The organism is Nocardia sp. CDC160, from assembly GCF_035818795.1.
Classification (GTDB): Bacteria; Actinomycetota; Actinomycetes; order Mycobacteriales; family Mycobacteriaceae; genus Nocardia.
On sequence record NZ_JAYKYT010000006.1, the window covers coordinates 303,998 to 359,823 of the forward strand.

The 55,826-nt window shown below is 67.7% G+C and carries 55 protein-coding genes and 4 tRNA genes (1 of these 59 cut by a window edge); 26 read left to right on the forward strand and 33 right to left on the reverse strand.

Annotated features, from left to right (window positions below; genetic code table 11):
* Together VMT40_RS32510 and VMT40_RS32515 are read right to left on the reverse strand one after the other, a co-directional pair.
* Window positions 1-502: the start of a hypothetical protein gene (locus tag VMT40_RS32510; protein ID WP_326363114.1), read on the reverse strand. 1,298 nt of this gene lie to the left of the window's left edge; 502 of the gene's 1,800 nt are visible here — the first part of the coding sequence; the start codon lies at window positions 500-502; the stop codon falls past the left edge of the window.
* Between the two features lie 15 nt (window positions 503-517).
* A complete protein-coding gene (locus VMT40_RS32515) occupies window positions 518-2,176 on the reverse strand; it encodes a hypothetical protein (RefSeq protein ID WP_326363115.1) in 1,659 nt (552 codons plus the stop codon).
* A gap of 226 nt (window positions 2,177-2,402) precedes the next feature.
* On the opposite strand from VMT40_RS32515, the gene VMT40_RS32520 reads away from it, so the two are divergent.
* Both VMT40_RS32520 and VMT40_RS32525 read left to right on the forward strand, forming a co-directional pair.
* Window positions 2,403-3,716, forward strand: coding sequence for an alpha/beta hydrolase (locus tag VMT40_RS32520; protein ID WP_326363117.1), 1,314 nt, complete (start codon window positions 2,403-2,405; stop codon window positions 3,714-3,716).
* A 13-nt stretch (window positions 3,717-3,729) separates the two neighbouring features.
* Complete coding sequence (locus VMT40_RS32525; protein ID WP_326363118.1) at window positions 3,730-4,803, forward strand: Vgb family protein; 1,074 nt, start codon at window positions 3,730-3,732, stop codon at window positions 4,801-4,803.
* Window positions 4,804-4,989: 186 nt separating this feature from the next.
* On the opposite strand, the gene VMT40_RS32530 is transcribed toward VMT40_RS32525, so the two are convergent.
* The 6 genes from VMT40_RS32530 to VMT40_RS32555 all read right to left on the reverse strand — a co-directional run bounded on the left by VMT40_RS32530 (window position 4,990) and on the right by VMT40_RS32555 (window position 11,497).
* Window positions 4,990-6,456: a DUF6301 family protein gene (locus tag VMT40_RS32530; protein WP_326363120.1), complete on the reverse strand. Its 1,467-nt coding sequence runs from the start codon at window positions 6,454-6,456 to the stop codon at window positions 4,990-4,992.
* Between the two features lie 90 nt (window positions 6,457-6,546).
* Window positions 6,547-7,590, reverse strand: a complete 1,044-nt coding sequence (locus VMT40_RS32535; protein WP_326363121.1) for an AraC family transcriptional regulator — start codon at window positions 7,588-7,590, stop codon at window positions 6,547-6,549.
* Window positions 7,587-8,033 (reverse strand): SRPBCC family protein, encoded by a 447-nt coding sequence (locus VMT40_RS32540; RefSeq protein WP_326363122.1) that lies wholly within the window; start codon window positions 8,031-8,033, stop codon window positions 7,587-7,589. The genes VMT40_RS32535 and VMT40_RS32540 overlap by 4 nt, the downstream gene beginning before the upstream one ends.
* Before the next feature lie 29 nt (window positions 8,034-8,062).
* Window positions 8,063-9,127 carry a carboxymuconolactone decarboxylase family protein gene (locus VMT40_RS32545; RefSeq protein WP_326363124.1) on the reverse strand — a complete coding sequence of 355 codons (1,065 nt, stop codon included), beginning with the start codon at window positions 9,125-9,127 and terminating at the stop codon, window positions 8,063-8,065.
* Window positions 9,099-10,658 (reverse strand): flavin-containing monooxygenase, encoded by a 1,560-nt coding sequence (locus VMT40_RS32550; RefSeq protein ID WP_326363125.1) that lies wholly within the window; start codon window positions 10,656-10,658, stop codon window positions 9,099-9,101. The genes VMT40_RS32545 and VMT40_RS32550 overlap by 29 nt, the downstream gene beginning before the upstream one ends.
* Complete coding sequence (locus VMT40_RS32555) at window positions 10,655-11,497, reverse strand: alpha/beta fold hydrolase (RefSeq protein ID WP_326363127.1); 843 nt, start codon at window positions 11,495-11,497, stop codon at window positions 10,655-10,657. Before VMT40_RS32555 ends, VMT40_RS32550 begins: the two co-directional genes overlap by 4 nt.
* A gap of 291 nt (window positions 11,498-11,788) precedes the next feature.
* Here VMT40_RS32555 and VMT40_RS32560 point away from each other — a divergent pair, with 291 nt between their 5' ends.
* The 10 genes from VMT40_RS32560 to VMT40_RS32605 all read left to right on the forward strand — a co-directional run bounded on the left by VMT40_RS32560 (window position 11,789) and on the right by VMT40_RS32605 (window position 22,959).
* Complete coding sequence (locus VMT40_RS32560; RefSeq protein WP_326363129.1) at window positions 11,789-12,805, forward strand: nitroreductase family deazaflavin-dependent oxidoreductase; 1,017 nt, start codon at window positions 11,789-11,791, stop codon at window positions 12,803-12,805.
* The gene (locus VMT40_RS32565) at window positions 12,805-13,908 is read left to right on the forward strand and encodes a hypothetical protein (protein WP_326363131.1); all 1,104 of its coding nucleotides are present in this window, start codon (window positions 12,805-12,807) and stop codon (window positions 13,906-13,908) included. Before VMT40_RS32560 ends, VMT40_RS32565 begins: the two co-directional genes overlap by 1 nt.
* An 83-nt stretch (window positions 13,909-13,991) precedes the next feature.
* Complete coding sequence (locus VMT40_RS32570) at window positions 13,992-14,846, forward strand: alpha/beta fold hydrolase (protein ID WP_326363133.1); 855 nt, start codon at window positions 13,992-13,994, stop codon at window positions 14,844-14,846.
* Window positions 14,847-14,884: 38 nt separating this feature from the next.
* Window positions 14,885-16,471 carry a flavin-containing monooxygenase gene (locus VMT40_RS32575; protein WP_326363134.1) on the forward strand — a complete coding sequence of 529 codons (1,587 nt, stop codon included), beginning with the start codon at window positions 14,885-14,887 and terminating at the stop codon, window positions 16,469-16,471.
* A complete protein-coding gene (locus tag VMT40_RS32580; RefSeq protein ID WP_326363136.1) occupies window positions 16,468-18,009 on the forward strand; it encodes a flavin-containing monooxygenase in 1,542 nt (513 codons plus the stop codon). Before VMT40_RS32575 ends, VMT40_RS32580 begins: the two co-directional genes overlap by 4 nt.
* Window positions 18,006-19,223: an acyl-CoA dehydrogenase family protein gene (locus VMT40_RS32585; RefSeq protein WP_326363138.1), complete on the forward strand. Its 1,218-nt coding sequence runs from the start codon at window positions 18,006-18,008 to the stop codon at window positions 19,221-19,223. Before VMT40_RS32580 ends, VMT40_RS32585 begins: the two co-directional genes overlap by 4 nt.
* A complete protein-coding gene (locus VMT40_RS32590; RefSeq protein WP_326363140.1) occupies window positions 19,213-20,202 on the forward strand; it encodes a phosphotransferase family protein in 990 nt (329 codons plus the stop codon). Before VMT40_RS32585 ends, VMT40_RS32590 begins: the two co-directional genes overlap by 11 nt.
* On the forward strand, window positions 20,199-20,531 hold the full coding sequence (locus tag VMT40_RS32595) for a hypothetical protein (RefSeq protein ID WP_326363141.1): 333 nt from the start codon (window positions 20,199-20,201) through the stop codon (window positions 20,529-20,531). Before VMT40_RS32590 ends, VMT40_RS32595 begins: the two co-directional genes overlap by 4 nt.
* Window positions 20,528-21,385, forward strand: coding sequence for an alpha/beta fold hydrolase (locus tag VMT40_RS32600; protein WP_326363142.1), 858 nt, complete (start codon window positions 20,528-20,530; stop codon window positions 21,383-21,385). The genes VMT40_RS32595 and VMT40_RS32600 overlap by 4 nt, the downstream gene beginning before the upstream one ends.
* A complete protein-coding gene (locus VMT40_RS32605) occupies window positions 21,382-22,959 on the forward strand; it encodes a hypothetical protein (protein WP_326363143.1) in 1,578 nt (525 codons plus the stop codon). The genes VMT40_RS32600 and VMT40_RS32605 overlap by 4 nt, the downstream gene beginning before the upstream one ends.
* Window positions 22,960-22,972: 13 nt before the next feature.
* Here the strand turns inward: VMT40_RS32605 and VMT40_RS32610 are convergent, their stop codons facing one another.
* Genes VMT40_RS32610 through VMT40_RS32625 form a run of 4 tightly spaced genes read right to left on the reverse strand, consistent with a single transcriptional unit; the run spans window position 22,973 to window position 26,104 of the window.
* Window positions 22,973-23,608, reverse strand: a complete 636-nt coding sequence (locus tag VMT40_RS32610; RefSeq protein ID WP_326363144.1) for a TetR/AcrR family transcriptional regulator — start codon at window positions 23,606-23,608, stop codon at window positions 22,973-22,975.
* Window positions 23,609-23,611: 3 nt separating this feature from the next.
* Complete coding sequence (locus tag VMT40_RS32615; RefSeq protein WP_326363145.1) at window positions 23,612-24,205, reverse strand: TetR/AcrR family transcriptional regulator; 594 nt, start codon at window positions 24,203-24,205, stop codon at window positions 23,612-23,614.
* Window positions 24,206-24,257: 52 nt separating this feature from the next.
* Window positions 24,258-24,731 (reverse strand): SRPBCC family protein, encoded by a 474-nt coding sequence (locus tag VMT40_RS32620; RefSeq protein ID WP_326363147.1) that lies wholly within the window; start codon window positions 24,729-24,731, stop codon window positions 24,258-24,260.
* A 29-nt stretch (window positions 24,732-24,760) separates the two neighbouring features.
* A complete protein-coding gene (locus tag VMT40_RS32625) occupies window positions 24,761-26,104 on the reverse strand; it encodes a carboxymuconolactone decarboxylase family protein (RefSeq protein ID WP_326363149.1) in 1,344 nt (447 codons plus the stop codon).
* Between the two features lie 137 nt (window positions 26,105-26,241).
* On the opposite strand from VMT40_RS32625, the gene VMT40_RS32630 reads away from it, so the two are divergent.
* Window positions 26,242-27,093 (forward strand): hypothetical protein, encoded by an 852-nt coding sequence (locus VMT40_RS32630; RefSeq protein ID WP_326363150.1) that lies wholly within the window; start codon window positions 26,242-26,244, stop codon window positions 27,091-27,093.
* Window positions 27,094-27,111: 18 nt separating this feature from the next.
* Here VMT40_RS32630 and VMT40_RS32635 read toward each other — a convergent pair whose 3' ends face one another.
* The 11 genes from VMT40_RS32635 to VMT40_RS32685 are packed head-to-tail and all read right to left on the reverse strand — an operon-like array spanning window position 27,112 to window position 38,297.
* A complete protein-coding gene (locus tag VMT40_RS32635) occupies window positions 27,112-28,776 on the reverse strand; it encodes a hypothetical protein (RefSeq protein WP_326363152.1) in 1,665 nt (554 codons plus the stop codon).
* A gap of 58 nt (window positions 28,777-28,834) precedes the next feature.
* Window positions 28,835-29,797 (reverse strand): SRPBCC family protein, encoded by a 963-nt coding sequence (locus VMT40_RS32640; RefSeq protein WP_326363153.1) that lies wholly within the window; start codon window positions 29,795-29,797, stop codon window positions 28,835-28,837.
* A gap of 42 nt (window positions 29,798-29,839) precedes the next feature.
* Window positions 29,840-30,457, reverse strand: a complete 618-nt coding sequence (locus VMT40_RS32645) for a hypothetical protein (protein WP_326363154.1) — start codon at window positions 30,455-30,457, stop codon at window positions 29,840-29,842.
* Between the two features lie 15 nt (window positions 30,458-30,472).
* Entirely contained in the window at window positions 30,473-31,444 is a 972-nt protein-coding gene (locus VMT40_RS32650) for an MlaD family protein (protein ID WP_326363156.1), read from the reverse strand.
* Window positions 31,441-32,475: an MlaD family protein gene (locus tag VMT40_RS32655; RefSeq protein ID WP_326363158.1), complete on the reverse strand. Its 1,035-nt coding sequence runs from the start codon at window positions 32,473-32,475 to the stop codon at window positions 31,441-31,443. Before VMT40_RS32655 ends, VMT40_RS32650 begins: the two co-directional genes overlap by 4 nt.
* A 32-nt stretch (window positions 32,476-32,507) precedes the next feature.
* Window positions 32,508-33,602: an MlaD family protein gene (locus VMT40_RS32660; RefSeq protein WP_326363160.1), complete on the reverse strand. Its 1,095-nt coding sequence runs from the start codon at window positions 33,600-33,602 to the stop codon at window positions 32,508-32,510.
* Window positions 33,602-34,654, reverse strand: coding sequence for an MlaD family protein (locus tag VMT40_RS32665; RefSeq protein ID WP_326363162.1), 1,053 nt, complete (start codon window positions 34,652-34,654; stop codon window positions 33,602-33,604). Before VMT40_RS32665 ends, VMT40_RS32660 begins: the two co-directional genes overlap by 1 nt.
* Complete coding sequence (locus tag VMT40_RS32670; protein ID WP_326363163.1) at window positions 34,642-35,658, reverse strand: MlaD family protein; 1,017 nt, start codon at window positions 35,656-35,658, stop codon at window positions 34,642-34,644. Before VMT40_RS32670 ends, VMT40_RS32665 begins: the two co-directional genes overlap by 13 nt.
* Window positions 35,655-36,698 carry an MlaD family protein gene (locus VMT40_RS32675; protein WP_326363164.1) on the reverse strand — a complete coding sequence of 348 codons (1,044 nt, stop codon included), beginning with the start codon at window positions 36,696-36,698 and terminating at the stop codon, window positions 35,655-35,657. Before VMT40_RS32675 ends, VMT40_RS32670 begins: the two co-directional genes overlap by 4 nt.
* 4 nt (window positions 36,699-36,702) lie before the next feature.
* Entirely contained in the window at window positions 36,703-37,560 is an 858-nt protein-coding gene (locus VMT40_RS32680) for an ABC transporter permease (RefSeq protein ID WP_442790091.1), read from the reverse strand.
* Window positions 37,557-38,297: an ABC transporter permease gene (locus VMT40_RS32685; protein ID WP_442790093.1), complete on the reverse strand. Its 741-nt coding sequence runs from the start codon at window positions 38,295-38,297 to the stop codon at window positions 37,557-37,559. Before VMT40_RS32685 ends, VMT40_RS32680 begins: the two co-directional genes overlap by 4 nt.
* A 266-nt stretch (window positions 38,298-38,563) precedes the next feature.
* On the opposite strand from VMT40_RS32685, the gene VMT40_RS32690 reads away from it, so the two are divergent.
* Window positions 38,564-39,223 (forward strand): TetR/AcrR family transcriptional regulator, encoded by a 660-nt coding sequence (locus VMT40_RS32690; protein WP_326363169.1) that lies wholly within the window; start codon window positions 38,564-38,566, stop codon window positions 39,221-39,223.
* 53 nt (window positions 39,224-39,276) lie between these two features.
* Here VMT40_RS32690 and VMT40_RS32695 read toward each other — a convergent pair whose 3' ends face one another.
* Window positions 39,277-40,866, reverse strand: coding sequence for a hypothetical protein (locus tag VMT40_RS32695; protein WP_326363171.1), 1,590 nt, complete (start codon window positions 40,864-40,866; stop codon window positions 39,277-39,279).
* Between the two features lie 73 nt (window positions 40,867-40,939).
* Window positions 40,940-41,617, reverse strand: coding sequence for a TetR/AcrR family transcriptional regulator (locus VMT40_RS32700; RefSeq protein ID WP_326363172.1), 678 nt, complete (start codon window positions 41,615-41,617; stop codon window positions 40,940-40,942).
* Window positions 41,618-41,788: 171 nt separating this feature from the next.
* Here VMT40_RS32700 and VMT40_RS32705 point away from each other — a divergent pair, with 171 nt between their 5' ends.
* The 3 genes from VMT40_RS32705 (at window position 41,789) to VMT40_RS32715 (ending at window position 43,984) form a co-directional block, all read left to right on the forward strand.
* Window positions 41,789-43,186 carry an ABC1 kinase family protein gene (locus VMT40_RS32705; protein WP_326363173.1) on the forward strand — a complete coding sequence of 466 codons (1,398 nt, stop codon included), beginning with the start codon at window positions 41,789-41,791 and terminating at the stop codon, window positions 43,184-43,186.
* 38 nt (window positions 43,187-43,224) lie between these two features.
* On the forward strand, window positions 43,225-43,518 hold the full coding sequence (locus VMT40_RS32710) for a hypothetical protein (protein WP_326363175.1): 294 nt from the start codon (window positions 43,225-43,227) through the stop codon (window positions 43,516-43,518).
* Window positions 43,519-43,759: 241 nt separating this feature from the next.
* Window positions 43,760-43,984 (forward strand): hypothetical protein, encoded by a 225-nt coding sequence (locus tag VMT40_RS32715; protein ID WP_326363177.1) that lies wholly within the window; start codon window positions 43,760-43,762, stop codon window positions 43,982-43,984.
* A 62-nt stretch (window positions 43,985-44,046) separates the two neighbouring features.
* Here the strand turns inward: VMT40_RS32715 and VMT40_RS32720 are convergent, their stop codons facing one another.
* Window positions 44,047-44,679, reverse strand: coding sequence for a TetR/AcrR family transcriptional regulator C-terminal domain-containing protein (locus VMT40_RS32720; protein WP_326363178.1), 633 nt, complete (start codon window positions 44,677-44,679; stop codon window positions 44,047-44,049).
* Between the two features lie 76 nt (window positions 44,680-44,755).
* Here VMT40_RS32720 and VMT40_RS32725 point away from each other — a divergent pair, with 76 nt between their 5' ends.
* Both VMT40_RS32725 and VMT40_RS32730 read left to right on the forward strand, forming a co-directional pair.
* Window positions 44,756-45,355 carry an ATPase gene (locus tag VMT40_RS32725; protein ID WP_326363179.1) on the forward strand — a complete coding sequence of 200 codons (600 nt, stop codon included), beginning with the start codon at window positions 44,756-44,758 and terminating at the stop codon, window positions 45,353-45,355.
* A 112-nt stretch (window positions 45,356-45,467) separates the two neighbouring features.
* Window positions 45,468-46,151 carry a TetR/AcrR family transcriptional regulator gene (locus VMT40_RS32730; RefSeq protein WP_326363180.1) on the forward strand — a complete coding sequence of 228 codons (684 nt, stop codon included), beginning with the start codon at window positions 45,468-45,470 and terminating at the stop codon, window positions 46,149-46,151.
* A gap of 75 nt (window positions 46,152-46,226) precedes the next feature.
* On the opposite strand, the gene VMT40_RS32735 is transcribed toward VMT40_RS32730, so the two are convergent.
* Both VMT40_RS32735 and VMT40_RS32740 read right to left on the reverse strand, forming a co-directional pair.
* Entirely contained in the window at window positions 46,227-47,084 is an 858-nt protein-coding gene (locus tag VMT40_RS32735; protein ID WP_326363182.1) for an NAD(P)-dependent oxidoreductase, read from the reverse strand.
* A 19-nt stretch (window positions 47,085-47,103) separates the two neighbouring features.
* Complete coding sequence (locus VMT40_RS32740) at window positions 47,104-48,054, reverse strand: MBL fold metallo-hydrolase (protein ID WP_326363184.1); 951 nt, start codon at window positions 48,052-48,054, stop codon at window positions 47,104-47,106.
* Window positions 48,055-48,162: 108 nt separating this feature from the next.
* Here VMT40_RS32740 and VMT40_RS32745 point away from each other — a divergent pair, with 108 nt between their 5' ends.
* The 3 genes from VMT40_RS32745 (at window position 48,163) to VMT40_RS32755 (ending at window position 50,701) form a co-directional block, all read left to right on the forward strand.
* Window positions 48,163-48,630 carry a MarR family winged helix-turn-helix transcriptional regulator gene (locus VMT40_RS32745; RefSeq protein ID WP_326363186.1) on the forward strand — a complete coding sequence of 156 codons (468 nt, stop codon included), beginning with the start codon at window positions 48,163-48,165 and terminating at the stop codon, window positions 48,628-48,630.
* 148 nt (window positions 48,631-48,778) lie between these two features.
* Window positions 48,779-49,741, forward strand: coding sequence for an alpha/beta fold hydrolase (locus VMT40_RS32750; protein ID WP_326363188.1), 963 nt, complete (start codon window positions 48,779-48,781; stop codon window positions 49,739-49,741).
* 96 nt (window positions 49,742-49,837) lie between these two features.
* Complete coding sequence (locus VMT40_RS32755) at window positions 49,838-50,701, forward strand: helix-turn-helix domain-containing protein (protein WP_326363189.1); 864 nt, start codon at window positions 49,838-49,840, stop codon at window positions 50,699-50,701.
* Here the strand turns inward: VMT40_RS32755 and VMT40_RS32760 are convergent.
* Window positions 50,688-50,909, reverse strand: a complete 222-nt coding sequence (locus VMT40_RS32760) for a hypothetical protein (protein WP_326363191.1) — start codon at window positions 50,907-50,909, stop codon at window positions 50,688-50,690. The two genes, VMT40_RS32755 and VMT40_RS32760, sit on opposite strands and share 14 nt — an antisense overlap.
* Before the next feature lie 342 nt (window positions 50,910-51,251).
* Window positions 51,252-52,250 (reverse strand): Rpn family recombination-promoting nuclease/putative transposase, encoded by a 999-nt coding sequence (locus VMT40_RS32765; RefSeq protein WP_326363193.1) that lies wholly within the window; start codon window positions 52,248-52,250, stop codon window positions 51,252-51,254.
* 118 nt (window positions 52,251-52,368) lie between these two features.
* Between VMT40_RS32765 and VMT40_RS32770 the strand changes: the two genes are divergently transcribed.
* Complete coding sequence (locus VMT40_RS32770) at window positions 52,369-53,031, forward strand: hypothetical protein (protein WP_326363195.1); 663 nt, start codon at window positions 52,369-52,371, stop codon at window positions 53,029-53,031.
* A 119-nt stretch (window positions 53,032-53,150) separates the two neighbouring features.
* Here the strand turns inward: VMT40_RS32770 and VMT40_RS32775 are convergent.
* Window positions 53,151-53,222 (reverse strand) — tRNA-Val (locus tag VMT40_RS32775).
* Window positions 53,223-53,605: 383 nt separating this feature from the next.
* Here VMT40_RS32775 and VMT40_RS32780 point away from each other — a divergent pair.
* The 3 genes from VMT40_RS32780 to VMT40_RS32790 all read left to right on the forward strand — a co-directional run bounded on the left by VMT40_RS32780 (window position 53,606) and on the right by VMT40_RS32790 (window position 53,874).
* Window positions 53,606-53,678 (forward strand) — tRNA-Gly (locus VMT40_RS32780).
* A 23-nt stretch (window positions 53,679-53,701) separates the two neighbouring features.
* Window positions 53,702-53,772, forward strand: a tRNA-Cys gene (locus VMT40_RS32785).
* A 27-nt stretch (window positions 53,773-53,799) separates the two neighbouring features.
* Window positions 53,800-53,874: transfer RNA gene (locus VMT40_RS32790), tRNA-Val, on the forward strand.
* Window positions 53,875-53,949: 75 nt separating this feature from the next.
* On the opposite strand, the gene VMT40_RS32795 is transcribed toward VMT40_RS32790, so the two are convergent.
* Both VMT40_RS32795 and VMT40_RS32800 read right to left on the reverse strand, forming a co-directional pair.
* On the reverse strand, window positions 53,950-54,648 hold the full coding sequence (locus VMT40_RS32795) for a hypothetical protein (protein WP_326363197.1): 699 nt from the start codon (window positions 54,646-54,648) through the stop codon (window positions 53,950-53,952).
* A 270-nt stretch (window positions 54,649-54,918) separates the two neighbouring features.
* A complete protein-coding gene (locus VMT40_RS32800; protein WP_326363198.1) occupies window positions 54,919-55,767 on the reverse strand; it encodes an alpha/beta fold hydrolase in 849 nt (282 codons plus the stop codon).
* Window positions 55,768-55,826: the final 59 nt, after the last annotated feature.

The following is a 55,826-nucleotide window of genomic DNA, read 5'->3' on the forward strand; positions in this document are numbered from 1 at the left end:
CGAAGGTGCGCCCGTTCACCGGCCGGTTCCCGAAGTAGTAGTCGTAGGCGACGCGATAGTCCTGAGCGGCGACCGCGGCCTCGAATCCGGTGCTGTCCTTGGCGGTATTGTCGCGCCGGTCCATCACCCAGAACTCGGCGTGTATGCCGCGGGCGGCGAGTTCGCGAACGGTATTGCGGGCCAACGGATCCAGCGACGCGGGGCCTTCGGCGGCCCCGGCCTGGGTCGAGAGCACCGCATCGGCGGCGGCCGGATCGGCGGGGCCGTCGGCCCAGCGGAAACGCAGGAAGCTCAGGTAGTCGCATTCGGGGGGATGCGGGAGCGCGTCGGCGGGCATGGGCGCGTACCAGGTGACCTCGGAGACGAGGACGCCGTCGTCGTTCTCCAACATGGCCTCGGTGCGGTCGTCGCCGGATTGTGCCGCGGCGGTGCGCATTCCGGCCACGCTCGCCCCGGCCGCGAGGGCGGCGGTGACCAGCAGGGTGCGGCGGGTGATCGACACGAGCTATCCTCCGGATCAGTTCTGCGGTACGCAGTCGTATTTCGCCGTGCCCCAGTTGTTCTGCGTGAAGTCGGCGGGGCGGTACACGGCCTGGATGAGGGTGGCCCGGTCGGGGATGGTCACGCACAGGCTGGGCCCGGCCGGTCCCTGCGGCGAGTACTCGGTGGCGAAGGCGCGCGAGAGGCCCGGCCGGGGCTGACGCAGTGCGGCACAGGCGGATTCATCCACGTCGGCGCGGCCGTAGCAGCCGAACCAGTCGACCGCGTAGGAGGTGGACAGCCAGGGCGAGATCACATTGCGTGGCACGCCGGGCCAGTTGATGGAGTCGCCGTGGCTGCCGCCCTCGTAGGTGAGGAACATGAGCGGGCTGTCGCCCTTGTGCTCGCCGCGCAGGTAGTCGTAGAGATCCTTGGTGCCGACCGGCCCGTCCGTGTCGTCTACCAGGCCGTTCGGCGTATTGGTGAGCGCGAAGGCGGCGGGTACCGGGATGTCGAAGTCGGCGGTCTGGTACTGGATCGGTATGTCGGTGGTGGTGTAGCTGAATCCGGACAGTGCGACGATGGAGCTCACCTTCGGCAGCGGTTGTCCGTCGATGCCGATCCCCTTGCCCTGCCAGTAGCCGTAGTTGCTGATCGCCACCGAGCCGTAGGACTGCCCCCACAGGTTGATGTGGTCGGTGTCCATCAGGTCGTACCAGGGGTTTTCGACATTGTCCGCGCCGTAGGCGGGGTCGAAGCGGTGGAACTTGGGGACCTCCCCCGCGGCGAGATTGCCGAGCTCGTTGCCGTGCACGTCCACGATCGGCACGATCGGCGTGCGGGTGAGCCAGCGCGTCACGTCCTGCACATCGCGGCAGCCGCCCGGCGTGCGGCACAGCTCGAATTTGCCCTGCGGGAACCACATATCCGGCAGGCTGCCCTCGCCGACACCATTGCCGGACTCCTCGAAGGTGACGCCGATGAAACCGCGCCGCACGGCGGTGAGCGTGTACATCCCCACGTCGGACTGCTTCTCGGTGGCACCCGGAGCCATGACCGTCACCGGGTAGCGCTGCCCGGAGCCCTCGGCCCCTTCGGGCAGAAAGACCTTGGCGTGCACCGGGATTCCGCGATTGTTGATGATCTTCAGCTTGTGCACGGTGCCGAGCTTGAAGACCGCGCCGGGCGTGTCGTGGGCGACGCAGACGCCGTCCTCGGTCTCGTAGAGCACATCCCCGTCCGGCTGAATGCACGGGTATCGGAAGGAGGCGTCCTGCGCGGAAGGGGTGTCGTAATCGTCGTCGAGTGCCGCGTCCCCGGCATTGCGCCAGAAGTTGCCGTCGTGGCTCCAGTTCGGCAGATAGTCCGGATGCGCGGGCAGCCCCAGACCCATGGGTGGCGTCCGCACCAGCGCGTCGAAGATCTGCTGGGCGGCGGTGAGCTGGCGTTGCTGGGCGTCGGTACCGGTCCAGGTGGCCGGATCGAACAGCCCGCGCCACGGCATTCCGGCATTGGCGAGGTTCTCGAGTATTCCCGCCCGCACGAAGTAGTCGATCATCCCGGGTGCTTGCAGATCGTGGTTCGTGCCGCTGAGTATTTGGGCCAGCTCGGTGAACGGATAGGTGGGGTCCGGCGGTTGCGGTTGCGCCGCGGCCGGGGTCGCGGTGGCGAGACTCACCAGCGTGGCCGTGGCCATGATCAACAAGCTCCGCGCACGAGGTCTGACTGCGGGCACCGATCCCCCTCTAGAGAACATGTGTGGCGAATCCACAGCGTAGGATTCGTGGCCCTGCTCCGGACATGATCGGATCGGACAGCGGATTGACCATCATCGACAGTCCACGGGTTACCCCTCACCGGTGCGCGACGGCTTGACTACCGTTCCCCTCGCAGGCGAATTCCCCAGCGAGAAGGTAGTTTCCGTGATCCGAACCGCGACCGTCGCACTGGGTGCGCTACTGGCGGCGGCGTGCCTCCCCGGCCCCGCCTCCCACGCCGCCGACAATTCCCGGATGCGCGTCGAATCGGTGGCGGGACTGCCGTACACCGTGCTGCTGCCGACCGACTATCAAACGTCGGGCAAACGGTATCCGGTGTTGTATCTGCTGCATGCGGGCAATGGCATCACCGCCCGGAGCAGTGCCGGGTACGAGTGGCTCGACCGCACCGATCTGGCCGAGTTCACCGCCGATCAGGACGTGATCGTGGTGATGCCGACGCAACCGGAACTGTCGTTCTTCATGGATGCCCGCGATGGCTCTTGCCGTGGCGAGTCCCGATTCATGCGGGAGTTGGTGCCCGCGGTGGATGCCGAGTACCGCACGGTCGCCGATGGACGGCATCGTGCCATCGCCGGTGTCGCGCCGGGCGGACTGTCGGCGTTCTATCTTGCGGCTCGATACCCGGACATGTTCGCCGCCGCGGGCAGTTTCAGCGGAGAGCCCGACGTCATGCTGGACGCCGGGCGCGCGGGCGGCACCGCCTACACCGGTATCGCCGCGGCGGCCGTGCTGTCCTGCGGCGGAAATCCCTTGGGCCCCGGGCTGTTCGGATACCTGTCCGACGACGAGGTGTGGTGGCGCAATGCCAATCCGCCGGACCTGGCGGCAAACCTGCGCGGCGTCTCGAACTATGTGCGCACCGGCAACGGTGTGCCGTGCGATGGCCAGGACATCGCGAACTTCGCTGTGCCACAGGAAGGCCCGGGCACCTATCCGTTCCAGTTCACCGAGCAGGTGGTGGCCCAGGGATCGCGCGGCCTGATTCACGGCATGCAACGCGAGGGCGTCGCCTTCACCGGCGGCACCGAGGGCTGCGGCACGCACAGCTGGCGCTACTGGCAGCAGGACCTGCACGAATTCTGGCCGCAAATGACCGCCGCATTCGGCACCGCCGCGCCCGCGACGTTCGACTATCGCCGTGTCGATCCCGAATTCTCGGTCTGGGGTTGGGATTTCGCCGCCGATCCGCAACGGGCGGCGGAGTTCCTCGATATCCGATCCGCGTCCCGGTCCGGTCTGACGCTCACCGGCTCCGGCACCGAAACCGTCACCACCGCCGGGTATTACCCGCCCGGCGCATCCGTGCGAATCGACGACGGGACCCAGGTCCGCGAGATCGTCTCCGACGCATCCGGACGGCTCACCTTCACCGTCGATCTCGGTCCCGCACACACCGTCCAGCAGTACCGGGGCAACGACACCGACTTCGTCACCCGCACCGTCCACATCGACTGACGGGCCAACCGCCATGCGCCTGCGAAGCTCCGCCATCCTGCTCGCCACCACCGCGATGCTGATCGCCGCCGGACCGTCGACGGCCACTCCCCCGCCCGCGGATCTCGATGCCGCGGTCACCCAAATCCCGGTCGGCGCACTACGTTTCGCCGAACGCTTCACTCCTGGCCCCGACGGCGCACTGTGGTTCACCCTGCCGCCGTCGGAGGTGGCCCGGCTGGACACCACCACCCTGGAGATGCGCACCTTCCCCACCGGCGGCCTCCTGCCCGGCCCGACCGGCATCACCACCGGCCCCGACGGCGCGGTCTGGTTCTTCACCCTGCTCGGCGGCTACCTCGGCCGCATCGACCCGGAAACCTACGAAATCACCCGCGTCCCCCTCCCACACCCACTGGCGGGCGGCCACGAACTGGTCGTGGGTTCCGATGGCGCACTGTGGTATCCGGAGTTCGTCACCAACCGAGCGGGCCGCTACGACCCCCGCACCGGCGACCAACGCGAATTCGACCTACCCTTCACCTTCCCCACCGAGAACCCCATCATGGCCGCAGGCCCCGACGGCGCACTCTGGATCACCGCCCCCGCCCCACCCTCCCGCATCATCAAGCTCACCCCGCAGGGCGAGGTGAGCGAAATGACCGTCCCCCTCCAAAGCATCCCCTTCGGCCTGACCAACGGCCCCGACGGCACCATCTGGGCCACCCTCGGAGCCGGGGATTACGGTCGCGGCCAAATCATTTCAATCGACCCAACCACCCTCCACATCGTCCGCAAATTCGAAATCGGCTTCGCCGACGGCCCTTCCGGCCTGACCACCGGCCCCGACTGCGCCCTCTGGTTCCCCGAAATCGTCACCGGCAAGGTAGGCCGCCTCGACCCCTCAACCGGCGATTTCACCGAATACCCCATCCGCGCCCTAGGCGGCCAGGCCCCCTTCACCGTCGGCTCCTTCCCCGCCTACATCAACACCGGCCCCGACGGCGCCCTCTGGATAACCTCCCACCTCTTCGGCTGGATCTTCCGAATCACCCCACCCACCGGCGCCACCCCAGGCCGCACCTGCCCAACCGTCCACCACCCCTGACCCCGAGGACCCGCCCCATGACCAACCTCCCCGCCTGGTTCGCCTACCAACTGAACCAACTAGCCGCTCTCCCCCAACTAATCCTCGACACCGCCTCGGCCGCCCCCAGCTGGCGCAGAACCTGACCAAACCGGTGACACCGCGCACGGTCCAAATGACGGTCCGGTCGCGCCTCGGCGGGAGCGGTCAGTTGTCTTCGCGGGTATCGCGGGCCAATCCCAGTCGGAAATCCCACAGCTGTTGCGAACTGTGCGGCGTGAACGCCTGGTACCGCAACCGCTCCGGTGAATCGACCTCCGCCCGCGTCGCAGCCTTCACGATCGCCGCGACCTGCTTCGCGCCCCTACGCCCAGGCGGGAAGTCGCGGAACACTATCTCCTCGCCCTCGTGGACCTCCACCCGGCACTCGTCACCCGAAAACCAGCCCTGCGCAACGAATCCCGGTCGGGTGTCGGTGGTGATCACCCAAACGACCGTCGTGGCGAATCGGAAGATGTACGGCAGATCGGCACCGAGCGAACCGAATACCCGGTCGAGTTGCGCATCGAACGACTCCCAATCGCGCATCGGCGGTACGCCCGGCGTGTACATGCCCACGAGGTCGGAGCGGTCGGCATCACGGTCGGGTCGCACCCGCCAAAAGTACGAGGGCTCCCACAACTCGTCCCAGTTGGCGTAGACGTAGTCCTTGTTCTCGACGGCCTCGGTCGGTCGCAACGCCAACTCGATAGTGCCCGAGCCCATCCAAGACTCGCTCCTGGACAAGGTCAGCGTGTTCGGTCCGCGCCGCCAGGTGGCGAACGCGTGTGGACCACCCACGAGCGACGGCGCACCGAGTTCCCGCACGCACAGGTCGAGCACTGTTAGATACGCGATCCGGGCAGTTCCTTCCGGAATGCGCAGGGAAAGCTCCGCACCGTCGTACTCGCCGAACCCGTAGCGGTGATCGTCGGAATCGGATCGGCCCGCATACAGCGACCATGCCCCCGACTCAGATCGCAACGCACCGTCCTCGGTCTCCGTGTCGGTGTTCACCTTCCATCCGATCGTGTCCACGATGCGGTCCATCGCCGACCGCGACCAGTCGCCCGGGTTCGCCTGCGCCAGTACCGATATCGCCGCGGAACCGACCAGCCACTCCGGGGAGGAGGTGAAGTCGCTGATCGCCCTTTGCTCCAATGCGAGCACCCGCTGCCGTTCGGCCGGAGCGATCAGCCACAGCTCGACCGAGCAATCACCCATCGCGACACCAACCACGATATTCGGGAAAACCCAACTGGCACCGAACTCGCCCAGGACCTTCCGCTCGGTCGGCCATTCCCCGTGAGTCCACACCCCCATCAACACGTCATGGAATGCCGCCGCCACCATGGGACCCAGTTCGTCCACCTCGTCCGCCGCGTCAGCAACCGTGACGACAACTGCATTCACCCGTCCGTCGGCACCGAAGACACGCGCCCGCGGCCGGTTGACGAGCACGCCTGTCACCGATTCGAGCCACACCGCTGCCTCGGCCGAGTCCTCCAGTCCTCCCCACCCGACGTCCGCGACGAACCGCTCCACATTCGCACGCGTCCACGTCCAGTCGAACCCCTTTGCGGTCGCGGCAATCTCGCTTGCCCCCGTACGGTCCACCAGCATTCCTGCTCCCATGAGCGTGAGAGTAACGCCCACCTACGACGCCTTCACCCGCCCGGCGCACCTTTCTGGTCGCGAGAGTCAGCTCGTGACCCGACCTTCGGATCAGGCGTCCCGGTGGAGGCGGCGGCGGGTGCGGAATTCTGTGGGGGCGCAGCCTTTCCAGCGGCGGAAGGCTCGGACGAAGGGGGCCGCTTCGGCGTAGCCGAGGCGGGCGGCGACGGTTTCGCAGGTGAGGTCGGTGTCGGTGAGGAGTTCTTCGGCCAGGGAGCGGCGGACTTCTACCAGGAGGGCTCGGAAGGAGGTGTTTTCGGCGTTGAGGCGGCGGGCCAGGGTGCGGGGGCTCATGCAGAGGGCGGCGGCTACCTCGGCTTGGGCGGGCATGCGTTCGGGGTCGCGGGTCAGGTGGCGGCGGACCTGGGCGGTGAAGCCGCCGCCGACGCGGCGGCGGTGCAGGTCCGCTCGGCAGGCCTGTTCGGCGGCGCGGCAGGCCCACTCGTCGGCCTGTGGCAGCGGCGTCGCCAAAGCGGCTGCGTCGAGGGCGAGTTCGTTGGCGGTCGCGGCGAAGGTGGGCTCTACTCCGAACATGTCACGGTGATGATCGGTGTGGCTCGGCCGAGCGTGCCGGAAGGACACGCGGCGTGCGGGTCGCGCGGTGGGGAGGAGTTCGCGTTCGATCAGCCGCAGGGTCGCCAGGGTGCGTTCGGTGAGGAAGGCCGCGGCGTCCGCGGGGAGACCGGTGTCGTCGAATCGCAGCACCGCCTCGTCACCGCGCACCTCGACATCGATATCCCCGAACGGGAATGCGAACTCCACGTAGCGCAGGGCCAGGCGCATCGCGTCGCCCAGGGTGCGACTGGACAGCAGGGCCAGCCCCCACTGTCCATACATCGAGATGTGGTGTCGGCCGCCCGCCACAATGCCGAGCCCCGGTTCATCACCGAAGCGCTCCAGCAGATTCCGCACCACCCGCAATTCCCGCCGGGCCGTCGTCACGGCACCCGGAACAAGCAGCGCCTCGGCCGTGAGCCCGGTGCCCGCGAGGCATTCTGCGGCGCTCATGCCGCGCTCCCCCGCGAGCCGCACCAGCACATCGGTGCCCGCGGCCGCCCACGGCCCATCCCAGTCGTCCCCGACGAACCCTTTCACGCGCCACGACCTCGCGCGGCGTCGAGGGTCCGCATCCGCCGGGCGAGCCCCTTGTCGAAGGTCCCGATCACCGCGCACCACAGCGGCGCGATCGCCTTGGGTATCACCGCGATCAGCGGCCCGGTGAGGTGTTCGCGGTTGACGAGCCGCACCCGGCCGTCGGCCAGCGGCACCAGCGTCATGCCGTGGGTGACGTCGAACAGTCGGCCCACGCGCCCGCCCCAGGCCAGTTCGCGGCCCGGATCGACGGCACGGAAGCGGCCGAACGGAATCGGGAACAGCGGCCCGAACCACAGCCGCGCGCCGGGCGTCGGCTCGGTGCGGGCGCGAAAGGGGTAGATGTTCCAGCGATGCCACCGATTCATATCGGCCATCACCTCCCAAACCTCGGCGGCGGAGGCATCGATAATGGCCTCGGTGGTGAAGGTGCGCGTGGGTGTCACGAAAGTCTCCCGGGTCGGGTAGGTCGATGTCAGGCGGTGCGGGCGGCGGCGCGACGGGCGCCTCGGTAGGCCAGGGCCGACCAGAGCGGCGCGGCCAGCCCACCCTGCCAGGCATTGGGTTCGAAGCGGATGCCGAAACTGTTGAGCGCCATGCAGAGCATTTCGTAATTGCCGGTGACCAAGCAGATTTCGGCGATCTGGCGGGTGGTGAAGGAGGCGGTGAGCGATTTCCACGTGAGGTCGGAGATGAAGCGCCGCTCGTGGAGCTCGTCGACGGCGGTCAGCACCAGCGCCTCGGTCTCGGACCAACCCGGGGCGGTCGGACCGTCGGGGATGCGCGCGATATCGGCCTCGCTCAATCCCATGAAACGGGCAGCACGGCCGTGATGGCCCCAGTGGTACTCCGAGCCGACATTCCAGGTGGCGCGCAAGGTGATCAGCTCACCGAGCTCGCGCCCCAGGCTCAGCGGACCGATGCTGGCCAGGAACGGAACCACACTCCAGAACAGCCGTGGGCTGCGCGAGAACATCTCCACGCCGTAGACCGCGCCCCCACCGTTCAGCAAGCCCGTGCCCTTGGAGAAAAGCCAGGTGCGCAGGCCGATTTCGGAGCGGGCGGGTGCGGGCAGCCGCGGCGTTTCGGGCAGCAGCCAGGCCGGGGACTCCACAGTTCGTCCGGTACGCAACGGCGTCACCACCGCGGCCTCGCCGAGCACCCGATCGAAGCTGTTGCGCACCATGGCGATCAGGTCGACGTGCCCGACCAGGAAGCAGAGCTCCACGCGTTGCGCCGGATCGAGATCCAGTGCCGCCCAGGTCGCATCGCTCAGGTAGCGCTCACGATGCAGTTCCTCGACGGCCTCGATCAGCACTCGGTGTCGTTCGCTCGGCTCCCACAGCGTCGACGGCTGGTCTTGCCAATTACCCTGCAGGGCTTCGCATCCCGCTAGCCGCGCGGTGTGTCGCGCGACGATCCGGCACTCCTCGGGCGTGAGCGCGCCGTACCGGAAGCGACGCAGCAGCCGACCCGCGCCCCACCCGAACGGACCGCTGTCACCGATCACCTCACCGATGCGCCAGTAGCTCTCGCTCACCCGTCCCCCTCCTCCGATCCTTCGGCACCGTGCCGTAGGCGTAGTCGTTCAAGTCGTATCTGCGTGCGTCCCACCAGGCTTCGACCGCCAGCCCGGGCCGCAGGAACGGCGCGTCACCGTGGCGATCGAAGAAGTAGCTGTTGGCATTGCCGCAGTCGTGGTTGAAGAACACGGTGCCGCGCTGGCGGCGCTGCACCTGCTCGAAGTACCGCCGATGCGCCTCCGGCCGCACCTCGACGCGAGTTTCACCGCGGCGCTGTGCCTCTCGAATGGCGCGCACGGCATGACGGGCCTGGTTCTCCACCATTTGGAACCAGGAACCACCGGTCAGCGCGTACGGACCGAGCATGAGGAAGGCATTCGGGAAACCGGGCACGGACGCACCGAGATACGCCTGGTACCGCTGCTCGTCCCAGAACTGCCCGAGTTCGACGCCCTCACGCCCGTACACGGGAAACGGTGGCGTATTGCCGATTTCGAACACCTTGAACCCGGTGGCGAGGATCAGCACGTCGATCTTGTGCAGTCGACCGTCGGCGGTGCGAATGCCGGTCTTGGTGACCCGCTCGATCCGGTCGGTCACCAATTCGACATTGTCCCGGGTGAACGCCCGCCAGTAATCATTCGAATACGTGGGCCGCTTACACCAGAAGCCGTAGCGCGGCGTGAGCTTGTCCCGCAGTTCCGGATCGGGCACCTGCCGCTTCAAATGCTCGAGGCACAGTCGCTCGACAGCGTGGTTGGCCCATGGAATCTGCTTGTAGTACAGCCGAATTCCCACCATGACCGTCTCGGTGATCGAGGCCTGCAGATACCGCATGGCCCGCTGTGCGGGCGGCAGGTAGCGGTAGACCGCCTGCTCGGTGCCGGAAATGGCGCGGTCGGGCTTGGGCGCGCACCAGATAGGTGTGCGCTGGAAGACGCTGAGCTGCTTCACCTCCGGCGCGATCGCCGGAACCACCTGCACGGCCGTGGCCCCCGTCCCGATCACCGCCACCCGCTGACCCGTCAGATCCACCGAGTGATCCCAGCGCGCGGTATGCATGGTGATGCCGCCGAAGCCGGAAAGCCCGGCGATATCGGGTGCTTTGGGTTGGGTGAGGCCACCGGTCGCGCCGATCAGGAAGCGCGCGGTCGATTCGACGCGCTCGCCGGTGTCGAGCCGTTCGAGGCTGAGCCGCCACAGATCGCACGACTCGTCGAAGCGCGCTTCGTGCACTCGGATCCGGAACCGGATATGCGGCAGCACACCGTATTTCGCGGCGCAATGCTCGGCGTAGGCCTTCAGTTCCGCGCCCGGCGCGTAGGTGCGCGACCAGTTCGGGTTCATCTCGAAGGAGAACGAGTACACCGCCGACGCGATATCCACCGCCACCCCGGGATAGGTATTGTCCCGCCAGGTCCCGCCCAGCTCCCCCGCCTGCTCGACGATGACGAAATCGTGGATGCCGTTGCGCTTCAACTCGATTCCCGCGCCGATCCCACTGAACCCGGCGCCCACCACGACGACATCGTGCTCCGGGGCCGTCATGCGGTCACCACGTTCGCGGTCGCCCCGGCCGCATGGCAGGCGCGCACGAAACCGGCTATCTCCGGAGCCAGTCGGGCGGGCTCGGACCGCAATTCCAACCAGGTTCGGGCGCGAAGGAGCCGGGCGTCGGGAGCCTCCTCGACCAGACCGCGAGCATCGGCGGGCCGATGGATGGGATCGAAATACCGGTAGCCGATCACCAGCACGGGCGGCCGCAATTGCTCCCGAACATCCTTGGGCGGTTTGAATCCCGTATAGATCATGCCCTGCATGGCCGCGGCGGACGGCCGCGCGTCCTGCGCCAGCCAATCCAGCGTCAGGTCGGTGATCAGTCCGAATCCGCGCGGCAGTGCAGCCGCGCCGCGCGCGGTCAACCACGCCAGCGGCCGTCCATAGGTGAGCCCGGCCAACACCACTCCGGCACAGGCGGTCGCGAACAGAATGGACCGATCCAGCACCGGCCCTTCGACCACGATGCCGTGCAATCGATCCGGCGCGTGCGCGGCGACCGCCAAGGTCATGGCCGACCCCGCCGAGGTCCCGTAGACGACCGCGCGATCCACCCCCAGCTCGTCCAGCAACGCCACCACCTGCTCGGCGAATCCGCGCATGGAATAGCTGGAACTGTCTGCGGGCCGGTCGGATTCACCGGTGCCCAGCGGGTCGAGCGTGACCACCCGCAGTCCGGTGGCCGCCAGTTCGTCGGCCAGTGGTCCCTGCATGCGGCGGCTCATCAGCAGCCCCGGGATCAGGACCACGGTGTCGGGACCATCGCCTCGCACGTCATAGGCCAGGCGGTGGTCTCCGACGTCGAACCGGCGCGTGCGCGGTGGCGTCATGGTGGCTCCTCATCGAGCGAGTCCGGCGTGTCCAGATTCCGGACCATCAAATTTGACACTGTTGTATCTTGAGTTTGGCGGTCCGACCCAGACACTGTCAACGCCGACCGCCGCCTGGCGCGCAAGGTCAATCATGTGGCGTCGACTGCCCTGTCGGGCGGCTCGCCCGGCTCCCTAGCGTCACCGATAACGGCCGATGGACCACCCCCGCTCCGGCGGGGAGAACACCGGGCGCACAACTGTATTCGCCGGACTCGCGCCCGTCGCGTCCGGCGCTCCCGGGAGGACATCATGCAGCTCAAACCCGATGTGGCCGCACGCACGGACGCCTCCGCGCATTGGCGGGCGGCCCGCACCGAACGCATTCCCGACCTGGGCGCGCTGCGCCGCACCGAACCGGCCACGTGGCTGTTCGCCCGACTCGGCGGATTGCTCGGCGGCGGTCGGCGAATCAAGGTGCTCGAGGCCATGGGCCGATCCGGCGGACTGTTCTGGGGTTACATCCCACTGGGATTGGCGGTTGTCCCAGGAACTCGGTTGACACGGGTGGACTGCGAACTGGCCACGTTGCGCACCGCGTGGAATGTCGGGGCCCGCTACGAATGGCACCACCACGTCTACGCCGCGCGGTGGAGCGGCATCTCGGTCGAGACCGTGGAGCGGGTGGCCAAGGGCCCAGAGGCGGCGGGCTGGACCGACGGGCAGCGGGCCCTGCTGCGGGCCGTGGACGAATTGCATTCCGACCGCATGATTCTCGACGACACCTGGGACGAGCTCTCCCGCCACCTCAGCGCCGCCCAGGGCGTGGACCTGTGCATGCTGGTCGGCCACTACGAAATGCTGGCCATGCTCCTCAAGACCCACGGCATCGAACCCGAACCGGAGATGTGGCGGCGCGGCCCCTTCCGCTGGCTGCGCGACCCGGCCAGCGGCGACGGCCTCGCCCCCGCCTGGCTGCCGAAATTCAATCGCGCGGTCACCAACCGGATCGCCCGCATCGGCGCGGGAAAGCTGCCGCCCTACACCGTCGTTCACCACCTCGGCCGCAAGTCGGGCCGCGCCTTCGAAACCCCGGTGGCAGGCGTGTACCGCGACGGACTGTTCATCGTCCCCCTGCTCTACGGCGACCGCACCGACTGGGTGCGCAATGTCCTCGCCGCCGAGGGCGCAGAGGTCACCTACCGCCACCGCACCCGCAAACTCACCGCCCCGCGCGTGGTGGACGCGGCGGCCGCGGTCGAACTCCCCGAACCCGCCCGGCTGTTCACCCGCCTGGTCAAGGTGCTCGTCGCCGAGGTCGACTCCTGATGTCCGGCGAGGAGGGAATCGGCTGGGCTCGTCCCGCCCGCCGCGTCGGCCCGAACCTGCCGTGGCGCTGGCTTCCGGCGAATACCGAGACCCTCGTGCCCGCGGCGCATCACCTCACGCTGATCCTGCCGTGGGCCACCCTCGTCATGAGTGCGCACGCGACCGGGCTCACGCGGCTGCCGCTATGCGACTGGGAATTGGTTGCACTGCGAGCCAGTTTCAACAGCGGCGGCTGGTCGGAATGGCAGAACCACGTGTTCTTCGCCAGGCTGTTGCGCCGCGGTGATGCCTACCTGACCGGGATCGTCGAGGGTCCGGGCGCGCCGTGCTGGGACGAACGCGCCGCCGCGGTTCTGTCGGCCGTGGACGAATTGCACGACGGCTCAGCGATTTCCGACACCACCCGGGCGCGACTGGGCCGACACCTCACCGACCGGCAATGCGACGAACTGCGCATGGTCACCGGCATCTACGAACTCATCGCCATGGTTTTCAGCACCTTCGCCCCACCGGGCGAACTGATCAACTTCGAGCCCCGAACAGTTCGGGCACTCACCGCCCGTCACGGTGCCCGCCGCCCCCGCCCGGACAAACCCCTCGCCCCCGCCGCCGAGCCATCCCCGCCGCGGCCCAAGACCCTTTCTGTGCAACCCGATACGCCCCCGGCAAATGCCGCCGAGCGAGCGTGGCTCCCACGGGACCCGACCGTTCTCACCGCGCTGGCACGCAATCATCGGCGGCTGGCACGACTTCTCGTGTCCGCCGCCAAGCGCGGCGTGCGGCTTCGCCTGTCCGAGGCCGATATCGAGCTTGTCGTGCAGCGCACGGTGTGGCGGTGTGGGCCGGTTGGGGAATGGCGGGCGCGCGCCGCGGTCGATCCCGAGGTTGCCCGCGTGGTCGGGCAGGGGCCGGACGCGTCGGGGCTCGAGCCGAGGCGGGCTGCGTTGATGCGGGCGGTCGACGAACTCGATACCGAGTTCTTCATTGGCGATGTCACCTGGGCCGCGCTCACCGCCGAGTTCGGCTACGACGTTCCCCGCCTGCTCGAATTGTGCCTACTGGTGGGTCATTACCGCGCGTTCGCCATGCTGCTCGCGCCCTGACCCGCGTCGATGACTCGAAATCATCGACTTCCCATTTAGATACAACAGTGTAAAATTTGACCATCGCTCAATGAGGAGTACCGATGGAACCTCCCACTCGGAGCCTGCGGGTCGGCGCGGCCAACATCACGTACGACGAACGCGGACAAGGTGATCGCAGCGTCGTGCTGCTGCCCGGCCTGTTCATGCCGCGACGCATGCACGAACGGCTCGCGGATGCCCTGGCGGCCAAGGGATTACGTGTGGTGTCGATGGAACCGCTCGGCTTCGGCGAGGCCGACCGGCCCGAGGGGTATTGGCACTACACGATGGCGGCCTACGCGCGGCAGGTGATCGCCCTGCTCGACGCGCTCGGTCTGGAACAGACGGTGTTGCTGGGCACCTCGGCGGGGGCCAATATCGCGCTCGCGACCGCGGTGCGCGCCCCGGAGCGAATTCGCGGGCTGGTCATCGAATCCCCGGTGCTCGAGCACGCCATGCCCACCTGTGCCGCGTGCGCTGTCCCGGGCCTGCTGCTGGGCACTTACGGTGCGCCACTCGCCCGCGGTGTCGCGGCCCTGGCCAAGCGGGTGCCCCGCACCCGCGGAAGCATTCCCGATCTGCTGCTGACCTGGGTCTCCTACGATCCCCGCCGCTCGGCGGAAGCCTTGCAGGGCATCATCTCCGGCGGCGTACTGGTGCCGCGCGACGAGCGTCGCGCCATCGCCGCCCGCACCCTGGTCATCGGCCACCGCTTCGATCCCGTGCACCCGCGCGCCGACGACCGCGGCCTCGCCGCCGATGTGCGTCGCGGGCGCTACCTGCCCGCGCGCTCGATTGTCGAATTGCGCCGTGCGCCCGAGCGTCTCGCCCCGGCCATTGCCGGATTCATCGCCGACTGCTGGGGCGACCCGGCCGCCTACCCGCCCGCCGCGATCGCGGCATCCCATTCCCGGTGACGGACACCCGTCATCACCGTCGAAGGTCGAGTGCACCAATGACTGCTGCCACCACCCGCCGCCCCGCCGGTCCGCCGCTTACCGTTCCCGATTACGAGGTGATCGTGATCGGTGCGGGATTCGGGGGCATCGGCACCGGAATCAAGCTGAAGCAAGCCGGAATCCACGACTTCGTCATCCTCGAGCAGGCCGACGATATCGGCGGCACCTGGCGTGACAATACCTATCCCGGGGTCGCGGTCGACGTCACCTCGTTCACGTATTCGTTCTCCTTCGAGATGAATCCGAATTGGTCGCGGGCCTACGCGCCGGGCACCGAGCTCAAGGCGTACGCCGATCACTGCGTGGACAAATACGTTCTGCGCGAACACATTCGGCTCAATACCAAGATGGTGTCGGGTGAATTCGACGCCGTGAATCACCTGTGGCGCGGCACCACCGCCGACGGCGAGGTGATCACCGCCCGCTACGTGGTCGGCGCGCCCGGTGTGCTGACCCAGCCCAAGCTGCCCGACATTCCGGGTGTCGCCGATTTCGCGGGCGAGACGCTCCACACCGCGCGCTGGGATCACAGCGTCGACCTCGAGGGCAAGCGAGTCGCCGTGATCGGCACCGGCGCGACCTCGGTGCAGCTGGTCCCCTCCATCGCCGATCGCGTGAAAACCCTTGCGGTCTACCAGCGCACGCCGATCTGGGTCGCACCCAAGCCGGACCTCGGCATCCCCACGCCACTACGCCGGGTGTTCCGAAACATCCCGGGCACGCAGAAGTCCGTGCGCGCCGCGACCAGCACGCTCACCGAAACAGTCATGACGCTCGGCATCGTGCACAATCGGCAATTGCCCTTGCTGGTCAAGGGCATCGAGGCCCTGTGCACCGCGCATCTGTGGCGGCAGGTGCGCGATCCGGAATTGCGCGCCAAACTCACTCCACACTATGGATTCGGCTGCAAACGCCCCACCTTCTCCAACGAGTACTTCCGCACCTTCACCCGCCCACACGTGGAGCTGGTGACCGACGGCATCGAGCGCATTACCGAGACCGGCATCGTCACCCGGGACGGACGGCATCGAGAGATCGATGTCCTCGTGCTGGCAACGGGATTCAAGGTCTTCGAGAAGGGCAATACCCCGGCCTATCCGATTCACGGGCTCGACGGCCGGGAACTCGGCGACTGGTGGGACGAGAACCGCTACCAGGCCTACCAGGGCACCACCGTGCCGGGTTTCCCCAACCTGTTCTTCATTTCCGGCCCGTACGGATTCACCGGCGGCTCGTATTTCCAGCTCATCGAGAATCAGGCGCGGCATTTCCTGCGCTGCCTGAAGGAGGCCCGGCGCACCGGGGCGACCTGGGTCGAAGTGAAACCCGAAGCTCACCAACGCTATTTCGACTACGTCCAGCGCCGCCAGCCGAGCACCGTTTTCTACAACAACAATTGCGCGGCCTCCAACAGCTACTACTTCGACCGCCACGGTGATTCCCCGATCCTGCGGCCCTCCTCGGCGGTCGAGGCCTGGTGGGACAGCAAGACCTTCGCACTGAGCGACTACCAGTTCAAACGACCCGACGCGGCCGTGCGCCGGGTGCGGTCCGTGCGAGCGACGGAAGGGGTCGGCGCATGAAGCGCGATCTGCATTCGCACATCGGGATTGTCGGGGCCGGATTCTCCGGGCTCGGCATAGCGGTCAAGCTGAAGGAGGCCGGATACCACGATTTCCTGATCGTGGAGAAGTCCGGCGATGTCGGCGGCACCTGGCGTGACAACACCTATCCCGGTGTGGCGGTGGACATCACGTCGTTCAATTACTCGTTCTCCTGGGAGCAGAATCCGCACTGGTCGCGGGTGTACGCGCCGGGCAACGAGTTGAAGGCCTACGCCGATCATCTGGTCGAGAAGTACGGTCTGCGTGAGCACCTCGTCTTCGACACCGAGATCAGCGAAGCGCATTTCGACGAGGACACCCATCTGTGGCGGTTCACCACCACCGACGGGCGCGAGGGCACGGCCCGATTCGTCATCTCCGCGGTCGGCGGGCTCACCCAGCCCAAACCGCCGACGATTCCAGGTCTGGACGATTTCGCGGGCAAGACCATGCACACCGCCCGCTGGGACCACGACTACGACATCACCGGCAAGCGGGTCGCCGTCATCGGCACCGGGGCCACCTCGGTGCAGCTGGTCCCCGCCATCGCCGACCGGGTCGAGCACCTCGAGGTGTTCCAGCGCACGCCGATCTGGGTGGTGCCCAAGCTCGACGCACCCATTCCGGGGCCGCTGCGCGGCGTGTTCGCCAAGATCCCCGGCACCCAGGCGTCGGTACGACTGGCCACCGGGGCGCTGACCGAGGCCGTGATGGTGCTCGGCTCCACCTATGAGCGTCAATTCCCCTTGCTGCGCAAGGGAATCGAACAGATCTGCAAGGCGCACTTGCGCCGACAGGTACCCGATCCGGAACTGCGCGACAAGCTCACACCCCGCTACGACTTCCTGTGCAAGCGCCCGACCTTCTCCAATACCTATCTGCGCTCGTTCACCCGCCCCGACGTGGACCTGGTGACCACACCCATCGACCGCATTGTCGAGACCGGCATCCGCACCGTCGACGGGCGGGTGCACGAGATCGACACGCTGATCCTGGCCACCGGCTTCAAGGTCTTCGAGCTCGGCAACACCCCGCCGTTCCCGGTGCACGGCACCGACGGGGTGGAACTCGGGAAATTCTGGCACGACAACCGCTATCAGGCCTACGAGGGCGTCACCGTGCCGCGCTTCCCCAATATGTTCGCCATCCTCGCGCCCTACTCGCTGACCGGCCCCTCGTACTTCTCCATGATCGAGGCCTCCACCACACACATCCTGCGCCTGCTCGCCGAGGCGGACCGCCGCGGCGCGACCTGCGTGGAGATCCGCGAGGAACCGCACAACGCGTACTTCGCGGATATCCTGCGCCGCCAACGCAATACGGTCTTCCAGGCCGCCAACTGCGTCGGCTCCAACAGCTACTACTTCGACCATCACGGCGACACCCCGATGATGCGCCCGGCCACCGGGCCCGAAATGTTCCTGCGGGCCCGCTATTTCCCGATCGACCACTATCGCTTCGCCAGCGTCGACCAGCCCGGTGCCGAGGTGTCGCGCCCGAAGAGGAGAACCGCGTGAGTCTGGACCTGTCACTGTCGCCACGGGGCATCGAGATTCGCGAGCGCTTGGCGGCGTTCCTCGACGAGGTGTTCTACCCCGTCGAGGCCGAACTCGACGCCGAGATGGACGCCCTCGACGGCCCGGAACCGTTCGGGCCGTTGATGATCGCGGTGCGCAAGCAGGCCCGCGAGGCCGGGCTGTGGAATCTCTTCCTGGCCGACGAATCGCTGGGCCACGGCCTGAGCAATGTCGACTACGGGCACGTGTGTGAGCTGCTGGGCCGCAGCATGTGGGCCCCGATGGTGGCCAACTGCCATTTCCCCGACACCGGGAACATGGAGATCCTGCACCAGTACGCCACGCCGGAACAGCGTGAGCGCTGGCTGCGGCCGCTGTTCGACGGGGAGATCCGCTCCTGCTTCGCGCTCACCGAGCCCGACGTGGCCAGCTCCGATCCCACCGGCATCACGACCAGCGCGGTGCGTGACGGTGACGACTGGATCATCAACGGCCACAAGTGGTTCATCAGCAATGCGGTCGGCGCGCAGCTGTGCATTCTCATGGCGCGCACCGACCCGGACGCCGAACCGCACCTGCGCGGGACCATGTTCCTGGTGCCGATGGACTCCCCCGGCCTCGAAATCGTCCGCCGGGTACCGGTTTTCGGGCACGCGGGCGGTCCCGGGCATGCCGAGCTGCGCTTCCACGACGTGCGCGTCGGCGCCGACGCGGTGCTCGCGCAGCCCGGCGCGGGTTTCCTGCTGGCCCAGGATCGCCTGGGCCCCGGTCGGATTCACCACTGCATGCGTTCCATCGGCTGGGCCGAACGCGCCCAGGAGTACGCCATCGACCGCGCCGCCACCCGCCCGCACCGCGACGGCGTGCTCGCCCAGTCGCAGCTGGTGCGGGAAATGCTGGCGCGCAACCGCATCGACATCGACGCGGCCCGGCTGCTGGTGCTGCGGGCCGCGCACGCCATCGACACCCTCGGCAAGCACAAGGCTTACCGCGAGATCTCCATCGCCAAGGCGCACGCCGCCCAGGTCACCCAGGATGTCGTGGACCGCGCCATCCAGATCCACGGCGCACTGGGTCTGTCCGACGATGTGCCGCTGACCCGCTTCTGGGCCATGAGCCGCGCCCTGCGCATCGGCGACGGCGCGGACGAGGTGCACCTGATGACCATCGCCAAACACGAACTGCGGAAGCGGGGATACGACCGTGCCCGCTGACCCCTCCCCCGATCCGGACCTGGTGGCCGCCGCGCTCGCCGACGCGGGCGAACGCTTCGCCGACCGTCCGACCCTGATTCCACTGCCCGGCGGCGCGTCCCGCGATTCGTGGCTGATCGCCACCGACCGGCGACACTACGTACTCAAACGCGATCCACTACACGAACGCACACCCCTGACCTCCCGGCAAAACGAGTACCGGGCAGCGCTGGCCGCCGAGGCGGCGGGCGTCCCGGTCCCGCGCCCGGTGTGTTTCGAACCGGCGGGCGGCCGCTTCGCCAGCGCGGGCATGATCACCGAATTCGTCCCCGGCACCGCCAGCCCCAACCAGATCCAGACCCTGACCCCGGCCACCGACCTGGTCCGCGAGATCGGCCGCGCCGCAGGCCAACTGGCCCACGCCACAGTCCCCACCGATCGCGATTCCGGCGACTCGACCTCCGCTGTGAGTGATCCCGTCGGCTCGGTGCTGGCTGAACTGGCGGGCGGGCTCGACTTTCTCGCGCCGGATCGGCCCGTGCTCGCGGCGGCGTATCGGTGGCTGGAGCTGAATCGGCCGACGGTGTCGCGAACCGTGCTGGTGCACGGTGATTTCCGGCTGGGCAATTTCATGGTCGGCGAGGGCGGGCTGACCGGGGTGATCGATTGGGAGTTCGCGGCTCTCGGCTGCCCGGGGCAGGATCTCGGGTTCTTCTGTCTGCGGCCCTGGCGATTCGAGCGGGACGGCCTGCGGGCGGGTGGGCTGGGCGGGCTGCCGGAACTCCTGGACGGCTACGCCGAGACCGCGCCGGAGCCGCTCGACGCGGCCACGGTCGGCTACTGGGAGATCGTCGGCCAACTGCGGTGGGGGCTGTACTGCCTGATGCAGGAGTGGACCTTCCGCCAGGGCGGGCACCGGCACCTGGAGCGCTTCGTCATCGGCCGCCGCATTGCCGAGGTCGAGTGGGACCTCATGGATCTGCTCGAGGAAACCGCATGAGCGACACGACGAATCACGCCCTGTCCTGGGATACCGCAGCCGGGCGGGAACTGGTGTCGGCCGCCGCGAACGAGGTTCGCACCCTGGCCGAGCGCACCGACGGCGTGGTCCGCAAGCGGCTGCTGGTGGTCGCCCACGTGCTGGAGCTGGCCGAACGGGAATTGTCCACCGCGCCCGGCAATGCCGTGGACGCGGCGGCACTGGCCCGCGAGATCCGTTCCGGCGCACACGATCAGGATCTGATCGCGCAGGCCGTCCGCCTGCGTGAGCGGGTGCGCCGGGATCTCGCGGTGGCCCATCCCGGCTATGACGAACCGGTGCGGCCGTGAGCGGGCGCACCGGATCCGTGCACGCGCTGGGCCACCGCTTCGAGTACACCGAATACGGTCGGGGCGACCGCGTGGTGGTGCTGCTGCACGGCCTGCTGTTCCACCGGCGCATGGACGAGCGCCTGGCGGCCGCGCTGGCAGAACACGGTTACCGTGTGCTGTGCCTGGACCAGCTGGGGCACGGCGGATCCGATCGCCCGGTCGATCCCGCCGACTATTCGATGCCGCGCTTCGCGGAGTACGTGCTCGCCGTCCTCGATGAGCTCGGCCTCGACCAGGTGGTGCTCGCGGGCCGTTCCCTGGGCGCGAACACGACCCTCGAAGTCGCGCTGATCGCGCCCCAACGACTGCGCGGCCTGATCGCCGAGGGTCCGGTGCTGGAGGGGGCGCGGACGGCCGCCATGGTCGCCTTCGGTCCCTTCCTGATCACCAGCGTGGCGTTGGCTCCCGCCATGCGTGCCATTGCCGCTCTCACCGCCCGAATTCCCCGGGGCGACAACCTGATCCGCGACATGTACCTCGACGCCCTCGGCGGCCCACCCCGGGCCAAGAGCGCCATGCTGCGCGGGCTGCTGTTCACCCGCGGCGCGCCCCCGCCCGCCGCCCGGGCGACCATCCGCGTCCCGGCCCTGGTGGCGGGCTACCCGAAGGACCCGCTGCACCGCGACTCCGAGGTACGCACCCTGCTGTCCGAACTGCCCGGCAGCCGCCACCTGCGCCTGGAGTCCATGTACGAACTGCACACCCACCCCGAGCGCCCGCTCGCGGTGATCCTCGACTTCCTCGAAACGTGCTGGGGCACACCGCCGCAGCCCGCGCCGCAGGACCCATCCATGACCGGGAGCACATCGTGACCAGCCGCGCCGAAACCGTCCTAGCCGTCGAGGACGGCATCGACCTGCGCCACATTCGACTGTCGGCCCCGCTGCCCGCCGGATTCCCCGAGCATCCCGCCGGGCTGAACGACCTGCACTATCTGCGCTACCGATCCGAGACGGGCCCGACCGAATCCGCCGACGCGGACGCGATCGTCGTCATGCATCCCGGCACCTGGGCCGGGGCGCAGTCCCTGGATCGGCTGGCGCGCAATGTGGTTCGCGCGGCTGCCGCGCAGGGCCGCAGCATCGAGTGGTGGTCGATCGCTCGCCGCAGCGAGGGCTCCACCGATCTCACCGGCATTCACGCCGTCTATGCCGCCGACGACCCGGGGCTTGCGATCGACTACTACTTCCATGGAAAGCCCGTGGGCGGCAAGCATTTCGAGGGCTTTCGCGGGCGTGACCGCCAGGGCTTCCTCGCCGAACTGGGTCTACGAGGCGTGGTCGAGGATCAGCACGAGCTGCTCGTCCGCGAGCTGCCGGACCCCGAGATCCGCCGCGCCAAGGTATTTCTCGGCGGCCACTCGCTCGGCGGACTGATGGCCGGAGCCTACGCCGCCTGGGATTTCGACGGCGTGCCCGGCCACGAGCAGTGCGCGGGCCTCATCGCCATCGACACCCTGGTCGGCACCGATCCGCTGAACCTGCACCGGTTTCCACGGCTGCGGCGGGCGGCGGGATCCGCGCACACGGCGGTCCTGGCCGGTCTGCGACGCGGCCTGATCCCCGCCTCCACCCCGCCGGGCGGCACGGCGCTGGCCAAGATGTGGACCCTGATCTACATCCTCGCCGTGGCGGCCGCCTGCGAGGCCGAGGTGGAAAGCGACGTGCTGCGCCGCCTTCCGGACACGGTGGGCTGGGAGACGCTGCTGCGGGTGCTCGGTGCGCGCCGCTACCGCGACCTGCTGCGGCGCCATACCAGCGTGCGCGAACTGCGCCTCACCGGGGCCGCGGCCTTCGGGCTGGCCGTAGGCACCCCGCACCTGCCGATCGACGCGCTCACCTCCACCATGGGCAACGTCTCGGGCCCCACGGCACCGCGCACCACCTTCCCGGTACCTCGAGCCGCGCACCGAATCCCGGTCCTCCGCAAGGCCGTCCGCGCGACCTTCGGCGAACCCACGGTCGTCCCCGCGGACCCCACGACGCTCTACCGTTGGCGGCCGGGCGGTTCCGCCGACCTCGGTCAACTCGCCCACACCCTGGCCGCCGGGCCGCTGGCCACCTTCGAGGCCTACTTCCCCATGCGGGTGCACTACGACCTGTGGACGGCGCTGGCCGGGGCCAACACCGACGACCTCGCCGGGCATCGGCACGCCGCCGGTGCCGCGCGACTGCCCACCCTGCACGTGCTCGGCGACCGAGACAGCCTGGTGCCCTTCCTGTTACGCGCCTCCCGGCTCATGCCGCCCGAACGCTCGCACGCGACCGGATACCGTCACATCGACATGGTTACCGGCATCGGCCCGGACGGCGAGCCGGTCAGCACCGCCATCACCGATTTCCTGGTGGCGCACACGATTCCGACCGTGACCCGCGAATCCGCCTGAGCCACAGATCGACTCAGGAATTCTCCGCCAGCAAGTGATCGAGCAGGGACACTACCCGGGGAATATCGAACCGCTCCGGATCATCCAGCACCAGCCGCGCGCCGGTCTGGATGAGTCCCTGCACGATTCGGATCAGGACATCCAGATCGACCCCGTCGGCCTCGGCGGGATGCCTGGCCAGCCACTCGCCGAAGGCCCGACGCAGTGGTGCCCGCAGCTCATCGCGCGCCGTCGCGACCCGGTCTCGCAGCGCGGGCGGCACACCGTCGATCGGGAAGTAGACCAGCCGCCAGGTGTCCGGCATGGCACGCACTTCGAGCAGGAAGCTCTCCAGCCCCGCGCGCAGGGCGGCGGCGGGATCGGCGTCCGGATCATCGAGTCCGGCGGTGGCGCGGCCCACGGCCTCGGCCATGCGCGCGGTCTCGCGGCGAATGAGCTCGTCGAGCAGTTCCTCACGGCTGCCGAAGGAGTCGTAGACCACCGGTCGTGACACCCCGCCGCGCTCGGCGACCGAGGCGATGCTGACCTCGGTGAACCCACTGTCCGCGACGATCCGCAGCGCGGTGTCGAGCAACTGCTCCCGGCGATCGGCGGGGGAAAGGCGCTTGGGGTAGCGCCGCTTGGTGGTTCCGGTCTTGGTCGCGGGCATGGCCTACCCCTGCTTTCCGGCGATCGGGGCGACGGCGCGCCGGGCCAGCCACCGCAGCGTCGCGGACACCGCCTCCCGGCTGTCCTCGCGGTCGGGTTCGAGCACCAGCATGGCGGCGGTCTCGCTGACCGAGAACGCGGCGTGGCTGAGCAGTTCGGCGTCCACCTCCCGCTCCTGCAGCGCCGCGGCCATGGTGATCAACGCCTTGCTGCGCTCGCGCACCTCGGCCTTGCCCCGTTCCACGCGTTCGGAGGTGCCGGGTGGCGCGCCCTCGGCGGGCATCAGCACGAACCGGCAGCTCTGCGGCATGGCCAGCACCATATCCAGGTACGCGTCGGCCAACTCGACCGCGAATTCGGCCGGGTCGGCGTCGGGCGGCAGCTCGGGCATCGAGGCCATGGCCATATCCATGACCAGCCGCTCTTCCCGGTCGATGAGGGCGGCGAAAAGCTCGTCCCGATCGCCGAATTCGGCATACAGCGCGGGCCTGGTCAGACCCGCCGCCCGCGCGATGGCGTGCATGCTCGCCGCCGCGAACCCGTCGCGCACGATGAGATCGCGTGCGGCGTCGAGGATCTGCTCGCGACGCGCCGACACCTGTTTCTCCATTTCCGCCCAAATCGGACCGGGTCGGTCCGGTGGCGCCAGTTTACGCATCCGTCTCCGTTCCACCCGGCCGCCGCCCCGCGACGCGGCGCTGCGATTCGCGAGCGACGCCGCGCACCAGGAATCCGATCACCAATCGGCTGCCCGCGCGCACCAGCGGTCCCGGCAGTGGGATGGGCGGGACGATGGTGTGCCGATACTCCATCCGCGTGCCGCCCTGGACGGCCGAAAGCTCGACCTCACCGTGGATATCACCGGGTAGGCCGGAAGCGATGCGGTACGCGAACCTGGTCGGCGCGCGATACTCGGTCACCTGCTCCCGCACAGCTGGGAAGCGACGGCCCAGCACGTAGATGACCCGGACCGCGCCCACGCCATTGGGTTCGGGCCGTCCCTCGCATTCCATGTCCACGGCCCGCAGCGGCGTGATGTCGGCGTAGCCGCGATGGTCGGTCAGTACGTCGAACACCACCTCCGGTGGGGCGGCAATGATTTCGGTGAGGCGGGCCGTGGCCATCGAGTCGTCCTTTCCGACAATGGTGAGTACTAGGCGGGTCGCTTGCGCAGCCACCCCAGCGGACCGCTCTGCAAGGCACCGGGTTCGGGCTGGACGTCGAAGGTACGAAACAGCATGGCGAGCATGTCGTAATGCCCGACCAGCACGCACAGCGCCGCGAGTTTCCGCTCGCTGTAGTGGCCGCGCAGCCGCGCCCAGGTCTCCTCGGAAAGGAAACGCGCCGAATACAATTCGTCGACCGCGGTCAACAGCACCTGTTCCCGCGCACTCCACCCCGGCGCGGACGGACCGGCCGCCGCCCGCTCCACCTCGGCGAGGGTGACGCCGCTGAGCCTGGAAAGGTGTGCGTGGTAATACCATTCGTATTTCACGCCGGAGTTCCAGGTGATCCGCAGCGTCGCCAGCTCGGTGTCCCGGCGCGAAAGATGTGAGCCGAGCACGAGTTTGGCGGCGAACGGCAGATAGTGCCGCATGATCCGCGGATCGACACCGAGCGCGTCCGACGCCGCGACGGACCCGCCCCGGGTGAAGAACCCGCCGACCCGCGACAGCGTCCACGCCAGCAATCCGGTGTCTTGGAATCCGCCGAGCGGAACGCGTTCGGAATCGGCCGGGGACCAATGGGTTGCCGCGCCCAACCGGTCGATGACTGTGCCCGGATCAGCGAGTTCGTCCAGCGTGTGCACGGGTGGCGGCGGGACCGGCAGCCCGTCATCGCGCCCGGTCACCAGCGAGGTGCGGTCCAGTACCCCGTCGATGCCCTCGCCCCGGCGCAGCCACCGCACCGCCCGCGACTGCCAGCCGCCGACCTCGGTGGGCACGCCGATGCTGTTGAGCACCATGGCCAGCATGGCGTAGTTGCCGGTCAGCAGGCACAGGTCGGCCAGTCGACGATCGTCGTAGAACTCGCGCAGCGCCGCCCAGGTGGCATCGGAGATCCGGCGGTGGGCGACGAGTTCGTCGACGGCCCGCAGCAGGGCCCGCTGCCGCTCGTCCCAGCCCGCGGCGTCCGGCCCCGCCGCCACCCGCGCCACATCCCGCAGGGTCAGCCCGGCGATTCGGGAGACGTAAACGTGTTGGAACCATTCGTAATACGAGCCGACGGTCCACGCCGTGCGCAGGATGATCAGCTCACTGTCGAAGCGCGCCAGGCCGGTCAGCGAATTCACGTAGCCGAAGAACACCCCGTAGTACTTGACGAGTCCGGGCACCAGCCCGAGCGCCTCGATGGCGTGCACGCGCCCACCCCCGGTGAACGCGCCGCCGACCCGGGACGCCGTCCACGCCACCGGCCCGATGGTCCCGGGCCCACCCAGTTCGGCTCGCGGCCAATCGGTTCGCCGCCACCGCCGGGGCGTGTCTATCTCGGTCATGCCATGCCTCCTCGCACGGTTCACGGTCACCCGCGCAGGGAATATTACAGTGATGTTTTAAGTATCCACCCGTGTGAACACGCGACCGACCGGAACTGTCAAACCGTGTCGTCTCGTGTCGACATAGGCTGGAGCCCATGACCGCGGACTTGATCTTGGACTGGGACGACCGACCCGATGCGGATACCCGACTCACACCCGAGGTCTACGCGAGCTTCGACGCACCGGCGGTGGACGAAGACCCCGACACATACGAGGAGGACGCCGACGCATCCGACGAGGACCGTCCGGACACCCTCGGCGTGTCGACGGCCCGGCGCGACGGCCGCCTCCTCGGCTGGGTCTGGGTGTACCGCGACCCGGAGAACTCCGACATCGCGCGGGCGCAAGCCGCTTACGTCCCGCGCGAGGCCGCCCGCTATCACGGCGAGGCCGATCCGGCCTACGCCCCCGAGGAATTCGACGTGATCGCGCGCCTCTACGAGCGCGCGGCCGACGAGGTCCGCGCCATCGGCTTACGCGCACTGCGCTTCTCCGGCGGCGACACCCGCCCCGAGGGCCACGCGGCGACCCTCCTGCACGCCACCGCCGAGCCGGGCGACTCCCGCATCTGGTCGGTGCGCCCGGCGACCTGGGAGCACCCCGACGACCTGCCCGTCCTCGCCGAACTCGTCTCCTCGACCAGCGAGGCACCGCCCTACACCACCATCTCGACGAGCACGCCCACCGCGTCGATCGCCGCCATCCTCGTGGACGACCACGCCTACATCAATGTCGGCGAGGGCATCCAGCACGACAAGGCCGAACCCGCCGAGCTGGCAGCCCTTTTCGCGGCCCTGATCACCCGCCTGCGCGACGCCCTCCCCGACATCACCGAACTCGAGGTCTTCGAATTCGAAGACGACGCCGTCCGCGCGGCCCTCCCGCTCGCGGGTCTACACCTGGACGCGCAGCACACCAACTACGAGGTGGACCTCACCCCGCACTGACCGTCCGCGGCGAACTCGTCACAGACCTTCTGCCAGTGGCGCTTCGGAGCCGACTGCCCGGAGTCGTGGGCGCACCGCGGGCGCGGTGTGCGCTACGAGGAAGTCGGTCAGTTTGTCGCTGATCGGCTCCGGGGTGCCGTCGGGACGGGCGGCGGCGCTGACTATATCGACGTGGGAGTAGCCCGGGAACACATGGGCGACACCAAGATTCATGAACGTCAGGTAGTGGACCAGCGGGACATGGCCTTCGAACAGGGACACCAGGGGTTTGGCGCGCATGCCGCGTTCATGGGTGATGGCCGCGAGATCGCCGGTGCGGATGCCCGCGAGGGCGAAGAACTGGTCGATTTGGAAGCGCGTCGCGTGGTACGGCTCCAGCATCGAGGTCTGCTCGCCCATCATGGCGCGGGCGATCGCGGCGGCGTCGGCGGACTGGCTCTCCCCCACCGTGTTTCGCCAACCGTAGAGGTGGTCGGGATCGGCGGGTGAGGTCAATGGCTTGTGCCCCAACGCGAACCACAGCGGACCCCGCAGCAGGGGTATCCGCCAGGCCCAGGCCGGGACCGGGAACCTGCGGGCGCGGGCCGGGCCGTCGAGACTGCCCATGGCCACGCGCAGCGGATGCACGGTCACGCCGGTGCCCACGAGCGAACCGAACTCCGCCGCGCAGGTCAGGCGGTACCGCAGGGGCTCCCGGCGGATGGCATCCCACAGGGTCGGGGCGAAGTTGGCGCGCAGCACCAGATTCCACAGCCGCCCGGTCTCGGTGGTCGCGACCAGTTCACGGATCTCGCGCAGCAGTGTCGCCTCTCGCTCCGGCGTGAAATGCGCGGCGACGGCGAGAATCCGCATGGTGTAGAACAGTTCGGCGACAATGCGGCCGGAGTGCGTGGACAGCAGGCCTTTTCGGACGGCGGCCACGACGAGCGGGTACAGCGCACCACCCACGAGCCGCACCGGCAGGCTCACGGCCCGCAGCACGGGATTGCTGCGGGTGCCGAAATCGCAGTCGAAGGGGGTGTCCAGGGCGATGAAGCCCTTGCAGTATTCATGGCCGGGAACGCCGTCGAAATCCCAGGACCCGAAGGCCGCCATGACCGACGCGCCACCGGAATGCCCACCGATGAACAGCTTTTCGCGCCGCACGGCAGGATCGGGCAACTCCCGCGTCACCACCTCGAACGTATCGCGCACCACTTGGGCGAACCCCAGCTCCGCCAGGTACGGCATGGCATCGCCGCCACGGAAACCCTCGAAGACCCGCCCGCCGATCTCCTTGCCACGGAAGTAGTAATCGACCGCGATACCCGGATCACCGGCGGCCCGGGCCGCTTCGATCCCGGTTGAATCCTGAGTCCCCTCGCTGCGCCGCGCCAGCGCCCAGAACTCGACCGTGCGTCCCTTCGCGGCAGCGGCCACGAGCGTGGCGCGGGCGAGCGGGTCCAACGAGTACGGGCCCCCGTAGTTGCCGGGCTGGATGAGCAGGATCGCGTCGGCTGCGGCGGCCTCACGCGGACCATCGACCAGCCGGTAGCGCAGGTAGGTCAGGTGGTCGAGTCCTTCGGGGTGCGAGGGGAATTCGACCGGAAGCGGTGAGCGCAGCGTGACGTGGCTGATCTCGACGGTGCCGTCATTGTCGACGACCCGCTCGGACCGGTCGGCGGCATTGTTGGACAGTGGCATGGCCGGGGTGCTCCTGGAGCTGGGGTTCGAAAGATGCTCGGACTGGCAGCGATAGCGCTCAGGCGCGGCCCTGTGCGATGGCGCGGCGGACACCGCGACCGATGGCGATCTTCATCATGGTCGAGAACACCGGCCGGTACGCGGCGGTGACGAACGGCAGCGGGCGGGTGCGACGGGACAGCGGGCGGGCGGTGATCGCGAGCCGCCAGGTGAGTGCGCTGCGCTCGGGCCCGAGGTCCTCGAAGCTCATGATCGCGCCGACCCTTTGCAGCGGAATCACCATAACGCCCAGGTAGAAACGCATTTCGCGGTACGGCTCGAACTTGGTGAAGTGTCCGGTGTTGAGGTGGCGGTCGCGCATCCAGTTGATGCGCAGGGAGCCGGGACCGTAGGGCGGTTCGGTGATCCACTGGGTGCGGATCGGCGGGATGTCGACGTTGTCCATCACCTCCCACAGGCCCTTCACCGACACCGGGAATTCGGCCCGGCCCTCGAGGATGATCGGCGCGTTCTCGTAGAAGTCGGAGTCGGCCTCGACCGGTTCGAGGTCGAATCGCGGTCGGTGCAGGGACCATTCGGCCTCCGGTCCCTGCGCGCGGGCGACGGCACGCGGCAGGCCCGCATTGATATTCCGCAGCCCCCAACGCCAGATCGGCAGCACCGCATCGGGAATCAGCCGGGCCGCCCAGCCGTCGAGGCTTTCACGGTGGCGCACCTTGGTGCGGGTGCCGTCGTCGAGCGGTTCGAGCCACAGCCCGTGCTGCACCCGAAGGCCGAGAGCGCCTCCGCCCCAGCTCAGTTCACGGCCCGGCGCGGCAACCTCCCAGAACGCGAGCGGTATCGGCACCAGCCCGTTGCGCACGCCGAGGTACATGCGGTCACCCGGGCGCACCGGCCCGCGCGACCGGAAGGGAAAGACGTTCCAGCGGTACCAGTTGTTGACGTCCGCGAGGATCCGCCAGACGGTGTCCGGGTCGGCGTCGACCACGAACTCGGTGTCGGCGGATTTGGTGTCTACCATGCGATTTCTCCTGAACGGGCCGCGTCGCCGGGCCCGCTGTCGTCACTTGATCGGGAGGGCTCCGGCCGCGCCACCGACGTCGGTGATCTTCCAGCCCGCATTCCGGTCCACGCTCACGTCGTAGGTCACCGTGGTCTGCGCGCCATCCGGATTCTGCGCATTGGTGGAGGTGACATTGACGAACACGTCCACCTTGTAAACGCCGCCGGATTCCGACATCACCTTGGCGGCAATGGGAGTGGCGGTGGAGGTCCACTTGAGTGGGGTGAGGATCTCCTGCAGCTTGGGCGCGGTGGAGTCGAACTTGGTGGCCAGCGCCGGTGCGGTGTTGTTCTTCAGGCGACCCACCCAGGAGTTGAAGTCCGCGAAGTTCACCGTGGCCGCGCCGACCGCGTAGTCGGAGGCCACCTGTTCGGCGTGCGACTTGTCGGTGGCGGTGGCGTCACGGTCGGAGAGCTGCCCGCGCGCCGAGATCAGGAAGCCTCCGAGCACGAGGGCGGCCACCACCGCGATCGCCGTCACCGCTCCCCAGGTCAGCGTGGACACGCTGACCGACAGTGACCGGGAAACCTTTGCCGCGCTGGTGGATTCGCCGCGCTCGGTCTTGGCCGCCGCGTCCGGCTCGGCGGTCGCCGCGTCCTTGTCGACATCGATGGTCATCGCTGTCCTGCCTTCCTATTTGACATTGATTTCCAGCCGTACTTCGCCGTCCGGGCTGACCGCGGCCAATGCCTGGGCGATGAGCGCGGAGAGGTCGAGATTCGGCACCGCGTCGGTCGCGCGGGTGAGCAACGGTGACACCACGCCGGGATAGAGCGTCTTCGCGTCGGGCCCGATCCGCTGGATCAGTCCGATGACCTGATCCAGGAACGGCAGCAGTCCCTCACCCGTGGTGTACGCGTCGGGGACGGGCCGCGCGTTCAGCACCGTCTGCAGGGAGTCGACCACCGCATGCACCCGCACGCCGAAGTTGTCGATCTCCGGTCCGGCGGCTGCCATCTCGGTGCCTGCCTGCGCCACATCCGGACCGGGCACCTGGGCGTTGGTGAGCAGGTCGCGCAGTTGCGGGGCGCGGCTGATCAGGGTCGCGGCCAGCAGGTCGGCGGCGTGCGTGAGCTGCGGCATGACCTTTTCGGTGCCGGTCAACGACTGCTCGAAGGTGCTGACCAGCGACGCGATCGCCTGCGGGTCCACCTGTCCGAGCAGCGTGGTGACGGTGTGCGCAACCTCCGGCATCGACCGCGGGGTGCGAATGCTCTGGGCGTGGATCAGCTGCCCGTCGGCGATATAGGGCCCGCCGCCGGTGGTGGGCCGGAAGTCGATGTAGGGCTCGCCCAGTGCCGAGAGGGTTTCGATGAGCACGGTACTCGCGGCCGGAATGCGTTGTCCGGCATCGATGGCCAGGTGTACCTCGACGCCGTCGGCAATGGTGGCCACCGAGCTGACCTGTCCGACCCGCATGCCCGACAGCAGCACCGGCGAGCGCGGCACCAGACTCGCCGCGTCGGGGAGGACCATGACCGCGGTGGTCGGGTGCTCGAACCACTGCACCCGCGCCACCCCGAACACCAGGTAGACACTGCTGACCACGGCCACCACCGCGATGGACAGCAGCGACAGCACCGAGCCGAGCTTGGGACGTCTCATCGCACCATTCCGATCATGCGCAGGGCGGCCACGATCTGGTTCACCTGATCGTCGCCGGAAACCGGTGCGGCCGAGGCGGGTTCGACACGGACGCCGTGAATGTCGACCGTCGGACGCTGCGCCCAGGGGATCAACTTGTCCCGCAGGAACTCGACGAGTTTGTTGAGGTTCGACGGGGCCGAAAGATTCAGCGGCCGTTGAGAATCGAGCACCAATGGCACGAATGCCTCGGCCGCGGCATCGCCCTGGGCCACCAGCGGCTGGATCCAGGTGAGGGCGTGCGCGAGCCCGCCGATCGCGCCGATGATGCCGATCGTGTGGATCAATGTATTGGCGATCTCGGTGATGTCCACGACGCCCTGCGGGGTGAGCAGCTCGTCGAGTTGGGCCCGATTGTCCAGCAGCAGGCGGGCATTCACGTCGATCGAATCCAGAAACGCGCCCAGATCCTCCTGATGCGCGGCGACATCGATGAGATCGCCCTTGAGCACCTCGGCGATCCGCCCGGTCTCGGCCGGATCGGCGGGCAGGGCGGCATTGACGCGGTTCACCACATTTTGCGCCGATTGCAGCGCGCCGCCGGAGACGAAGGTGGACAGGCCGGTGAGAATGTCCTCGATCTGCAGCGCCGGTTGCGACTGCTGGATCGGAATCAGCCCACCGGCTCCGATAACACTGGAATCCTTTGTCGCCGACGGGATTTGCAGTGCGATGTAGATGTCGCCGAGGATGGTGTCCTGCCGCAGCTGCGCGGTGGTGGCCCCGGGCAGTCGCACCGACTGCTCGATGTCCACATCGGCGACGACCGAACCCGGTCCGGCGGCGGTGGGATCGGCGACGGTGACCTGCCGCAGCTGCCCCACCTGCACGCCATTGGCCATGACCCGGGCGTGGGAGGGCAGATTGAGGGCATTGGCGAACTGGATGTGGATCTCATAGGTGGGTCCCTGCACACCCGCGCCGGGGAGCGACAGCTGCGCGGGATCGACCCCGCATCCGGCCGAGACCAGCACGGCCGTACCGAATGCCACCGTGGCGAGCATCCTTTTAACAGCACGCGTGTTCATCGCACACCCGCCAATCCGAGCACCAGGGTGCCGAGGTCCATGGACGCCAGCCCGTCACCCGCGTCCCCGCAGCGGCCGGGAGCCAAGGCATTGACCGCCGCGCAGACCTGGTCGGCGTCGGCCTGCGGAAGCGCCACGCGCGGCCCGGCGTAGGTCACCGCCATCCGCCCGGTCTGCGGGTCGGCGACATCGCGGAACCCCTTGGCGACCGCGGGAACCAGGTCGATCAGCTGCTCGAGCGTGCCGACGTGGGCGGCGACCAGGTCCAGGAACGGGACGGTCTGATCGAGCAGATTCAGGATCGGGCCACCGTATTTGGTGGTGATGTCATTGAGCATCGGCAGCAGCACCACCAGGGAGTTGACCAGTTCCACGACCCGGCCCCACACGCCATTGGCCAGATTCAGGATGGGCGCGAGCCCGGTCAGCATTTCGCGCAGATTGCCCCAACCGTGCGCGACGCTCTGCCACAGCGAAGTGAGAGTGTCGATGAGCGAACCGATGTGGGCGATTGCCGCATCCGGTGAGCGCAGCGCCGCGGCGAGACGGGTGATGACATCGTTGAATTGGGGTCCCAAATCGGCCGTGGAGCGGTCGAATTGGGTGACCGCCGCGCCGATGCCGTCGCCCTGCGCCGAATCGCCGGTCTGGAGCTCATCGGCGAGCTTGGCCAGCGCGTCCAGCGTCTGGGTCAGGCTCTTGGGCGTGGCGGTCTTGGTAATGCACTGGGCGGGATTCCATTCCGCTCCCCCGCCGCCGTTCACCGCCAGCCTGCGGTCGGCGACGATGGTGTCGGAAACCGTTGCGGCGGAGACGTCTCCGCGCAGCGGGTGGGCGGCGTCGAGCCGGAAGTCCACCCGCACACCGGTGCCTTCGGCCCGGATGCCGGTGACTGTACCGACCTTGATGCCCCGCAGCGTGACGTCGTTGCCGGAATACAGGCCGACCGCGTCGGGCATGATCGCGCAGTAACCGATGCGCTTGGCGACGGGGTCCAGCAGCACGAACGCCGCGACGGCACCCAGCACGGCGACCAGCGCCGCGCCCAGGACGGACATGAAGCTGCGGGAGGCGAGAATGCGCAGCAGCATCAGCACCCCTTCCCGGGGACCGGCACGCAGATCGGGCGGGTCTGGACCGTCTGTGCCGACTGGTCGACGGCCACACCCTGCGGAGTCAGCATGTCGCGCAGGCGATTTCCGGCGTCGGTGAGGTTCTGCACGACCGTGCCGAGCTTGCCGCCGAGTTCTTCGAGTTGCGGCTGCGCGGCCACCAGCTTGTCGGCGAGGGGTTCGAGCTGCTGGCGGTAGGACGGTTCGATGGCCTTGATGCGCGAGAACAGCTCGCTGGCCACCCGCAGCGCCTCGGTCACCTCCGCCTTGCGGTTGAGCACCTGGGTCTCCATCAGGCCGATCTTGGTGAGCATCTCGCCCACCACCGAGCGGGAATCGCTGAGCAGCGAAAGGTATTCGTCGGCGACGTCGAGGGCGCGGCTGACATCCCGGTTCTGGGTGTCGAGCATGGCGACCATGGTCGAGGTGGCCGCGGTCAGGGTGGCCACCGAATTCGGGCTGCGCTCGAGCGAAGCGGTCAGCGAGGTCAGGTTGCGACGCAGGGTGTCACCGTCGATCTCGGCGGTGGTCCGCTGCGAATCCTGCATGGCCTGCATCAGGCTGTAGGGCAGCCGAACCCGGTCGGCCGGAATGGATTTCGATCCCAGCGGAGCCTTTCCGGCGGGAAATATCGCGATGTAGTGTCCGCCGATCGGCGTCAGCATCCGGATCTCCAGGGAGGTGCCGTCACCGACGAACACCTTGTCGTCCACCGTGAACGACATACGCACGGCATCGTCGGTCAACTGCACCGACCGCACCGAACCGACCGAAATCCCGGCCACCCGCACGTCGTCACCGGCGCGCACGGACCCGCCATCGGTGAGCATCGCCGTGTAATCGTGCTTGCCCAACGGCACGAAATAGATGACGGCGCTACCGATTCCGAGCACCACCACGGCGGCCACACCCGCCAGGCCCAGCAGCCGTTGACCCCGGCGATCGGTGTCGGTGCCGTAGCGCAGTTCCAGCAGCCACCGGATCCGCCGCGTGCCCGCGAGGCGGCGCAGCACTCCCCTCACCCGTTGCATAGTGAAATCCTCTGTCCCCCAATGAGTACCGCGACAATGCCGGGGACCTGCGCCTGTCCGTTGTGGCAGGTCAGATCGACGGCGGCATTGGCCCGGGCCGGGACCAGCGCGGTCAGCGACTGCACCAGCGCGGGCAGCTTGTCGAGCGCGTCGATGGTCTGTTGTGGATCCGGGAACAACCGGCGCAGATCCTCCTGCAGATCCGGGTTGTCCGGTTGTGTGAGGCCGAGCGCGGCCAGCAGATTGTTCAGCGGGGTGAGGATGGGCGGACCGACGTCCACGAAGTCCATCAGCCCCTCGAATTGCTTCTGCAGGTTCACGAACACGTTGGAGATGCCCGCGATGAGGACCTTCGCCTCACCCGACTTGCCGCCCATCTGCTCGGAGACCTGCTCGAAATTGCGCAGCAGCAGCGAGATCACGGCTTGGCGGTCATTGACGTAGGACGACAGCTTCTGGATGCTGTCGAGGGTCGCCCCGACCGCCTTGCCGTCGCCCTCGACGACGGCGATCGCATTGCGCAGGAACTGATTCAACGCCTCGGGCGAGAACTCGGCCAGCACCGGTTGCATGCCGTTGAACAGCGCGGTGATGTCGAAGGACGGAATGGTGTGGTCGGTGCCGATGCGCGTGCCCGACTTCACCCGTGACCCGGACTTGTCGGGCTGCTTGATATCGATATAGCGCTGCCCCGTGAGGTTCTGGTAGCGGATGGCCAGGACGCTGCTGTCGTACAGCGCCCGATCGCGTTGCACGGTGAAACGCACACGGGCCTGGCCGTTGTCGAGATCGATCGCGGTCACCTTGCCGACGGCGACGCCGAACATGCGCACGTCGTTGTTGGTCTTCAGGCCGCTGGCGTCGGTGAAGACCGCCTCGAAGGTGTCGGTGCGCCCGTTCACCGGCCGCTGAATGGCGATCACGATGCCCGCCAGCAGCACGCCGATGAGCGTGGTGAATAGCACCAGCCGAATCACCACGGCACGTTGGGTTTTCCTCTTCATCGCGACCCCTCCCCGGTGGGCGTCGCGCCTCCCAGCAAGGGCACCGCCAGCCCGGGCATGCCCTTCACCACCACGTCGAGCCCGACCCGCGGTCCGTCGGGCGTGGACTGGAAGGTCCGGTCCAGCCGGTCCAGCAGATCGCGTAGATCGGCCTGGGTGCGGGCGGAGTCGGGCACCATGCGCGCCAACTGACCCAGCAGCACCGATAGGCCGTCGGTGTAGCCGTTGAGGTATTCCTCCGCCGTCCGGCCCAGTGCGCTGATCTTGGGGAACAGGTCGTCCACGACGAGGGAGACCCCGGTGTCGAAATGCGCTCGGTCATTGCGCAATACGTCGATGTGGTAGATCTCGTTGACCAATTTCACGAAGCCGTGCCCGAAGACGGCCACGCCGTTGAAGAACGAGCCGTACTGCTGGATCAGGAACGACGACGGGTACTGCTGCGTGTCGGCCACCGCCCGGCTGACGCCCACCATTGCCTCGATCAAGGGCGCGAACGCCTCGATATCGGTGCTCGTCCGGTTCAATGCGTCGGTGAGCTGCGGGGTCAGCACATTCTGGGAGGTCGCCGCGAGCGAGCGCAGCAGATTGCCCATGGTGCTGTCGGTGACGCGACCGGCGGCCGTCAGATCGACCGTCGAGCCGTCGTGCAGCGGGGTTCCGCCCGGGCCGCGGCGCAGGATCAGTTCGCTGATGCCGAACAAATTCGCCGGGGCGTAGTCGACCCGGAAGTCGTCGCCCAGTCCGAACAGCTGAGAACGGTTGAGCGCCAAGGTCAGCAGTTGGGTGCCACCGGGCACGCTGTCCACCTTGGTGATCTTCCCGACCTGGACCCCATTGAGCCGCACGCCCGCCCCGGGCACCACACCGTCGCCGATCGCGCTGGTGTGCAACTGGATTCGCATTTCCGAGCCGTCGCGCCGGGTCGCCACGCCACGCCAGACGAAGGCCACGACGATCAGGGCCACGATCACCACGGCACCCACGACGAGCGCGCCACGGCGGCTGGTGGGCACTCCCGGCATTCCATATGCGGGCATCTGCTCACCCCGAGAACGTGATCGACGAATTGATGCCCCACAGCAGGATGGTCAGCACCATGTCCAGCGTGATGATGGCAATGAAACTGGCCCGGACGGCGCGGCCACTGGCCACACCCACCCCCTCCGGACCGCCGGTGGCGAAAAAGCCTTGGTAGCAATGGATCAGGATGACCGCGATGCTGAACACCAGAACCTTCACCGTCGCCGCGGCGATATCGTGCAGGTTCACGAATTGGTAGAAGTAGTGGTCGTAGATGCCCGTGGACTGGCCGTGCACGATCAAAACCATTGCCGAGCAAGAGAAGTAGCTCAGCAGCAGGGCGACCAGGAAGGTCGGCACGACGGCGACCGCGCCCGCGAGCAGGCGGGTCGTCACCACGAACGGAATCGACCGCAGGCCAAGCGATTCGATGGCGTCGATCTCCTCGGCAATGCGCATGGAGCCGATCTCGGCGGTCATGCGGCATCCGGCCTGCGCGGCGAAGCCCACGGCCGCCGCGATCGGCGCGAGCTCGCGAGTGTTCGCGAAGGCCGAGATGATGCCCGTGAGCGGGCCCATGCCAACGAGATTCAGCGCGGTGAAGCCCTGGATGCCGACCCCGACGCCCATGGTGATGCCCAGGATCACCAGCACCGGCACGGTGCCGCCGCCGACAATGACCGAGCCGCGGCCCCAGGTCATATCGGTGATCGTGCGCATGGTCTGCGCGCGGTAGCGATGCAGGGTCACCGGGATCGAGATGAACGCGTACCAGACGAAACTCACGGCGAATCCGACGGATTCGATCGGACGCACCGCCTTGTCGCCCTGCCGGACGATCCGACCCAGACGGAGCGGGGTGTAGGGAGCCGCCATCACGCCACCTTGATCGGGTAGAACATCGACACCAATTGGGTGATGCCGACATTGACCATGGAGATCGCCACCACCGACAGCACCACCGACGCGTTCACCCCGTCGGCGACACCGCGCGGACCGCCCTTGGCCTCGAGCCCGCGCTGGCAGCCGATGATCACCACCACGAACCCGAAGACCAGCGCCTTCACCATCGAAATGGCCAGATCCACCAGGGAAGCGAAGGACCCGAAGGTGGCCCAGTAGCTGCCCGGGGTCACGTTCTGCACCCCGATGGCCACCGCGTATCCGGCGATCACGCCGACAAAGATGATCAGCACATTCAGCAGCGGTGCCACGAACAGCATGGCGACCATGCGCGGAATCACCAGCCGATGCACCGGCGAGATGCCCATGGTGCGCAGCGCGTCGATCTCCTCGCGAATCGTTCTGGCCCCCAGGTCCGCCGCGATGGTCGCGGTCCCCGCACCGCCCAGCAGCAGCCCGGTGGCCATGGGCGCACCCTGCTGGATCACGCCCATGCCGCCCGCCGCGCCCAGCAGCGAATCCGCCCCGACCTGGTGGATCAGATTGCCGACCTGCACGGTCACCACGACACCGAATGGAATCGCCATGAGCACCGCCGGAATGGCGGTCACGGTGATCAGATACCAAGCCTGACCGGTGGTCTCGGCCCACTGGAACCGCCGCCCCACCAGATCGGTGACCGCCCCCCGCGTGGCCTCGACGGCCAGCGCCATCGAGCGGCCGAAGGTCTCGAGGGCCGTCAGCACGGTCTCGGTGAAGTTCCGGCGGATCACCGCCGTCACGGTCTGGTGTTCGGCAATCAAATTGTCCCCTCACGACTCGTACGCGGCCGGGCCGTGCGGGCCCTGGAAACGTTCGCGTACCCAATCTGGCTGAGACAGTAGGTGGGATGTGATCCGGGCCTCAATGACATCGGCCGCCAAAAAGGATGGCGAAAAATGTCAGCCCCGCGACCGGCGGCACTTCTTACCCTCGTCGGATGACGCGGGATCTCAGCATCGACCGCCGACGGCTGCCCCGCGGCACACACGGCCTGGACCGGGAGACCGTCGAACACTCGCAGCGCGTGCGCATGTACTACGGGGTCATGGAGGCGGTGGCCGAGAATGGTTATGCCGCAACCACGGTGAGCGATATCGTGGCGCGCGCGAGGGTGTCGCGCCGCACCTTCTACGAGATGTTCCGCGACCGCGACGACTGCTTCGCGGCGGGCTTCGACTACGCCATGCAATTGGTGCACGCCGAACTCGACGCCGCCGTCGCCGCGCACCCGCACCCCGACTGGCGCGACCTGCTCCGCGTCACCTTCGACGCCTACCTGCGCGTCCTGTCCGCCAACCCCGAGATCGCCTACGCCCTGCACGTCATGAGCCTCGCCGCCGGACCCGCCGTCGCCGACCAGCGCCGACACATGCGCCTGTTCTTCGCCAACCGCATGCGCAGCGTCTTCCGAATCGCCCGCTCCGCCGGAGACCTACAAGGCGACCTCCCCGACGAGGCCTTCGACGCCCTCATCGGCACCGTGTACGACCGCATCCGCGAATGCCTCACCGGCCCAGGCATCCCCGCCCTCCCGACCCTGACCTCACACCTCTACGAAATCACCACCGCCCTATTCGGTGCCCCCGACTGGCACTGACCCCCGATTCGCCATGACGATCGCGAAAGTCCGATCGTCGTTCGGAAAGCCCGTCAGGCACTTTTCGTCTCGTTCTGGCTCAGGTTGGCGGCGACGAAGTCGGCCATGGTCGAGATGACGATGTCCGGTTGGGTGGAGCTGATGATGTCGGTGTGGGAGTAGCCGGGGGCGGGGATCGCGTCGGCGGGGTGGCCGAATCCCCTGCGCTGGAACGGCAGCCAGCTCTGGCTGATGACCGTGGTGGTGGGCAGGTGGTCCTGGTAGTCGGCGTGACGGAGTCGGGTCAGGTCCGCGCCGCGGTAGCCCGCGGAGAGGAAGCCCAGATCGAGGCCGTTGCGCAGGGTGTCGTAGCAGTTCAGGAAGCTGAACCGGCCGTTGCCCGCCGCGAGTGCGACATCCGCCGGATTGGCCAGTGCCGCATCGGCCGACCAGCCGTTCAGGCGGCCGGTGGGGTCGGCGGGCATCAGCGCGGGGGTGGGGCTGAGCACGCCGCCGAGGAATTCACCGAGCAGAGGTAGCCGGGTCAGGGCGGCCAAGTAGGCGCGCTTGGGGCGAACCGGGCCGTCGTAGCCGCCCATATGCAGGTTGAGCACCATCACCGGTTGGGAGACACGGGTGTTGATCGAGCCCAGGACGGCTTCGTTGGTGAGTCGCCAGTCGCGGAAGGCGGGTCGGCGGCCGAAGAGGCCACGGGGGAACAGGACTCGCAGGAACGGGTCGAGAGATGCCGGGATTGCCTCGGGCAGTTCGCTTTCCGCCTCCGGCTCGAAACGCGCGGCCAGAGCGGCGATCCCGAACAGGATGGCGGCCGCGCCGGTCGGCAGCATTCGCGAGGTGACCGAGGTCGGTATCAGCCCGCGCCGCAACAGGGCCAGCAGGGCGGGCCGGGCGGCCGCTGCCGCACCCGCGGTGATCGGACGCACGCCCGGCACCGCGTTGACCCGGAACGGATCCGAGCCCAGCGGCCCATCGAACCCGAGCACACCCGCCACCTGCCGATAGCCCGCGCCGCCGACGGTCTCGGCCGCACCGGGGAATTCGGTCTGGCAGTAGTAGCTCGACAGCGGCCCGCCCAGCGAGTGCCCACCAATGAACAGCTTGGCCGCCCGCACCGTCCGGTCCGGCAGCTCGCGGACGTGCACCTCATGCCAGTCGTCGACGGTCCGGGTCACACCCCACTCGGCGAGGAAGCGCTGGTCCCGGTCGGGCACCCACCCCGCGAAGGTGCGCCCGTCGATCGGCTTCCCGTTGTAGTAGTAATCGATCGCCACCCGATAATCGCCCTGCTCGACCGCAGCCCGCATCCCGGTGGCATCGGTGAGGCCGTAACTACGCCGCTCCATGGCCCACACCTCAACGGTCAGCCCGCGATCAGCCAGTGCCGCAATCAGATTGCGCGCCGCGATCTCTAAACTCGAAGCGCCAGCGGTAATTCCGGCCTGCAACGAAATGATCGCGTCCACATCGTCCGGACGCTCCGGCCCATCCACCCGGCGATAACGCAGATAGGTCAGGCTGTCGCATTCCGGCGGATGCGGATACCGCCCCCTGGGCAAGGGACTCGCGAGCCGAACCTCGCTCACCCGCACGGAATCCAGCGTTGCTATCGGCCGCTCGATGCGGTCGGTCGCACGGCTACTCATATCCACTCCCCGTATCAAGCGTCTCAGACGGAGAGTAGCAATCGGCGTCTACAGTGTCGACAACACTGTAAAATTACGCCCTGACACCATGGAGGATCAGGTCCAGGATCGCGTCCAGGTGGCGGGCGCGCGTTTCGGGGCCGAGCGGGCCGTTCATCATGTCGATCATGCTCGGGGAGAGCATCATGTAGATCGAGCGGCCGATGATGCGGGTGTCGAGGTCCGGGCGCAGGTAGCCGCGCGCGATGCCCTGATCCAGTGCGGCGGCGGTGAATTCGGTGAGGGTCTCGTGGACGGTGAGCAGGCGGGCGGTGAGTTCGCGGTCCACCGAGGTGCCCTCGAACAGGAGCATCTGAATCATGCCGGGTTCGGCCTCGACCGTGGCCATGATCGCGTCGCCGACGGCCCGCACGTGGGCGACGAACGGGTCGAAACCCGGTGGCGGACCGTCGCCCCAGGCGGTGCGGGCGGCTTCGAACAGCTTCTCGACGCCGAGGTCGATGACATGGTCGAGAATGTCGCGCTTGCCGTCGAAGTAGCGGTAGAAGGTGCCGGTGGCGACGCCCAGGCGCTCGGTGATGTCATTGACTCCCGCTGCGGCGTAACCCTTTTCGCTGAAGACGGCATAGGCCGTCTCGACGAGTTCGCGACGGCGTTGCACGGCGACCTCCGCGCGCGGCGGGCGGCCGCGCTTGGGCCGTTCGGCATCTTTGTCCGGTCGATCGGCACTGATCGGGCTATCGCTGGTCATGGGCGCTTTCTCGACAGGCGGGCGGGGCGAATCAAGCCTACCGTGCTGGATTTGCCCGAGTGAGGCGTCATTCACCTATTTACCGAACCGTCTGAGACATGTTAGCTTCATTTGGTGAATGAGACCTCACTCAATTATTTGAGGTCGCCTGCCCAGCCTGGAGATAAGCGCATGGACAAGAAGGTCCCCACCTCCCGCCTCCTGCGGACCGCGGCCCTGGGCCGCATTGCCACCGGCCAGGTGCTGCGGCACGCCGGAACCAAGGTCGCCACCGTCGGACGCGGTGCGGAGAAGAAGCAGGCCGTCATGGACAAGCGCCAGGCCGAGGCGATTCGCGCACTGGTCAATGGCCTGGGCACCATGCGCGGCGCGGCCATGAAGATCGGCCAGGCGCTCTCGGTGGTCGACGGCGGCATCATTCCCGAGGAGGTCCGGCCCGATTTCCAGAAAGCCCTTGCGCAGCTGCGTGATTCGGCGCCCACCGTGGGTTTCGACAAGATGCGCGCGCTGATCGAGTCCGAGCTCGGCGGCCCGCTGCGCCAACACTTCGCCGAATTCGATGCGACTCCGATCGCGTCGGCCTCCATCGGCCAGGTCTATCGAGCCACGCTGCACGACGGCCGCGATGTCTGCGTCAAGGTCCAATACCCCGGCATCGACAAGGCGGTGCGCGCCGATATCAAGAACCTGGCGCTGCTCACCCACTCCCTCAAACTCATTGCGCCCGCGCTGGATACCGCCGCATTGGCCGCCGAGATCCGCGACCGGGTGGAGGAGGAACTCGACTACGAACTCGAGGCCCAGAACCAGCGCGCGGCCGCCCGCCTCTACCGCGACCACCCGTTCATCGTGGTCCCGAATGTGGTGACCGACCTGTCCGGACAGCGGGTGCTGGTCACCGAGTATTTCGACGGCATCGGCTTCGAGACGATCAAGGACGCCGACGAGGAAACCCGGAATCGAGTGGCGGAGATCGTCTTCCGCTTCTTCGGCGCGGGCATGCTGCGCCACCGCCAGTTCTCCGGCGACCCACACCCGGGCAACTTCCTCGTCGGCTCGGACGGCCGCGTCGCCTTCCTGGACTTCGGGCTCTACAAGCACGTCGCGGCCGAGGCGGTGGAGCACCAGCTCGCCATCCAGCGCGCCATGGCCGAAAACGACCCGGCCGCAGTGCATTCGGCGCTGGCAGCGGCCGGATTCATCCCCGATCCGGGCTCGGTGCCGGTCGAGGAGGCCGCCGGAATCGTGGGATCGGTCATCGGCTGGCTGACCACCGACGCCGAGGTTCGCATCACCCCGGAGATGGTCAATGACGCCATGGCGCAGACCATCGTTCCCACCGGTGACGATTTCGGGGTGGTCCGCAAACAGGCTGTGCCGCAGGAACAAATGGTCACCCTGCGCACCCTCGTCATGGTCATGGCGGCGCTGGGTCAGCTCCGGGCGGTCAACAACTGGGGTCGCATCGCCCGCGAATGGCAGTACGGCGACGCGCCCGCCACCGAACTCGGCCGCGCCGAAGCCGATTCCGACTGGGGCCTGCGCAACGCGCCCGTCCCCGTCGCCTGACCACCTCCGATTATCACTGCGCCCCAAAAGGATTCGACATGATCACCGACCTGCTCAACGACATCCTGAGCAACCCAGTCGCCCGCACCGCCATCACCCGCGCCCAGGATGCCCGCGACGCCGCCCTGTCCGCCCAGGAAACCGTCATGGCGCTGCTCAATCTCCCGACCGCCGCCGAGGTGGAGACCATCGCCCATCGCATCAAGTCCATCTCCCAGCGCCTGGAATCCCTCGAGGACGCCATCGAGGACCTCACCCGCCTCTCCACGACCATTACCAAGATCTCGCGCCAGCTCAGCGACCTCGACACCCGTCTTTCTACGACGGTGTAGCAATTCCATCGCGGCAATCCGATCACTTTTTCGCCGAAATATTGACAGTGGCGAGTCAGGCTCGACAGTCTTTACGAGGCGTGGTCGTCGGCTCGGCGATCACGGTGGAAATCCGGCTGTCAGCGCTCCCGCCAACCGGCGAAGTGCCTGGTCAGCGCACGGAGATTCGACGGACGCGGACCCTTTCCGCCGTCCCATCCCGATAGTTCGGACGAGAAAACCTACCAATCCGGAGGTTGGAATGTCTGGCAAGCACGGCCGAAAACCCGGCCAGGTGGCAAACAAGGTCAAGCAGGGGATGAAGGATCAGGCCCACCGAATGGAAGACGATATGGACCGCCTGGCCCAGGACGCCCGGCGCGACATGGACCGGCTGGGAGCCGGAATGCAGCGCGAGGCCCAACAGGCCCGGTCCGACATGAAGGACATGAACAAGGACATGAAGCGCAAGCTGCAGCACCACTAGCGCCCACCGTCCGAAAAGGCCGGTCCGCTCCCGAGCGGACCGGCCTTTTCATTGCCGATGATTCAGCCGCGCCGATGACTCAGCTGCGCCGACAGTCCGAGCACGAGAAGTTCTGTGCCGCCACGGAATTCGTCATCCGCCGACATCCCGCGAGCCTGCGCCGCGGTCTCGACGAGCAGCGGGTAATCGACAGCGGACAGCTCCGCCATGGCGGCCGTTCCCGCGCCCGCGAGCGCGGCATAGTGCTCGTTCTGCAGGAACCCGAGCAGGAAGTCGACCACCACCCGCTGCGCGATCACCCGGTCGCGGCCGGTGAATCCGGCCTCGGTCAGCACCGTGAGCATGGCCTCGATCCAGCGCGTGGTAGCGGGCGAGGTCTGGCGGTGCAGCAGGGCCAGCGGCACCGCGGCCGGATGCGCGGAGATCGCCGCCCGGGCGCGTTCGAGCAGAATCGCGACCCGTTCGCGCCAGTCGGTGCGCGGCGGCAGCGAGACGTCGATCGAGTCGAGAATCGCGTTGGCGACCAGGATTTCGAGCCGCTGGCGATCGGGGACGTAGCGGTAGAGCGCCATGGTCGCCATGCCGAGCCGCTCGGCCACGGCGCGCATGGTGAGCGCGGGCAGGCCGTCGCGGTCGATCACCGCGAGCGCCGCGGCGGCCAGATCGACGGTCGTCAGCGATTTGGGGCGGGGCATGGATTGACAGCGTACGTGATACGCGCATACTCGACGTAGGCGTATCTAGTACGCCTACGTCTCTCGAGGAGTCCCCATGATGACGATCGAGGTCTTCACCTCCGATGACAGCCTTACCGAGGAACGCGGACGGGAATTGGCCCGCCGCGTCCGCGATTGCCTCACCGCCGACCACACCGCACCAGCCAGCGTGGTGGCCCGGGCGCAGGAGTTGACCCACGTCACGGTCCACCGGCCGCTGGCCTGGGCGACCGGCGGTCCGGACCCGGCACGCGTACCGCGCTACCTGCTGCGAGTCACGGTGCCCGGCACCTGGATCGGCAACGAGTTCGGCGAGCACGCGATCCCCGCTCTCACCCGTGCGGTCGGCGAGTTCGACGGCGATCCGCAACGGCTGCAACAACATCCGCACTGCGTGGTGCAGGTGATCGGCCTGCGCGAGGGCACTTTCGGCACCCGCGGCGTCGTCACCTCGAGCTCCGACGTGACCCGCATGATGACCGAGGACTATCGCGAATCCGCTGACATCGCCGGGGGCACCGTGGATCCGGTCTGCGGCATGACCGTCGATCCCGCCACGGCCCGCCACACCCTCACCGTGAACGGCATCGACTACGCCTTCTGCGCCTCGGTGTGCCGCAAGGTTTTCGCCGAAGACCACGGCATCACCGTCTGACGCATCCGGGTGGCACAAGGCTTGCGCGAGCGCTGCCCGAGTGGATCGCGGGGTGCCACCGAGCGGTCCCGCGCCGCGCCGGGGCCGTCCGAACCGACCGTATAGTCGACACGTGGTTAGAAAGTCCGCCGCGGTAGACGACGCCCCGGAACAGGCCGGATCCGAGTCCAAGGCCGCTCGCACACGCCTGCGTATTCTCGATGCGGCCGCGTTCGTGTTGAGCCGCAAGGGATATGGCGGTACCCGCCTGTCCGATGTCGCCGAGCAGGCGGGGTTGCAGGCTCCGGCGATCTACTACCACTTTCCCTCGCGTGAGGATCTCATCGAGGAGGTCATGTGGGCCGGGGTCGCGAGCATGCGCGAACACGTCGAGGCCGTGCTCGCCGCCCTGCCCGCCGACACTCCCCCGCTGGATCGCATCGACGCCGCCGTCGAGGCCCACCTGCGCCATGAGTTGGAGATCTCCGACTACGCCACCGCGGCGATCCGCAATGCAGGCCAGGTCCCGGAACGCATTCGCGCCCGCCAGGTCGCCGAGGACAACCGGTACGCCGACACCTGGCGCGAACTGTTCACCGCCGCCCAGGACGCGGGCCTGCTCCGCCCCGAGCTCGATGTCCGCGCCGCCCGCATGCTCGTCCTCGGCGCCCTGAACTGGTCCGCCGAATGGTGGAATCCGCGCCGCGGCTCCCTGGACGCGGTGGTCCGCACCGCTCAGACCCTGATCCGCAACGGCCTGTCCGCCAAAGCATCCGAAGCCGAGCCGACCAAACCCCGGCCCCGCACCACCGCCTGACCGCCGTCGCCCATCCACGACCGTCGGCTGGCCGCGCCCGTCCAGCCACGTCGGTGCCGGTATCGCTCGGTGTCATCACGGCACTGCTTCGGATGTCCGAAATCGCGGCAGCGCGGTTCGGTGCGTGGTCAAGTCGTAGAACACCGGGGGCGGATCGCCCTGGGCCGCCGCCCACAGGCGAGCGCGCCCGGCGGCGGATATCGCGAGCAGGTCCGCGCCGCCCGCGTCGAGCAGGGTGTCGAAATCCTCGGCGGAATCCCGGATGGCCCTGGGGTTTTCACGGTCCAGCGCCCGGTTGACCACTGCGGCCATGGGGCCGCGAGCGAGCAGATTCAGTGTCGTGCGGTAGTCCGCGCCGAGCACGTCCGCCAGGTCCAGGGCCTCGCGCAGACCGGCCTCGGCGGCCATTACGACCACATTGGTGATCAGCTTGTAGGCCACGCCCGATCCGAGCGGGCCCACCCGGACCACCTCACCGAATTCGGCCAGGATCGGTTCGGCCACCGCCGCCGCCTCGTCCGCACCGCCCAACAGCACGGTCAGCGCCGCCTCGGCGGCGTAGCGGACGCCACCGACCAGGGTGGCGTCCACGAGCCGCGTGCCCGCGGGCATGGCCGCCGAGATCAGTTCCAGCACAGCGGGTGTCGTGGTGGACAGCACCGCCAGCACCGCTCCCGGCCGCAGCCCCGCCAGGATGGCGCGCGGGCCCAGGTGCGCCGCCGGAATATCGGCCGACATGACCGCGCTGATGACGAGCTCGGCATTGCGTGCGGTGTCCGCGGCATCGACCGAGGCGATCGCCCCCGCCGCGACCGCGTCCACCATGCGCTCGGGCACCCGGTCGTAGACCTGGACGGTGTGGCCCGCCCGCAGCAGATGCGGGACCATCCGCGAACCCATATCACCGAGCCCGACGAAACCGATTGTCGCCATTGACTTCTCCTTCGTCCGCTCAGGCGGCGGCGGCTTCCTGGTAGGCGCACGGGATATTGACCTCGAAGTGCAGCCATTGGTACAGCGGGTAGCCGACATCGAATTCGGTCATTGGTACGGCCTTCTTGGTCTCGTCCAGGCTCAGTCCGTCGGTGACCGCCTTGCCGACCCGCTCCACGAGTTGCTCGGTGTACTCGACGAAGAACCGCATGCCCTCCTTGTCGGTGACCCGGCCGTGCCCGGGCACGATCTTGGTGTCGGCGGGCAGCCAGTCGAAGATCTTGCGCAGCGTGCGGGCGGGCCGTGCGGCGACGCCGTCGAGAAGCCAAGGGATGGCTGGCTTTTCGCAGATGAACGCATTGCCCGCGTAGATCACCCCGGCCTGCGGGTCGTGGTACCACAGGTCGCCGGGCGTCTGCCCCTGGCCGAGGTCCAGGACATCGACGAACTTGCCGCCGCCGAGGTTGACGGTCAGCCTGCCGTCGGCGGGCACCAGCAGATCCGCGGGCCGGTAGCGCACGTCCTCGATGCCCTTGCCCAGGTCGAACCAGCCGATCTGGGCCTGTTTGCGCGGCTCGATGCCGGTCTGCTCGATTGCCCGAAAGGCGTTCTCGTGCTGGATGATCCGCGCCTGCTCGGGCATCACGTAGTCGCCGAAGAAGTGATCCCCGTGGTCGGAGGTGACGCCCACGAACCGGATCGGCTTGTCGGTGGCCGCCGCCACCAGGTCCAGCACCTGCCGTGCCAGCGCCTCGGTCATCATCGACTCGATCACGAGCACCGCGTCCGCCCCGACGATGAACCCGCCCGAGGTGGCCTGCGGAATCCCCAGCGGCGTCTGCTCCTCGGCGGTGTCGGCCACCACCGCGTACGCCCCGGACCCCAGATCCTGCGCGATCATCCGCACCGTGTCGGCGTCCCAGATCGGCACCGGCCACGGCACATTCCTGTCCACCGTGTAACTGGTCATCGCACTCGTCCTCTCCGTCGGAGTTTGGAGCAAGCTTGCAGTTATCTGACTAGTCAGACACTGACGGTACAGATACTGACGAGGGCCGACAAGTGATACCGTTCACACATGGACGCCGATCGCCAGCTCAGCGACCCGAAAATCACGCTCATGGGCCTGTTCTTCGAGGCCTACACCGAGGTGATGCGCGAGATTTCCGCCCAGGAACGCGCCCATGATCTCTCCGTCGCCGAATTCGACGTGCTCCTGCGCCTCGGCCGCTCCCCCGGCAGCAAACTCCGCATTACCGACCTCTGCCAGCAGACCGGCCTCACCTCCGGCGGCATGACCCGCCTGCTCGACCGCCTTCACACCCGCGGCCTCGTCGACCGCATCCCGGACCCAACCGACCGCCGCGCCATCCTCGCTCGCCTAACCCCCGCGGGTGTCGCCAAGAACGCCGAGGTCCTCCCCGGCCACCTCGCCACGGTCGATCGCGTCCTCACCGCGCCCCTCGACGCGACCGAACGCGCGAACTTCGAACACGCGCTGCGCAAGATCCGCGACCACGCGCTTCGCGCCAGGTCGGACCGCTAGGCACGACATGTCCGGCGGCCGGATGCGAAACGGCCCACCTTGGTGGTTTTCGGCGACACCTTGGGCGGCGGGGTTCACTCCACGGGCATCTGCTGTCGGCGGCGGGCCCGGCGAATAGTGGACTCACCCGCTGAACATTGGAGTACCGATGTCGACCGTGAGCCCACTCGCCGCCACAGGGCAGTCACGCGCCACCGTCCGGACCGAGGACGGTGTGGCACTGGAGGTTCGTATCTGTGGACCTCGGCATCCCGATCTGACAGTGGTTCTCTCGCATGGGCATTGCGGTCATGGTGAGTCCTGGGCCGCGGTCCGCGACGCCCTGCGACGGCAGTACCCGAACGCCCGGGTCGTCTGCTACGACCATCGCGGGCACGGTGACTCCGCGCGCGCCGATCATCGCACGTACACCCTCGAACAGCTCGCCGACGACCTGGGAGCGGTGCTCGCCACGGTCGCGCCCACCGGACCGGTTGTGCTGGTCGGACATTCGATGGGTGGCATGAGCGTGTTGACCTATGTCGGCCGGAATCCGGCGCAGATCGGCGAGCGCGTCATCGGAGTCGGGCTCATCGCGACCGCTGCGAGCAGCCTCACCGAAGCCGGACTGGGCCGCTTCCTGCGCCACCCGATCATCTCCGCGTTCCAGACCGCCGTGCGCTACGCTCCCGGACTCATGCATTGCGCGAAACTCTTGGCGGGCAAGGCTTTCGCACCGATCATCCACCGGGCTCAGCGCGGCGATCGCCCGGTGGGATCCCGCTGGCTCACCCTCGCCAACGCGATTCACAACCAGACCCCGATCGTCACGATGGCCGCCTTCCTCCAGGCCTTCACCACCTACGACCGCACCGACGCCCTCGCGACCCTCTCCCGTATCCCCACGCTGATCCTGTGCGGATCAGCCGATTTGCTGACTCCCCCGGCACATTCGGTCGCCATGGCCGCCGCCATCGACTACGCGGATCTGGTGCTGATCCCCGGCGCGGGCCACTCTGTGATCATCGACCACCCGAGCCACGTCGCCGAGGCGCTCACCCGTCTGATCACCCGAGCCCACGACACCCGAACCACTCCGACCCCGGCTCGCGGTGGTCGCATAGTCCTGTGACCCGGGGCTCGCGCCCGTCCTGGCGGCGGCCTCACGGATTCCTAACAGTCGCGGGGATAGGCTTGGGGCGTCCGCATTTCGGCCTGGGGGGGGCGAATGACTACTGTCAACAGATCGGCCGCGCCTATTCGCGACAAGTACTACCGGATTGCACGCACGCCGCATCCGTCTGTACGAAAGTTTTTGGCGTCCAACTATTTCGGGTATTCGCTGGCGTGCGGGCCGTGCCCGCTACTGCTGCCCGCGACCACGTCGGTGGCCATCGTGTTGAAGCTCGACGACTCCGATTCCACGCCTCGCACCCTGCTCGACGGCAATCACGCCGTCTACCGGGCGGTGCCGGACGCCACCTGCCGGTGCAACCTGGTGATCTGGCTTTCGCCGCTGGGCACGTACCGGCTCTTGCGCAAACCGACCGCCGAGATACGAGGTGAGTTGCTCGATTCGAGCGAGCTGCTCGGTTCCGACATCATGCGTTTGCGGGATCGGACCGCGGCGGCCTCCACCTGGGAGCGGCGGTTCGCATTGGCCGATGAATTCCTGGTGCGCCGCCTCGGCGATGCGCCGTCGCCCGCGCCGGAGGTGATCTACGCCTGGTCACGCCTGGCGGCCACCGATGGTCGTGAGCGCATCGGGCGGGTCGCCTCCGATGTCGGGTGGAGTCACAAGCATTTGATCACCAAATTCACCCAGCAGGTCGGGCTGCCGCCCAAGACGGCCGCGCGATTGATCCGATTCGATCGCGTGCTGCGGCGGCTGCGCCATCGACCTGCTCGATGGGATGAAATCGCCATTGGCTGTGGATATTCCGATCAACCGCACCTGATTCGCGAATTCATCGAATTCACCGGGGCGACGCCGACCTCCTTCGCGACCACGACCGAATCGGTGCGAGGCGCGCTCGTCGCCGGACACGACCTCGGGGCCGGGGTCGTCGATTCCGTGGTCAGCGCAGGGTGAGAACGCGTTCGCCGATGCGCGGCGGGACCACCCACTCATTGTTCGTCGGCAGCAGTTCGGTCACCCGCACCCCGGTCACTCGCACGCCCGTCACCCGCACGCCGTCATCGCGCACGGTGGTCGGTTGGGCGGCGAGGGCCGGGGCGGCGACAGTGACCGCGCCCGCGACGGCGACCACGGCGGCCAGAATCTTTGCGGTGGACTGCATATCGGGCTCTCCTTCGTGGATTTCGTCTGAATCGTGCGTCAGTGACTGTACGAGCGGTCCAGCCCGGTGTATTGAACGTTTTTCACCGCCGGTCTCACGCCGCGCCAGGGCCCCCGGATGCGGTACGCGCAGGTAAACATCGTTCAAGACGAGCGGACCGTTGGCCGCCTACGGTTCCAGGTGGAACGATGGAAAGCAGAGCCGAACATGGCGAGTGAATCAGCCAGCGCCCCAGCGGAACTCGAGCGGCCGCACCGGCGTCGCAGTCGCATCGCGGCCGTGTGTGCAGTGCTCGTCGGCGCACCACCTTCTGGCCGTCCTAGCTGGGTTCGAACCGGCTCCTTACTCCGCGAACACCTCGTCGATCGTCTCTGCGGTCAGCACCCGGGCACCCCAAACCCGCAACCGCTCCGCCTCGGCCCCACGCACCATCCCGACAATCTGATCATTCACCGCCCCGAACTTGATCACCAACTGGTCGAGCAAGGCCTCCGCCCGCCCTTCGGTACGCCCCTCGGTGCGCCCTTCGGTGCGGAACTGTTCAGCGGTTGTCATCACGATCTCCTTCGCTCGCGGACCGAGCCGGTCGATCAACGGTGCAAAGCCAGCGACATCGGTCTTACCGACACTCCAAAGATACGTCATCACCTGGTCGAATTCGCCCGGGTAGTCCTCGATCAACACACGCAACTCACCCTCGAGCGGCAATAGATCGTGGCCCAGCCGGGGATTGCCAGGGCCGATCTTCAACGACACGAACAGCACCTTCGCCATCACGCTGAGCTTCCGCGCCCGCAAGGCCGCCACATCGGCCGTTCCCAGGTCGTCCAACAGAAATCGCAGCCGCGGTAGACACTCACCCAATGCCAACCGCATGTTCGGGTCGATATCGAGCAGATCGGACAGCTCGGTGGGCGCGCTCCAGCGATGCCCGCGTGGATCGCAGTGCACCACCACCGGGATCACCACCGGCAGCCGACGCGTGTGCGGGTTGCGCCGCAGATAGCGATTCCAAATTGCCACCATGTATTCGAGCATCCGGAACGCCATCAACTCGTCCGTGCTGCTCTGATGCTCGATCAGCATGAATACGAACGCGTCGCGATCATTCCAACGGGTCCGATACAGCACGTCGGTGTAGCGCGACCGCAGCTCCTTCGGCACGAAACTGCACGACTGCAGTTCCATGTAATCCCAATCCAGCTGCGCTACAACGGCTTCCGGTAGGACGGTCCGCATCTCCCCCGCCGCGGCGGTCGCCTCGGACATAACATGTCGAAAGTAGGCGTCGTGTGGATTCTTCGGCTGCTCAGCCATATTCGAGCAAACTACTCTCGGCATTGCTCGTCGAGGGCCGATTCATCAACCTCGCGCGCTATGCCCGATTCGCCACTCGCACAACGGGTTGAGGTTGGCGTCAGCCGTTGACGTGGGCGGGGGTTGGTGCTGAGCTGGATTCATGGCCGCGCACACTGCTGAGGAGTTGATTGGCCGCGTGCGGGGGGAGGTCTCGGTCGGCGCGAGCGGGAATCGGTTTCTGGAGCTGCTGGAACGCGGTCGGATCCCCCGTGAGCGGTTGTCCTGGCTCGCCGGGGAGGAATACCGCATCGTGGACAGCGACCGTCGCAGTTTCGCCCTGCTGGCCGCCCGATATCCGGAACCGCCCTCCGGTGCCTTCTTTCTGACTCTGGCACAGGGCGAAGCGCAGGCCTTCCGGCTCCTGCACGACTTCGCCGCCGCGCTCGGACTCGGCGAGAAGGACCTCCACGCCTACGAACCGCAGCCTCTCGCCCAGGCGTATCCGGCCTACCTCGCGCAGCGCGCTCTGTTCGGGACGGCGGCCGAGGTGGCGCTCGCCATGCTGACCAACCTCGAGGAATGGGGAAACTACTGCGCGCGAACAGCTTCCGCGCTGCGCGCACGGTACGAACTCACCGACGAAGCCATCGCCTTCTTCACCTTCTTCGCGGACTCCCCGCCGGATTTCGCCGCACAGGCGACGGAGGTCGTGGCGGCCGGTCTCGCCGCCGGAGAGGCCCCCGCGGATCTCGCCCGGGCCGCGCGACTGCTCCACGATTACGAAACAGCGTTCTGGAACTCCTTGGCGACGGGCCTGTCCTGACCGGTCGAATACCTGTCCTGCGGCGGCCACGGGCGCGCCTGGTTCGGATCGGGTCGGCCAAGCGTGGCCGGTTGCAGATAGCAAAGAAGCCGCAGGTCTGTGACCTGCGGCTTCTCGAGTGGTTCTAGCTGGGATCGAACCAGCGACCCCTCGCGTGTGAGGCGAGTGCTCTCCCGCTGAGCTATAGAACCGGGTCTGTTCTTCCTGGCGTTTTTGCCGCTCCGAACGAGAGAGAACTTTACACAGATCGCGTTCATGACACCAAATCGCGTGCGTAAAGGCGGAAAATCGGGGTGTGACGGGCGGGTCTGTCGTGTCGCGCGGGGTTAACCGGATGGTTGGGCGCGCGCTACGGGTAATTGGCCGGGGCGGGGTGGGATGGAGGCGGCCCGTATCCGCGTGGGCGCCCTTCGGGATTTCGGGCTGGCTTCGCGCTGCGCCCGTCAGGACGGTCGAACTACACCCGTGTGGTTCATATTTACCCCCTCCTACCAGGCGATTTGTTACCTGCACAGCTAGTCGGCTAATGTTCTCTCTCGTCAGCGGGACAGCCGAGAGGCGCCCGGGACGAAATGCGGATGTAGCGCAGCTGGTAGCGCATCACCTTGCCAAGGTGAGGGTCGCGGGTTCGAATCCCGTCATCCGCTCGAGAGGCCAACACGGCCTGCTTGGCGGTGTGGCCGAGTGGTGAGGCAACGGCCTGCAAAGCCGTGCACACGGGTTCGATTCCCGTCGCCGCCTCTTCTTCATTGAAGAGCATGAAGACCCGCGCGATTAGCTCAGCGGGAGAGCGCTTCCCTGACACGGAAGAGGTCACTGGTTCAATCCCAGTATCGCGCACCAAAGTTCACCCAGTTCAGGCCCGGCCCCCGCCGGGCCTTTCTGCTTTCCGGCCTGATCCGAACGACAGTGATCACCTCAGGATGATTCACGGCGTATCGGCTTGGTGGGTCGGCTGGGGTCCCAGTCGACCTCGATGTCGGGTTCCTCGTGTGTATCCGTTCGCTCCAGCATCGGCGATGTTTTCCGGGCGCTTTCGAGCTCTTCGACCAGTGACCGCAACTGCACCAGCAGGGCAGCCGACGGCCGCACGGTCGACGAGCGGTTCGGTTCGGCTCCTACGATCTGCTTGATCCGTTCTCGAAGCTGGTCACGCAGACGGTTGATTCGATTCTCGAGTTCCCCGATCAGCTCGAGCCGCCCACCGAAATCCCACGCGCTGATGCCGTGCGGTGCAGTGAGCTCGATCAGCTCGCGCCCACGTGGGCTCTTCGCCAACAGCCGGAGATACTCGTTCAACCAAAACAGGTACTCCAACACCAGTTGCCGGTCGGAGTCCTCGATGTACACGCCATGGCGAATCACGAAGCTGTTGACATCCGTCAATAGACCGGAGAACGTCTCGGGCCCGAGCTCCTCCAGGGCTGCACGCATTTTGAGTTGGACCTCCTCGACGACACCCCACAACTCCAGGTACGCGTCCTGCTGCAGGCCTTTGAATTTCGCGCTGTCCAGCCGCGCTTGCTCTCGCCTCCAACGATGTTCGCCGACCCAGAGGCCCGCCAGCACCCCCACGAGAGCCATGGCGGGCCCAATGATCGCCACAGCAATGCTCATGACTCCACGGTGGCACGTCGATGCCCTCGCCGCCCGACGTCCACAAGACCGAGCGCGGCCGCGGTTCAACGACGCACTGCGTAAACCAGCCCACGAGAAGCCAACTCAAGTTGATCATGGGCCAAAACCTGCACTATGGCGGCTGAACTGGCAGGAAACTGTCGCGAGATAGCGGTTTGTGCAGGAATTGGCCCATTGCTGCGCCAACTGACTGGCGCCCCAACCGGTATCAGGCTCGAACTTGAGCGAGCGGGGTCGTACGGTGCGTCGTCACGTGAGTAGGTGGGTCAGGATTGGGTGGGCATGGGTCCATAGGAGTGCGCCACCGGCGTCGGGTAGGTAGTGGCGGATGGCGTTTGGGATTCGGGTGGTTAGGGTGGCGCCGTGGTCTGGGGAGTGGGTTGGGTTGGTGTCGTGGCCGCCGTACCAGAGGTGCACGGTGCCGGTGATGGCCTCGACTCGGAATGGCCAGGGGGCGAAGTGTAGGAGCGTGTCGCGGGCGTAGGCTGCGGGGCCCTGGGCGAATCCGGCTTCCAGAGTGCGGCGGAATGACCTCTCGAAACGGGGTTGTAGGTAGATTTCGCGGTCTGCCTCGGCGCTGCCGTCGATGCTCAACCGCCACAAGGTTTCTGCGTTGCCGAAACGGGCGAATTCGGTCTCGGCGGTGGTCGGGTCGGTTGCCGCGAGGTCGACCAGTTGTCGGACCTCGGGCGGCAGAACCGTGCCGGGATAGGCGAGTTCGTCGCCGCCGGACACGATTGCCACGGCCGAGGTGAGTCCACGGGCGGCGCAGGCCAGGGCGAACGGGGCGCCTTGGGAGAAACCGACTACCGCGGGTTGGTCGAGGCCGAGTTGCTCGACGTCATCTGACCAGTCGAGCAGCGTGCGGCCGGGTGCCGCGGTGGAATCGCCCAGACCGGGGCGCTCCACCGAGATCAGCCGCACCCCCAGCTCGGCCAGCATGCCATCCCCGAAACCCAGCCATCGTCCCCATCCCGCCCCGGGGCAGAACACCACGGGCCGTCCGTCCACCGGACCCCACTCGGCCCATGCCAATTCGCGCCCGTCCCGCAGGACCGTAACCCCGAGCCGCGCAGGATCTTCCACGATCACGTCCATGTCCCACACGATCGCGGCACCCTCCCCGGCAACGCAACAGAATTTCCCCATCGCGTGGT

Excerpts from the sequence above, each read along its gene's own strand:
- VMT40_RS32525 (WP_326363118.1), top strand. The coding sequence starts at position 3,730 with ATGCGCCTGCGAAGCTCCGCCATCCTGCTCGCCACCACCGCGATGCTG.
- VMT40_RS32715 (WP_326363177.1), top strand. The coding sequence starts at position 43,760 with ATGTCTGGCAAGCACGGCCGAAAACCCGGCCAGGTGGCAAACAAGGTC.
- VMT40_RS32670 (WP_326363163.1), bottom strand. The coding sequence starts at position 35,658 with ATGAAGAGGAAAACCCAACGTGCCGTGGTGATTCGGCTGGTGCTATTC.
- VMT40_RS32560 (WP_326363129.1), top strand. The coding sequence starts at position 11,789 with ATGCAGCTCAAACCCGATGTGGCCGCACGCACGGACGCCTCCGCGCAT.
- VMT40_RS32640 (WP_326363153.1), bottom strand. The coding sequence starts at position 29,797 with ATGGTAGACACCAAATCCGCCGACACCGAGTTCGTGGTCGACGCCGAC.
- VMT40_RS32705 (WP_326363173.1), top strand. The coding sequence starts at position 41,789 with ATGGACAAGAAGGTCCCCACCTCCCGCCTCCTGCGGACCGCGGCCCTG.
- VMT40_RS32740 (WP_326363184.1), bottom strand. The coding sequence starts at position 48,054 with ATGACCAGTTACACGGTGGACAGGAATGTGCCGTGGCCGGTGCCGATC.
- VMT40_RS32630 (WP_326363150.1), top strand. The coding sequence starts at position 26,242 with ATGACCGCGGACTTGATCTTGGACTGGGACGACCGACCCGATGCGGAT.
- VMT40_RS32800 (WP_326363198.1), bottom strand. The coding sequence starts at position 55,767 with ATGGACGTGATCGTGGAAGATCCTGCGCGGCTCGGGGTTACGGTCCTG.
- VMT40_RS32770 (WP_326363195.1), top strand. The coding sequence starts at position 52,369 with ATGGCCGCGCACACTGCTGAGGAGTTGATTGGCCGCGTGCGGGGGGAG.
- VMT40_RS32530 (WP_326363120.1), bottom strand. The coding sequence starts at position 6,456 with ATGGGAGCAGGAATGCTGGTGGACCGTACGGGGGCAAGCGAGATTGCC.
- VMT40_RS32750 (WP_326363188.1), top strand. The coding sequence starts at position 48,779 with ATGTCGACCGTGAGCCCACTCGCCGCCACAGGGCAGTCACGCGCCACC.
- VMT40_RS32765 (WP_326363193.1), bottom strand. The coding sequence starts at position 52,250 with ATGCCGAGAGTAGTTTGCTCGAATATGGCTGAGCAGCCGAAGAATCCA.
- VMT40_RS32695 (WP_326363171.1), bottom strand. The coding sequence starts at position 40,866 with ATGAGTAGCCGTGCGACCGACCGCATCGAGCGGCCGATAGCAACGCTG.
- VMT40_RS32700 (WP_326363172.1), bottom strand. The coding sequence starts at position 41,617 with ATGACCAGCGATAGCCCGATCAGTGCCGATCGACCGGACAAAGATGCC.
- VMT40_RS32625 (WP_326363149.1), bottom strand. The coding sequence starts at position 26,104 with ATGACCGAGATAGACACGCCCCGGCGGTGGCGGCGAACCGATTGGCCG.
- VMT40_RS32710 (WP_326363175.1), top strand. The coding sequence starts at position 43,225 with ATGATCACCGACCTGCTCAACGACATCCTGAGCAACCCAGTCGCCCGC.
- VMT40_RS32685 (WP_442790093.1), bottom strand. The coding sequence starts at position 38,297 with ATGGCGCTGGCCGTCGAGGCCACGCGGGGGGCGGTCACCGATCTGGTG.
- VMT40_RS32650 (WP_326363156.1), bottom strand. The coding sequence starts at position 31,444 with ATGAGACGTCCCAAGCTCGGCTCGGTGCTGTCGCTGCTGTCCATCGCG.
- VMT40_RS32675 (WP_326363164.1), bottom strand. The coding sequence starts at position 36,698 with ATGCCCGCATATGGAATGCCGGGAGTGCCCACCAGCCGCCGTGGCGCG.
- VMT40_RS32745 (WP_326363186.1), top strand. The coding sequence starts at position 48,163 with ATGGACGCCGATCGCCAGCTCAGCGACCCGAAAATCACGCTCATGGGC.
- VMT40_RS32795 (WP_326363197.1), bottom strand. The coding sequence starts at position 54,648 with ATGAGCATTGCTGTGGCGATCATTGGGCCCGCCATGGCTCTCGTGGGG.
- VMT40_RS32690 (WP_326363169.1), top strand. The coding sequence starts at position 38,564 with ATGACGCGGGATCTCAGCATCGACCGCCGACGGCTGCCCCGCGGCACA.
- VMT40_RS32635 (WP_326363152.1), bottom strand. The coding sequence starts at position 28,776 with ATGCCACTGTCCAACAATGCCGCCGACCGGTCCGAGCGGGTCGTCGAC.
- VMT40_RS32645 (WP_326363154.1), bottom strand. The coding sequence starts at position 30,457 with ATGACCATCGATGTCGACAAGGACGCGGCGACCGCCGAGCCGGACGCG.
- VMT40_RS32665 (WP_326363162.1), bottom strand. The coding sequence starts at position 34,654 with ATGCAACGGGTGAGGGGAGTGCTGCGCCGCCTCGCGGGCACGCGGCGG.
- VMT40_RS32580 (WP_326363136.1), top strand. The coding sequence starts at position 16,468 with ATGAAGCGCGATCTGCATTCGCACATCGGGATTGTCGGGGCCGGATTC.
- VMT40_RS32620 (WP_326363147.1), bottom strand. The coding sequence starts at position 24,731 with ATGGCCACGGCCCGCCTCACCGAAATCATTGCCGCCCCACCGGAGGTG.
- VMT40_RS32660 (WP_326363160.1), bottom strand. The coding sequence starts at position 33,602 with ATGCTGCTGCGCATTCTCGCCTCCCGCAGCTTCATGTCCGTCCTGGGC.
- VMT40_RS32720 (WP_326363178.1), bottom strand. The coding sequence starts at position 44,679 with ATGCCCCGCCCCAAATCGCTGACGACCGTCGATCTGGCCGCCGCGGCG.
- VMT40_RS32725 (WP_326363179.1), top strand. The coding sequence starts at position 44,756 with ATGATGACGATCGAGGTCTTCACCTCCGATGACAGCCTTACCGAGGAA.
- VMT40_RS32515 (WP_326363115.1), bottom strand. The coding sequence starts at position 2,176 with ATGGCCACGGCCACGCTGGTGAGTCTCGCCACCGCGACCCCGGCCGCG.
- VMT40_RS32575 (WP_326363134.1), top strand. The coding sequence starts at position 14,885 with ATGACTGCTGCCACCACCCGCCGCCCCGCCGGTCCGCCGCTTACCGTT.
- VMT40_RS32565 (WP_326363131.1), top strand. The coding sequence starts at position 12,805 with ATGTCCGGCGAGGAGGGAATCGGCTGGGCTCGTCCCGCCCGCCGCGTC.
- VMT40_RS32735 (WP_326363182.1), bottom strand. The coding sequence starts at position 47,084 with ATGGCGACAATCGGTTTCGTCGGGCTCGGTGATATGGGTTCGCGGATG.
- VMT40_RS32760 (WP_326363191.1), bottom strand. The coding sequence starts at position 50,909 with ATGCAGTCCACCGCAAAGATTCTGGCCGCCGTGGTCGCCGTCGCGGGC.
- VMT40_RS32595 (WP_326363141.1), top strand. The coding sequence starts at position 20,199 with ATGAGCGACACGACGAATCACGCCCTGTCCTGGGATACCGCAGCCGGG.
- VMT40_RS32610 (WP_326363144.1), bottom strand. The coding sequence starts at position 23,608 with ATGCCCGCGACCAAGACCGGAACCACCAAGCGGCGCTACCCCAAGCGC.
- VMT40_RS32570 (WP_326363133.1), top strand. The coding sequence starts at position 13,992 with ATGGAACCTCCCACTCGGAGCCTGCGGGTCGGCGCGGCCAACATCACG.
- VMT40_RS32755 (WP_326363189.1), top strand. The coding sequence starts at position 49,838 with ATGACTACTGTCAACAGATCGGCCGCGCCTATTCGCGACAAGTACTAC.
- VMT40_RS32550 (WP_326363125.1), bottom strand. The coding sequence starts at position 10,658 with ATGACGGCCCCGGAGCACGATGTCGTCGTGGTGGGCGCCGGGTTCAGT.
- VMT40_RS32555 (WP_326363127.1), bottom strand. The coding sequence starts at position 11,497 with ATGACGCCACCGCGCACGCGCCGGTTCGACGTCGGAGACCACCGCCTG.